A 56,569-nucleotide genomic window follows, 5' to 3' on the forward strand; every position below is an offset into this window, starting at 1 on the left:
GAGGCGCAGGCGCTCAACGCCACGACGGCGCTCAACGCCACGACGATCGGCACGCGGCCCGAACACGTGGGCATCTCCAAGACCGAAGGCAAATGGAAGGGCAAGGCCGGTGTCGCCGAACATCTCGGCGCCGATACCTTCGTGCACGTGCATACGGAAAAGGTGGGCACGATCACGGTGCGTGCGCCGGGTGATTTCGACATCCATTTCGACGAGACCGTCTATTTGACGCCGGATATCACCCGCATCCATAAATTCGATCAACAAGGACTCGCAATCAGATGAACCGACTTGAAGGAAAATCAGCTTTGATCACTGGTTCGGCACGCGGCATTGGTCGCAGTTTTGCCGAGGCCTATATTCGCGAAGGCGCAACTGTCGCCATCGCCGACATCAACATAGAACGTGCTCGGCAGACGGCTAGCGAGCTTGGTACATTCGCTTATGCGCTGGCTATGGATGTCACTTCCCAGACCTCGATCGACGCTGCCATTGCCGCAGTTGAAGAGAGGACCGGCGGCATCGACATTCTGATCAACAATGCGGCGCTCTTCGATCTCGCCCCAATTGTTGAGATCAGCCGAGCGAGCTTCGACACGCTCTTCAGCATCAATGTCGCTGGCACCCTCTTTACGTTGCAGGCGGCGGCACGCTCGATGATCAAGCGCGGCCAAGGCGGCAAAATTATCAACATGGCGAGCCAGGCCGGACGTCGTGGCGAGGCGCTTGTCGGCGTCTATTGCGCGACGAAGGCTGCCGTGATTTCGCTTACCCAGTCCGCGGGCCTGGATCTTATTCAGCACGGCATCAACGTCAATGCGATCGCGCCCGGCGTGGTCGACGGCGAACACTGGGATGGCGTCGATGCAAAATTTGCCAGATATGAAAACAGGCCAATCGGCGAGAAAAAACGGTTGGTCGGCGAGGCGGTGCCGTTTGGCCGAATGGGGACCGCGGAAGATCTGATCGGGATGGCAATCTTTCTCGCATCCAAGGAAGCCGAATACATCGTCGCCCAGACATACAATGTCGATGGTGGTAACTGGATGAGCTAGTGGCTATAAGTCACGGAAGCCAAGTCCATTAGGATAATCAGAGCTGCCAGGATGAGCATCTCAGCTGCAACGAGTCAGGGCCACGTTCCGCACAAGGGTGCGTCGCAGTTGGCGCCGAAATTCGAGCACATCCTCACCACCGAACACAATACCTTCCTATGGCGCATCGATGATTACCCATGGGCGAATTCCCTGTGGAATTTTCACCCTGAGATCGAGATCCACCTTATCCGCTGCTCTTCCGGCACGGCCTATGTCGGTGACTATATCGGCGATTTCGGACCTGGCGACCTGACCGTGATCGGCAGCAACCTGCCTCACGATTGGGTTTCGCATATCGACAAAGGCGACAAGATCATAGCCCGGGATCTTGTCGTCCAATTCGATCCAGACAGGCTGCAACAAGCCGGGTGCCACCTTCCCGAGATCAAGTATCTCAGCAGGCTGCTTATCAGTGCTCAGCGAGGACTGAGATTCTGCGGCGCGACAGCGCAGCGAGCGGCTGATTTGCTCGAAAGTATTGGCGGTGTCACCGGATTGGAACGGTTGATCCGCTTCCTGCGAGTCCTGGAATTGCTGGCCTATTCCGATGAATGCGAAGTTCTGTCCTCGCCTGATTTCTCACCCAATCTCGACGCCGCAACGCTGGACACGATGCAGCGGGCAATTCTCCATATCCACGGCCATTTCACTGAGAAAATTCAACTTCCCGACGTCGCGTCTGTTGCCAATATGTCGACCAGCACATTCAGCCGGTTCTTCAGCAAGAATACCGGTCGCAGTTTTACCGACTACGTATCAAGCCTTCGCATAGGACGGGCTTGCCGGCTTCTGTCCGAGTCCGACACCGCGATCACGGATATTTGCTATCAAGTGGGCTACACCAACCTATCCAATTTCAACCGCACTTTCTTGCGCCAGGTCGGCAAAAGTCCATCAGCTTACAGGAGAGCCGCCCACGCAAAACACGTTTCCATAGAAGACAATACCCTCGACTGATCGCGACAATGCAACAATCGAGTCCTCCGGCGCAGGCAGATTGTGCACTCATCACCCTGTGATGGCGATCATGTGATCCCATTCTGAAATGCGAGAGACGCGGGGAAATAAACGCTTGCGGGATACTGAAAATCAAAAAACAAAAATTACAAAAAATCGAAAGCGTTTCGGGATTCGATGCGAGCCTTCGTCACCGAACCCCGAAACTAACAGGCATCACATTTCATTCGCGCGCTCCGCAGCCGGGAAGCCGACGTCCTTCATGACATCGTAGGGCACGGATTCGATCGAGCGCATCAACCGATATTCCGCCCACTTGCTGCGGATGAACGAGAGGAAGCCGGAATGCGGCCGCGGCGTGCCGGAATACCGGCCGGTAATCGTAACAGTCGTCATTTTCGTTGCCTTTCAAGGGGCTGGGGTTCATCTGACTTATTTAGTATCCGCCTGTCTTACATATAAGACAAACGAATATGCCTTATGCTAGTCTTCAAGGAAATTGATGAGACGGTCCTGGTTCGGGCCGGCACCAATGTCCCTGGCGATATAGCTCGGCAGGCGCGAGAGCTCGCGACGCAGCTTGGCTTGGCGGTGTTCAATCCGCGCCTGGCGGATGCGGCTTTCGAAGAAATCGGCAATTGCTGCCGTTGAGGTCAGTCTCATTGTCTTGCTCCTTTTGGGGTCCATCTGCTTGACGACTTGACTATCGGATTTATTTGATGTTCAATCAAACGAAATGGAATGATGCTATCGTTCAGATTTTTTGAAGGTGACGGTCATGGTCAATCCGCTTCCCGCTTCGCTTCCCATGCTTGAACTCGATGTGATGAGGACTTTTGTGGCGATTGCCGAGACCGGCAATTTCACCACTGCGGCGGAAGCGGTGTTCCGCACGCCGTCGGCCGTGTCGATGCAGATCAAGAAGCTCGAAGATACGCTGCGGGTCAGCCTGTTTCGCCGTGACGCCCGTTCCGTGACGCTCACCCATCATGGCGAAATCCTGCTCTCCTATGCCAAGCGGATGATCGCGCTCAACAATGAGGCCGTGTCGCGCTTCATCATGCCGGAAATGAGCGGCATCGTTCGTCTCGGCGCACCTGACGATATCGGCGAACTGATGCTGCCCGGCATCCTCAAGCATCTCTCGGAAACCTGGCCGCAGCTCGCCATCGACGTGACGATCGAATCCTCCGCCAACCTGCACAAGATGGTCGAAGACGGCCGGCTCGACATGACGCTCTACAATTTTCAGAACAGCGTGCGCGCCGATCCTGCCGAGAAGGTGATGACGGAAAAGCTCGTCTGGGTCGGCAAGCGGCATGGCCAGGCGCATCTCAAGACGCCGCTGCCGATTTCGGTCTGGGATTCCGGCTGCATCTGGCGTACCAAGGCGCTTGAAGAGCTGGCGGTGTCACGGATCGATTTCCGCATCGCTTACTTCTGCGGTAGCCATATGGGCCAGACAGCCGCGATCCGTGCGGACATTGCGGTTGCGCCGCTCGCCCGCTTCCTGGTGCAGGACGATATGGTTGTGCTCGGCGAGCGCGAGGGCCTCCCAGACCTGGGCACCTATGATGTCGGCCTTGCCGTGCGCGAAAATCCGCCGGCGCCGGTTGCCGCGGTGGCGAACTATGTCCGGACGTCGCTGGGTGACTATAGCCAGCAGCAGCCGGCTGCGGTGGCGGCTTAGGCCGTCTTCAGATCACCGCTTCGATCAGCCTGGGGCCTCTGCCTGATATGGCCGAGCGGAAGGCGTTTGCAAAACCCGTGACGGTGTTGGTGCGGACGGCTTCGACACCCATGCCCTCGGCGAGCTTGACCCAGTCGAGATCGGGATTGCCGATATCGAACATGCTGAGCGCCTTCGGCCCGCCATTGCCGGCGCCGACACCCTGCAATTCGTCGATCAACACGCGATAGGCGCGATTGGCATAGATAACCGTCGTCACATCGAGCTTTTCACGCGCCTGGGTCCATAGCGATTGCAGCGTATACATGCCGCTGCCGTCGGCCTGCAGATTGACCACCTTGCGATCGGGGCAGGCAAGCGCCGCACCGGTGGCGAGCGGCATGCCGCCGCCGATCGCGCCGCCGGGCACAAGGAGAGCGTCGAAGGGGGCTGCCGTTTCTAGGGACTGGTAAGAACTGAAGCTGCTGGTGATGCCTTCATCGACGACGATGGCCTGGTCCGGCAGGAAATGGCTGACCACGCGGGCGATGTCGACATTGGTGAGCGGCCCGTCGCTGGGCACGGCGGATGGCGCAAATGGCGTGAGCCTGAGGGCCTGGTCGGTGCGAAAGGCCGCCGCGACAGCTTCCAGGGCGGCGACACCATCCTCATGCGGATGGGCAAGCGCCAGCACCCGGCAGCCCGGTGGCGTGAATTCACTCGGCTGGCCGGGATAGGCGAAGAAGCCGATCGGTGCCTGGGTGCCAACAAGGATCAGCGTTTCAAGGCCGGCAAGAGACTGCACCGCCTGGGCGGCGCGATAGGGCATGCGTTCGACCGTCGCGCGGCCGGCGCCGCGTTCGATGCGCGGCGTGAACGTGTCGGCCAGTAGGCGCGCGCCGGTCGCCGTGGCAATCTTGGCCGCTGCAGCGAGCCCACGGCCATGCAGGGCGGCGCCGCGCAACAGGAGGGCTGTTCTGCCGTGCCGGAGTGCGGCCACGGCTGCGTCGACAGCATGATCGGGGACCTCAGGTGCTTGCGGAACAGGAAGTGGCCTTGCCGGACCCTGTGCTTGGTTCCAGGCCGTGTCGGCCGGCAGGATGAGGCTGGCGATCTGGCCGGGCGGAACCTGTGCCGCCTGCACCGCCCGTGCCGCATCGGCGGCCACGTCGCGTGCCTCGCGCGACGAGACTTTCCAGTGGGACACGGTGTTGGCATAGGCTTTGACGTCGCTTGTCAGCGGCGCGTCGTAGCGCTGGTGATAGGTCGCATGGTCGCCGATGATGTTGACCACCGGCACGCCGCCCTTGCGGGCATTGTGCAGATTGGCAAGCCCGTTGGCGAGACCTGGGCCGAGATGCAGCAGCGTCGCCGCCGGCTTGCCGGCCATGCGGGCATAGCCATCGGCGGCACCGGTRACGACGCCCTCGAACAGGCCGAGCACGGCCCGCATGCCCGGCACGCGATCAAGTGCGGTGACGAAATGCATTTCCGATGTGCCGGGATTGGCAAGACAGAGTTCGACGCCGCAATCGACCAGCGTGCGGAGCAGGCTCTCGGCCCCATTCATCGGCCTGGAATCGACATCCGCCTCAACGTCTTTGCGCGCGTCCATCGACCGCTCCTCCCGTCCTGTCACCCAATTTGCAACTGTAGCGGATTTGGGTGGGGACGCCAGCGTCAGTCTTCTATGTTCCAGCCATGATGTCGCGATTGAGTGTTCATCACTTTGCTGCTATTGTTAGCCAAATTGATGGTCGTGGCTAACGGAATTTTGAGATGAAAGCTGCAGCGCGAAAGCAGGAGCCGGTGATCGCGCAACGCGTGCCTGAATTGGCCGCACTTGTCGAACCGACGATGAAGGATGCCGAGGAGCAGGGTTTCCTGGAGACGAAGGAGAGCCGGGTCACGGCGCGCGTGAGTGCCAGGATGATCGCCGCTGCAAAGGCGCGGACTGGCATCAGCTCCGATTCCGATCTGGTAAAATTCGCCCTTGCTCAACTGGCTGTCGAAGACCCGTTCAAGAAGGCGTTTCGCGAGCTGGAAGGTTCTATCGATCCAGATATCGATCTGGAGTTCTGATTTGTCCGGCTTCGATTTTGACGCAGCTTTGCGCTGGGCGCGAAGGTTTCCGAACAGCGGTTTGGCGAGGCGATCCGGCTCTGCGCTTCAGTTCTTCGATCCGCGGCAGTTCGATCAGATTCTATTGCTCGACACCTCGGTCTACATAGATCGCCTGCAAGGCAAGATTTCTGCAGAACTCCGCCATTTCCTGGAATCGAATGCCCACAGTCACTCCACAATCTCACTGCAGGAAATCATGATGACGGTCGGGGTTCTTGATCCCGAGGATATGCGCACAAGGTCAGCCGTCAGCAAGATTGGGGCACTTGTCGAATCGATCCACCCACATCGTCTTCATCAACCCGACATTGACACATGCGGGCGCGCTGCCCTGTTGGCTGGCACGCTCAGTCGCATTCAAGGCTATGGCAAGGAGCATCGTGCCCGGGCGCTCAGTGACTGCACGCTGTTCCTGCAGTCACTAAAGCTCGGCGCAACTTTGCTGACCCGCAACTACGCCGACTTCGACATTCTCCTGCAGATGATCCCCAGCGGACGGGTGCTGTTCTATTAGCCCCGCTCGCGCCGCCGCCGGCGGCCGCCGCCTTCGTCATTGCCCGCTGTGATCACCTTGCGTTCCGGCAGGGTGACGACCTTGGCGAGTTCCGGAAACGCATCGACCTTGTTGGGCATGGCCATGGCGTCGATGAAGAGCTGCTGGAAATGCGGCTCGAGCGCGGTCTCGATCTTCTCGATCTTCTTGACCATACCCTCGATCTCGCGGCGATGGCCGCGATTGAGCAGCGCCATCAGCGCGCCGGTGCCTGCGGCATTGCCGACGGCCTTGACTTCGTTGAGGTCGCAATCCGGGATCAGGCCGAGCACCATGGCGTATTTCGGATCGATGAAGGAGCCGAAGGCGCCGGCGAAGCGGATCATATCGACCTTTTCGACGCCCTGCTTCTCCATCAGCAACTTGATGCCGGCGTAGAGGGCGGCCTTGGCGAGCTGGATGGCGCGGACGTCGTTCTGGGTGACGGTGATGCGCTGTTCGCCGTCGCGCAGCAGGTAGGAGAAGGTGCGGCCGTTCTGGATGATGCGCGGGCTCTTTTCAGCCATCGAACCGTCAACGACGCCGTCCTCCGAAATGACGCCGGAGAGATACATTTCGGCGACGACTTCGATGATCGCCGAGCCGCAAATGCCGGTGACGCCGGTGCTGGCGGCAGCCTCTTCGAAACCTTCCTCATCCGACCACTTGTCGACGCCGATGACGCGATAGCGCGGTTCGAGCGTGACGGGATCGATACGGACGCGTTCGATGGCGCCCGGCGCGGCGCGCTGGCCGGAGGAGATTTCGGCGCCTTCGAAGGCGGGGCCGGTGGGCGAGGAGGCGGCGACGACGCGGTTCTTGTTGCCCAGTACGATTTCGGCATTTGTGCCGACATCGACGAGCAGCATCATCTTGTCCTGGCGATAGGGACCTTCCGACAGCGTCGCACCTGCGGCGTCGGCGCCGACATGGCCGGCGATGCAGGGCAGCATGTAGACGCGGGCGCCGCGATTGACCTTGATGTCGATCTCATGCGCCCAATATTGCAGCGCGCCGGAGACGGCGAGTGCAAACGGCGCTTGGCCGAGTTCGGTTGGGTCGATGCCGAGAAAGAGATGGTGCATGATCGGGTTGGCGACGAAGACCATGTCGAGGATATCGTTGCGATCGACGCCATTCTCCTCGCAGACCTTGCCGATCAGGCCGTTGACCGCTTCGCGTACGGCGATGGTCATCGCTTCGCGGCCGTCCGGATTCATCATCACATATGAGACGCGGCTCATCAGGTCTTCGCCGAAGCGGATCTGCGGATTCGACGTGCCGGTCGAGCCGATGATGCGGCCCGAGAGCAGCGACACGAGATGCATGGCGATGGTCGTCGAGCCGATGTCACAGGCGATGCCATAAGCCTCGTTCTTGAGATCCGGCCATAGACCGACGATGAAGGGTCGCGATGAATCCATGTCGCGATGGATGGCGGCGGTGACACCCCAATTGCCCTTGCGCAGTGTCTTCTGCACGTCGGGGATAATGTGCGGGGCAATCAGCAGGTCCTTCCAGCCCCAGTCTTTTTCGAGCATGACCTTCAGCCGATCAAGATCGCCGAGCGGCTTGTGCATGTCGGGCTCGTCTACTTCCACGTAGCAGAGCTGGATCGCAGCATTGCGCTCGATAACCCGGTCGCTTGCAGCCTTGCGGACCACCTGGGCGTTGACGACGGTATCCTGCGGCACGTCGACGACGAGGTCGCCAAGAATCAATGCCGAGCAGGAGAGACGGCGATTTTCCGGCAGGCCGCGGACGCGGTCGTAGCGCTCTTCCTTGGCGCCGCGCGGGGAGATATGGTCGTTGGAGGAGACGATCTTGTGCTTGGCAAAATTGCCTTCCTGCACCTCGATCTGACAGCGCCCGCAAGTGGCGCGGCCGCCGCAGACGCTTTCGACATAGACGCCGAGCTTTCGCGCTGCCTCGAGGATGGGAGTGCCGACCGGAAACCGCCCACGCTTGCCCGAAGGCATGAACAGAACCAGCGGATTCTCGCTTGCGGCTTCGGCCATGATCGACTCATTTCCCGACGTGTCGTCGTAACGCATTCTCATGTCTCCGAGGAATCGACGCCCCCCGGCCTCTGTTCCGTTCCTGCCAGATTGCGCTTTCGGCGCAAACAACAATTGTCAAATCCCGACATGCAAAGATCACCCTGCGGTTTCGCGAGGGTGATCCCGATCGTTCAGCCATGCTGAGCCGCAGCAATTACTCGGTTGCGGCACCCGCACCCGTGCGCGCTGCACGACCGCCACGGCGGCCAGCCGGAGCGGCAGACGCGGCAGCGGTCGGCGATGCGGCGCCGCCTTCGGCGGGCTTGTAGTCGCGATAGGTCATGATCCAGTTCGAGCAATTGGCGTCGGTGCCGTTCAGCACGTTGGCAGCGCGGACGGCTTCCATTTCCTGCGGGCGGGTGGGGTTCATGATGGCCGAGGTCATGCCGGCGCCGATGACCATCGGGATGAAGCCGGCATTGATGCCATGGCGGTGCGGCAGGCCAAAGGAGATGTTGGAGAGGCCGCAGGTGGTGTTGACCTTGAGCTCTTCGCGCAGGCGGCGGAGCAGGGCGAAGACCTGGCGGCCTGCGTCGCCCAGCGCGCCGATCGGCATGACCAACGGGTCGACCACGACGTCCTCCGGCTTGATGCCATGATCCATCGCGCGCTCGACGATCTTCTTGGCGACGGCGAAACGCACGTCCGGGTCCATGGAAATGCCGGTCTCGTCGTTGGAGATCGCCACGACCGGAACATTATACTTCTTGACCAGCGGCAGGATGGCTTCCAGCTTTTCCTCTTCGCCGGTGACGGAGTTGATCAGCGGGCGGCCCTTGGCGACCTTGAGGCCGGCCTCGATCGCGGCTGTCACCGACGAGTCGATGGAGAGCGGCAGGTCGACGAGGCCCTGGACGATTTCGAGCGTCTGCACCAGAAGGCCCGGCTCCGTCTCGTTGGGGTTGACCGAGGTGACGCCTGCGTTGACGTCCAGCATGGTGGCGCCGCAGGCGGCCTGTTCCAGCGCGTCCTTGATGACCGTCTCGAAATTGCCGGCCTGCATTTCGGCGGCGAGCTTCTTGCGGCCGGTCGGGTTGATGCGTTCGCCGATGACGCAAAAGGGCTGGTCAAAGCCGATGACGATTTCGCGGGTGGCGGAGGCGACGATGGTGCGGGTCATGGATCATCCTATAAGAGGTTCCGATGATATAAAGATTTCTTTATATCGTTATGTATTTTATGGCAAGCCGATAGGCGAGATGTTGGGGCCTATCGAACGGATTGGTCCACCAGAGCGTTGGCGGTCTCTTCCTGCAATTCGTGAAATTCGGGACGGGGCGTGCGCTTCCAGGGCGTGCGGCCCTTAAGGACGCCGGATTCATGCACGATTTCCGAGACGTATTCCTCCTGGCGATAGGCCATCACATGGATGCCGCTGACGCCCGGGATTTCCTTGACCTCGTTGATGATGTCGATGCAGAGCTGCTTGCCTTCCTTCTTCTGGTCAGCCGCGCCCTCCAGGCGGGCGATGACCGAATCCGGTATATGGATGCCCGGCACGTTCGAGCGGATCCACTTGGCGGTCTTGGCAGAGGCCATCGGACCGACGCCAGCGAGGACGAAGCATTTTTCGGCGAAACCGAGGTCGACGACCTTCTTCATATATTCCCTGAACATCGGTACATCGAAGCAATACTGGCTCTGCACAAACTGTGCGCCGGCCTCGATCTTCTTGCCCAGCCGATAGGGCCTGAAATCGTAGGGCGGGGCGAAGGGGTTGATCGCGGCGCCGAGGAAAACCTGCGGCGCTTTGGTGATCTTGCGGCCGGAGCGGAATTTCGATTCGTCGCGCATCATCCGCACGGTTTCGAGCAGCGACATGCAGTCGAGGTCGAAAACCGGCTTGGCGCCGGGCTGGTCGCCGGCCTGCACGCCGTCGCCGGTCAGGCACATGATGTTGGCAACGCCCATGGCGGCGGCGCCGAGCACGTCGCCCTGAATGGCGATGCGGTTCTTGTCGCGGCAGGCGATCTGCATGATCGGCGCATAGCCCATGTGGGTCAGCAGCGCGCAGATGCCGACCGAGGACATGTGGCAGTTGGCGCCAGATGCGTCGACGGCGTTGATGCCATCTACCCAGCCTTCGAAGATCGCCGCGCGCTTATAGACGTCTTCCGGATCAGCGCTATCGGGCGGGTTGAGTTCGGCGGTGACGGCGAATTCGCCGCGGCGCAGGACGCGTTCCAGGCGGCCGAGTGAAACATGGCCGGGGAGGGGATCGAGCGGCAGGTGCGCGCCGAGCGGGTTTTCGTCGATATGCACCATGCCGTTATGCGTCCTTCTTCATTGCTTCTTTTTCAGCGGCCGATTGTGCAGTCACCCGCAGCCAGGCAGAGGTTTCGCGCATAGACTGGTCGACCGGCTTCTGCACGTTCAAGATTTTGTCGCCATGCACCATGTTGCGCGAGCCTTCCCAGGCTTTGACCCAAACACAAGGCATGTTCGGCTCGACTTCGCAATTGCCGTTGGCGCGTACACCGCCGCAAGGGCCATTGCGCAACTGCTTCGGACAGTTCATCGGGCAGGACATGCCGGTCGAAGAGAGCACACACTGGCCGCACATGCGACAGTCGAACATCAGGCCTTTGACGCGCTTTTCGACCGCCTTCACCGGCCCTTCGACTCTGGCGTAGCCCAGCTTGTTCCAGATCGGATGGAGTAGCAGGAAGGTCTTGGCGAACTTGTCATAGAACCATTCGAGCGTGCGCGAATGGCGAATCGACCAGAGGCGGATCGTATAGCTCTTCGTCTGTCGACCGACAGCCGAGACGCCGGAGGGGACATAGGCCGTCGGCGGCTTCTTGTGGACCTTGAGTTCAACCATTTTCGCGCCCGCCTGCCTTCACCAATGCCACGAGCCGGTCGCGGTCATAGGCGGCCTCGAATTCTGCCGCTGCCTTGTCGGCCTCGGCTTCGAGATCGTCGGAGACCGGAACCGGATCGGCCTTGCGCCATTCCGCCAGATAATCATCGGTTTCGGCGGCGCCGGTGCGCATGGCGCACATGTCGATCGCTTCGGTAAAACGCACCGAAAGCTCGCGTTTGGCGTTCTGCCGGCCCTTCTTGACGATCACTTGCGCGGGTATGTCGCGCCAGTAGACGATGATACGATCTGCCATTCCCCGAACTCCTAAATGTGCGGCCACAATGGAACGAGAGGGGGCGTCGTTGCGCGGCCAGTCACGACGTCGCATTGATCATAATGCGACATGTTTTCCAGATTATGCAAGCGTGTAATTTGTCAGCTGACATAGCTGACGAAAGCATGCCAATAGTCGGGCAAATGCTCGAAGAAATAGGGGATGGCAAGTACCAAAGCATAGCTCACATAGCCGACGATTGCGCTGATCAGAGCGCCTATCACAACGCCGAGCCCGACAACGATGCCATCTCGTTCGCTCAGGCCCAACCCCATCAGCGCCATGGCGAAGGACGGGCCGATATTGCCGAACGGAATCGGCAGGAAAACGACGATCGCGAGGAGCAGGCAGAAGACGCCGATGACGCGTTCGAAGAGCCGGCTGCGTTGCGGCCAGGCGCGCGGGGTGATCAGCCGCTCGAGCTTCTCTATCCACGGCACGAAGCGATCGAGCATGGAAGAGAAGGCCTTGTTGTCGAAGCCATAGCCGTGCAGCCGCTTCGGCAGCCAGATGCGGTCAAGACGGGAAAAGGCCATCTGGAAGGTGATGAATACCAGCGGCAGGCCGAGAATGAATGTCGCGCCCGGCGGCAGGGGAATCATGCTCGGCAGGCAGAAGACGACGAGGAAGGCGCCGAAGGACCGGTCGGCCATGGCATCGGCAATGTCGCCGAGCGTGATCTTGTCGCCGGCATTGTCGGACAGTTGCCGCAGCAATTCCGATAGTTTGTGCGGCCTTTGCCGCATAGCGGGTTCGCGCYTGTCAAGCTCTTGGCTGTGATCCGACACGCGGGCTCCTTGATCGATATCCATACCAGCAAACGCCTTTCCCGCCGAGTCGTTGCGTTTTCGCGGGAAAGGTGGAGCTAAGATGGAGATCAGGGTGTCGTTATCAAGACCGGCAGCTCACGCTTCGATCATAGCCTTGGTCAGGTCGCCATAGCCGGTGAAGCGATATTCATAATCGAGCTTGAGGTAGTCCGCAGCCCATTTCGCCTTGTCCTGCAGGGCCTTGTCTTCGGTTTGGGCGAGATAGACGATCTTGGTATAATTGCCGAATATCATGTCGCGCAGTTCTGGATGCTTGTCGAGTTTCAGCGGCTCGATGATGAAGGCCTCGAATTGGCGGGTGATCAGGTCGGTCAGGTAGAAAACGCTGAATTCCTCTTCGCATTCGGAAAGGAATTTTTCGTTGCCGGTGAAGAAGGCGTAACAGTGCGGGCCGGCGATACGTTCGATACCTTCTTCCTCGCAGAGTTTGTCGATCTGCCCCTGCGTGCCGCATTCGGCATAGCCGATATAGATGCGGCGAAAACCTTCGGCCCGGGCTTCGGCAATTTTCTCGCGCAGGCCAGGCACGATCTTCTGCGGCGTCACATGCCAGATCGCCGGCAGACATTGCAGGTCGATGTGATCGAGCCTGTTCATCTCCTTGATGGCGAGCACTTCGCGGGCGATCGCGCCACAGGCGATGATTCTGAGCGCTTCGGGCTTGTCCTGGGTCTGGGGCGTGTCGAGCATGGCTTTATCCTTTGCCACCAATATAAGTCCGGCAATCGCGATTGGAATACTGGAAGCGTCAGAAGTCGCCGTCAAATCCGTCGCGCTGGGCAGAAAACCGCATAGGTCGTGTGAACCCGAGACCGGTAATAAGCATGCGCGTAGCGCATGCCACATTGAACAAATCTTCGAGTTGCGCGTTCAAAAAGCAGGCGATCAGCGACCGCGTCCCACCTGTCCGCAAAGCGCCCCTATTTCGTTCACGGGGTAGTTCTGCCCCGGTTCAGCCACTGTGATCGGAGAGCAAAATGACGACTGTTTCGACCAAGATCTTGATCGTGTTAAGTACCGTGCTTCTCCTTGCCTCATGCGCGAATACGGTGCGCGGCGTGGGCAAGGACATGACCAACACGGCCAAAGCAACCGATCATGCGGTTAAGCGTGCGGCAGACTGATCCCAACTTTTTCCAGGAGCACTATCATGAGCACTCTTTCGATCCGGATTGCCGTTGCCCTGATTGCCGTTCTGGCTCTTTCGTCCTGCGCCAACACGATTCGCGGCGCCGGTGAAGATGTCCATCAGACGACGCATGCCATCAAGCATGCTGCTCAATGAAGGATAGAAATCAGGTCAAATGAAAACCGGCCGCCCAGGTGGGCGGCCGGTTTGTCAAATTCCTGCCAACAAATCAGGCCTTGGCGGCGAGCATGTTGTGCTTGCGCTTGATGAAATCCTTGGCGGTTTCGACCGCGATTGCCGCGTCACGGCAATAGGCATCGGCACCGACGGCCTTGCCGAACTCTTCGTTCAGCGGCGCACCGCCGACGAGAACGACATAATCATCGCGGATGCCCTTTTCCTTCATCGTGTCGATCACGACCTTCATATAGGGCATGGTCGTGGTCAGAAGGGCCGACATGCCGACGATATCCGGCTTCTCGCGTTCCATGGCGTCGAGATAGTTCTCGACCGGGTTGTTGATGCCGAGGTCGATGACGTCGAAGCCGGCGCCTTCCATCATCATGCCGACGAGGTTCTTGCCGATGTCGTGGATGTCGCCCTTGACGGTGCCGATCACCATCTTGCCCTGCTTCGGCGCGCCGGTGGCAGCCAGCAGCGGCCGCAGGATGAACATGCCGGCCTTCATCGCATTTGCCGAAAGCAGCACTTCCGGCACGAACAGGATGCCGTCGCGGAAGTCGATGCCGACGATGCGCATGCCTTCGACGAGAGCCTGGGTCAGGACGTCATACGGCACCCAGCCACGCGAGAGAAGGATATTGGTGCCTTCCTCGATCTCTTCCTTGAGGCCATCGTAAAGATCGTCGTGCATCTGCTGCACGAGTTCCTCGTCCGAGAGCTCGGAAAGAATGATTTCATCGTCTGCCATTGCGTTCCTCGTGAGATTGGTTGCGGGATTCGACCGCCCCTTGGTTTTCACTATAGTGGGCGGGGAGGCTTTGCAAAGCGTTTTCGAAAACGACGCGGGCAAGAGCAATTTACGACGGGCGCGCCGCTATCCGGCAAACGGATTGACGACTTTGATTCCGTTTATGATTTGTCCATGTTGGAGGTCTTCGGTATAGAGGATGTCGCAATTGGTCATCATCGCGGCTGCGACGATGGCTGAGTCCCAATAGGAAAATTTCAGCTGCCGGCGGATATCAAAAGCCAGTTGCAACAGTTCAGGCGTCTGTGACTGGATTGGAAATCGGAGCATGGAGATAATAAAGCGTTCGGCTTCGTCGGAAGATATTCGCGTTGGGCGCGTCACCTGCACATAAAATTCCTGCAGCACCTGTACCGAAAGGACGCAATCATTCTGGTCGAGCAGCGTTTCTGCGATCGTCTTTTTATATAGGGCGGTTGGATCGGTAGCAAAGTAATAAAGAAGCACGTTCGTATCGATGAAACATGCGATCAAGAACGCTTTCGGTCGTGAAGTTCGTCGCGAGACAAGCGATCGTTTGGGTCGAAGCTCGTGACGCGGCTTTGAATTTCATGCTGCAGGTGCCTCAGACGCTCGAATTCTTCCGGAGAAGCGCGTTGGCTAAGACCCGATGAAATGCCTGTCAGATATTTCTGGACCATAGCTGAAACAGACGTATTAAGTTCCGCCGCTCTTAGTTCGGCGCGGCGGTAAATTTCATCATCGATGGAAACAGTGATATTCATCATGGTCTCAAAATATCAGAGCCCGGGATTTGTATCAACGAACTTCGCCTGATGGCGCAAACAGACAAATGCGTCATTTCGTTTCCAGCGTAGACATTGGCGCATAGAGGATTGTTCCTTTTGCGGCATCCTTTAGGATCAAAGGAAACACAGCACTCGCCTCGGGCGGGCTCATCGTAAAGGAAAGACCATGGACCAGACCTCAGATCAGGCAGCCGGGCAGGGAGAAGGCGGCGGTCGCCGCGGTCGCGGTGCGGCCGCGCGGCGTGCATCGCGTGCGGGCGGCGGTCCGGGCGTGTCGCTTCCCTATATCACCCGCAAGATCCGCGAATATGAAGTGCTCGACGAAGAGGGCTTGATCCTCATCGAAAGCAATGCCGACCTCGTGCTCGAAGAGATCGGCATCGAATTCCGCGACGACGCCGAAGCGCTGGCGCTGTGGAAGGAAGCCGGCGCCGACGTCCGCGGAGAGCGCGTGCACTTTCCCAAAGGTCTCTGCCGCTCGCTGCTGAAGACCGCCCCGCCGGTTTTCACCTGGCATGCGCGCAATCCCGAGCGCAGCGTCCAGATCGGCGGGAAAGCGACCGTGTTTGCCCCGGTCTACGGCCCTCCCTTCGTCCGCGACCTCGAAGGCAATCGCCGCTATGCGACGATCGAGGATTTCCGCAATTTCGTCAAACTCGCCTATATGGCGCCGTCGATGCATTCGTCGGGCGGCACGGTCTGCGAGCCGGTCGATATCCCGGTCAACAAACGCCATCTCGATATGGTCTACAGCCATATCAAATTGTCCGACAAGCCGTTCATGGGCTCGGTCACCGCGCCGGAACGCGCGGAAGACACGATTGCCATGGCCAAGCTGGTATTCGGCGACGATTTCGTCGAGAACAATTGCGTCACGCTCAACCTCATCAATGCCAATTCGCCGATGGTGTTCGACGAAACCATGGTTGGGGCACTGAAGGTCTACGCGCGGCATAACCAGGCAACGGTGATTTCGCCGTTCATCCTGTCGGGCGCAATGAGCCCGGTGACGGTGACCGGCACGCTGACGCAGATCCTGGCCGAAGTTCTGGCCGGTGCTTCGTTCACCCAGCTGATCCGCAAGGGCGCGCCGGTGCTGTTCGGCACATTCGCGGCCTCGATCTCGATGCAGTCGGGTGCGCCGACCTTCGGCACGCCGGAACCGTCGTTGGTGTCCTATGGCGCGGCACAGCTCGCCCGCCGTCTCGGCCTGCCGTTCCGTACCGGTGGTTCGCTCTGCGCCTCCAAGGTGCCGGATGCGCAAGCCGCGCACGAATCGGCCAACACGCTCAACATGACGCTGCTGGCCGGCACGAATTTCTCGTTGCATGCCGCCGGTTGGCTCGAAGGCGGCCTTGTCTCGTCCTACGAGAAGTTCATGATCGACCAGGACCAGCTCGGCATGATGCAGAAGATGGCCGAAGGCGTGGATCTCTCCGAGAACGCCCAGGCATTGGATGCCATCCGCGAAGTCGGCCCGGGCAGCCACTATCTCGGCTGCGCCCATACCCAGGCCAATTTCCAGACTGCCTTCTACCGTTCGGCGCTGGCCGATAACAATTCCTACGAACAGTGGGAAGTTGAAGGTGCCAAGCGCATCGAGCAACGCGCCAACGCGCTCTGCCGCTCCTGGCTGGAACAGTATGAAGCGCCGGCGCTCGATCCGGCCATCGATGAGGCGCTGCTCGCCTATATCAAGCAGCGCAAGGACTCCATGCCCGACGCTTTCACCTGAAAGGGTCCCGAAGCCAGGGAGAGTGGCGGACGGTATCAGGTGGCCGACTGGATTCAGCGGGACGTCTGGCGCCCGCACTACAAGCCGCCTGGCCGGACATAATGGACAAGACAGAAGATAAGATCGAAGACATCCGTGCGGCGCKCGCGCCGCACGGAATTTTTTTGCGCGGTGTCGTGCATTTCGACGGCGATGGGCCGGCGATGACGGCGGGCGTACATGCGCGGACCGTGGTGCTGCTCGGCAATATCGGCGGCTCGATCTGGCCGGCTTTCCGCAGGTGGCGCTCCAGAGATGGCCGGAATGTCGCCGATCCGCTCGACACCTGGTCGGTCGAGATCATCCGGCCGGAGGCGGACAGAGTGGGCGGACAAGCCTATTTCCCGTCCGAAAAACCTTGGCAGCCGTTCCAGCAATGGGCGATGCGAGCGGAGGGCTTGAAAGCCTCGCCGCTCGGTGTGTTGATCCATCCGGATTATGGGCTTTGGCACGGCTATCGCGGTGCGATCGGCTTTGCCGAGAGGATCGGCACCGCGAGCGTGCCACTCGATCGCCATCCCTGCGACAACTGCCGCGACAAGCCATGCCTGAAGACCTGTCCGGTCGATGCCGTGCAGGCGTCGGCTTTCGACGTTCCGGCCTGTCGAACGCATGTTCACGCGTCAGAGGGAAAGGCGGGATGCATGGTGTCTGGCTGCATTGCCCGGAACGCTTGCCCGGTCGGTGCAAGCTATCGATACCCGCCGGAGCAGTTGCAGTTCCATATGGCGGCGCTCGGCAGGATCTGATCGGCTCAAGCCGCTTTCACCTGCCTCTGGCTCAATCCAATATGGATAAACACGGCGGCCAGCACCATCACACCGCCGATCACGGTCTGGCGGCCGGCCGTCTCGTTGAAGGCAATCCAGACCCAGAGCGGAGCGAGCGGCGTGTCGAGCGTCGAGATCAGTGCCGTCTCGACGGCAGGCAGGCGTTTTGAGCCGAGCGAGAAAAGCGTCAGGCCCGGTGCGGCATTGAGCAGACCGAACAGCACCAGCAAGACGAAGTTCGTCGTTGTGACATGCGGCAAATCATGCGCAAACGGCAGCGGCAGCAGGCCGCTGATGAAGGAGGCGATGCAGGCGCCGGGGATGATGGCGATGTGGCGGTAGCGACGGACAAGAATGATCGAGGCGGCCATGCTCGATGTGGCGCAGAGCGACAGGATATCGCCGGATACGCCGCCATCCATGCCGAAGCCGACCATGATCCCCACGCCGACGATAGCGATGGCGCTGGCGCCGATCGCATTGCGCGAAGGGATTTCGCTGAGGAAAATCCAGCCGAGCAGCGCCGAGATGAAGGGGATGGTCGCGAAGATCACCGAGTTGTGGGCAATCGAGGTCAAGCCGAGCGAGGATATGTAGCAGGTCGTGCCGAAGACATAATTAAGCACATAGACGAGATCGGCCCAGCCCATATGGCGGAACTGGTTCCGCCAGCCGCGCGGGTCCATCATGATGATCAGAAGCAGCATGCCGATCGCGCCAAAGATGCCCCGGCCGGCAATCATTGTCGGATAGTCGAGATTCATCAGCCGGGTAAAGAAGCCGGCGCTGCTCCAGGTGATGGCAGCTGCTATGACAAAGAAAAGTCCGATCTGGTGTTCGCGGCGTGCATCCATGCTGTTTCTACGCTGTTTCCGCTGAAGCCGAATCAATTGCCGGATGCGACCGCTGGCTGGCGACGATATGACCGATGACGGCGATGAAGACGATGCCGCCGCCGATCAGCGTAGTCCTGCCCGGTGTTTCGCCGAAGGCGGCCCAGACCCAGAGCGGTGCAAGCGGCGTGTCGAGTGCGCCGATCAGTGCCGTCTCGACTGCCGGGATCTTGCGCGAACCCCAGGCAAAGAAGGCAAGACCCATGGCGGAATTGACGATGCCGAAAAGCGCCATCTGGATGACCTGCACGCCGGTGACATCCAGCGGCTTGCCGAGTGGCCAACAGACGAAGATGGAGAAGAAGGCGCCGAGGCAGGCCGAAGCCGTCGCCGACATGCCGGGATTCTTGCGCATGACGATGATCGACAGCGCCATGGTCAGTGTCATGCCGAAGGCGAGCAGATCGCCGAACCAGCCGCCATCGCTGCCGTATCCGACCATCAGGAGCACGCCGGTGATGGCAATGCCGGCGGCGAGGATGGCGTTGCGGCTTGGGATTTCACCGAGGAAAATCCAGCCGAGAAAGGCGGCGAGGAAGGGAATGGTGGCATAGATCACCGCCCCATGCGCCACGGAGGTATGGCCGAGCGAGGTGATGAACATGATCATGCCGCAGACGGTGAGCACGATATAGAGGCATTCCGGCTTGCGGATGCGGGTGAATTCGCGGAGCCAGCCTCGACCGCTGATCAATATGACGACGGCCAGCAGACTGAGCGAAGCGAAGATGCCGCGCCAGGCAAGCAGGGTGAAACTGTCGAGCGGAATCAGGCGCGTGAAGAAACCGGCCGTGCTCCAGGCGATCGCGGAAATGGTGACGAACAGCAGGCCGAGTTGATGGTCGCGGCGGGAAGGCATTGCAATTCCTTGAGGATGGCGCGTTGAACGGCGCCGGAATCGTTTTTAACAGGTTCCGGCTTGGGCGTTGGACAAAATATTCCGGGGCTACCCAAGGAATTGGCAGGGGCAAACGTCTATCCCTCAGGAACGGGTTGAAGGACGGATGCATTGGAGCTGGAATTGATCAGGAAAGCGTCCGAGGGCGACAGGCTGGCCTTTGGCCAGCTCCTGGAGATGCACTATGATTTCATCCACGCCGTGGCGTGGAAATGGACGCGCAGTTCCGCCGATGCCGATGACATAGCCCAGGATGTCTGCATACGGCTGGCGACCGCGATTTCCGGCTTCCGCTGTGATGGACGTTTCCGCACCTGGCTCTACACACTGGTGCTGAACGCGGTGCGGGATGGCGTGCGGAAAACGGTGCGCGAGCAGCGCAAGACCGAAGAATGGAGCCTCGACCCCTCGACGCAGGGCGATCAAGGCGATGACGATGACATGCAGGAGATATGGAACGCCGTGCAGGAACTTTCGCCCAAGCAACGCGATGCCGTGATGCTGGTTTATTCCGACGGAATGGACCACGGTGAGGCGGCGGATGTGCTGGGCTGTTCGGAAAGCACGGTCTCGTGGCACCTGCATGAAGCGCGCAAGCGGCTGAAGATCATTCTTGGCCGCGAAGTGGCGTAAGGAGTTGGCAATGGAAAACGAACTCGACAAGCTGAGCCGCATGACGCCGCCAAAACCTTCCGAGGCTGCGCGAGCGCGGGCCATGGCGTTTGCCATGCAGGCTTTCGACGCTGAAGAAAAAAATCAAGACGCCCCCCAAGGAAGCGAAAACGGCCGGCGTCAAAGCTCCATAACAACCCAGTTATGGAGAGCTATCATGAATGGAAAACTGCTTGCCGGTTCGGCGCTTGCCACGCTTCTGGTCGTGCCGGTCGCCGGTTACGTCGCCATCCACTCGATCAACAGCCGCACGGGTCTCGTGATCAACGAACCGGCAAAGCCGGGCGACAAGAGCGAAAACCATGTCGCCAAGGATGAGAAGCCGAAGACAGGTGAAATCGATCTCAGCGCCGGAAAGCCGGAGCCGAAACAGCCGGAGGTCGCTGACAAGGAGACTGTGGACAAGCCTGTGGTTTCGGAAGAGACGAAAACCAAGGCAAAGCCGGGGACGACCGACGATCAAAAGATCGACCAGGAAATGTCGGAGACGGCACAGCTTTCCTCGACCACGACGAATGGCGGATTGCGGCCTGATGCGAACGCCGGCGCTCAGGTCGAGAAGCCGGCTTCCCAATTGAAAGACAGCAGTCTCGCGACCAATGAAGCCGGCAAGCAGGACGAGACCGACAATCAGCCCGCCGCTGCGGCGCAAAACAATTCCGTCGACGCCGATGAAGCGGCGCGACCCGCCGATGCTTTGGCGGCATCGCCGACTGTCGAAGGCCGTGTGATGGCGAAGAAGATGCTTGGCGTGACCACCGATGACGGCATCGTTGGGCAGCCGCCACTGCTGCAGCCGGACACTGCCAACCGCTTCACTTCGAAGGACATCAACCCGGTTAAATCGGTGTCGAGCGATCCGGTCTCGACCTTCTCGATCGATGTCGACACGGCTTCGTACTCTTTCGCCCGCCAGGCGATCCTCGCCGGGCAGTTGCCGCAGGCAGACAGCGTGCGCGTCGAGGAGATGATCAACTATTTCCCCTATGACTGGGCGCCGCCGGCAAATGCCGATCAGGCATTCAAGCCGAACATCACTGTCATGCCGACGCCGTGGAATGCCAACACGTTGCTGATGCATATCGGCATCAAGGGGTATGAATTGCAGCAGCAGGAGCAGAAGCCGTCGAATCTGGTCTTCCTGATCGACGTATCAGGCTCGATGGACGAGCCCAACAAGCTGCCGCTGCTCAAGAGCGCCTTCCGGCTCTTGGTCAACAAGCTCAAGCCGACCGACACCGTGTCGATCGTCGTCTATGCCGGCAATTCCGGCGTGGTGCTGGAGCCGACCAAGGTCGCCGAAAAGCAGAAGATTCTCGATGCGATCGAAAGCCTGTCGCCGGGCGGCTCGACAGCAGGCGCGGAGGGTATCGAGGCGGCTTACAAGATGGCTGAAAAAGCCTTCATCAAGGATGGCGTCAACCGCATCTTCCTGGCGACCGACGGCGATTTCAATGTCGGCCCGTCGAGTGACGACGAACTGAAATCGCTGATCGAATCCAAGCGCAAGACCGGTATCTTCCTGTCGGTGCTCGGTTTCGGCAACGACAATTACAATGACGCGCTGATGCAGACGCTGGCGCAGAACGGCAATGGCGTCGCCGCCTATATCGACACGCTGGCGGAAGCGCAGAAGACGCTGGTGCAAGAGGCGACCGCGTCGATCTTCCCGATCGCCAAGGACGTGAAAATCCAGGTCGAGTTCAATCCGGAGAAGATCGCCGAATACCGGCTGATCGGCTACGAAACCCGGGCGCTGAAGCGCGAGGATTTCAACAATGACAAGGTCGATGCCGGCGAGATCGGTTCGGGCCATGAGGTCACCGCGATCTACGAACTGACGCCCAAGGGCAGCCCGGCCATGCTGGTCGACGACCTGCGCTATGGCGAGAAGAAGGATAAGGCGACCGACACTTCTGCCGCGAAGTCCGACGAATTGGCTTTCGTCAAGATCCGCTACAAGAAGCCGACCGAGGACAAGAGCAACCTGATCACCATGCCGGTCACGGCCGAAGAGTTAAAGAAGTCGGTCGACACCGCCTCCGCAGATGTCCGCTTCTCCGTCGCTGTCGCTGCCTTTGGCCAGAAGCTGAAGAACGAGGACCAGGTGTCCGACTATAGCTGGGACAGCGTGATGAAGCTCGGCGACAGCGGCAAGGGCGCCGATCCCTACGGTTATCGCGCCGAATTCCTCAAACTGGTCGAACTGGCCAAGAGCTTGAAGGGCGAGTGATCCCCGTTCCACTCTTCATCGCCCTTCATTGAGAGCCTGACGGCTCGGCCCTCTCCCTGGCTTGCCCTGGGGAGAGGGTATTTTGATTCATCCGCGCGGATGCGCCAGAACGCTGATGATGCGGCAGTCGCAGATATGGCCGTGGCCGCATTCCTCGATCATCCGCGACAGCTCTTTGCGCAGCGCCTGAAGTCGTTCGATGCGCTGGTCGACTTCCCTGAGATGGTTCATGGCGATACTGTCGGCCTGGTGGCAGGAGGCCTGCGGCTCGGCGGCCATGGCGAGCAGTTCGCGGATGTCGTCGATCTCGAAGCCGAGTTCGCGGGCGTTGCGAATGAAATTCAGCCGGTCGACTTCGGCCTGGCCGTAGCGGCGCTGGTTGCCTTCGGTGCGGGGCGGTGCCTCGACCAGGCCGATCTGTTCGTAGAAGCGGATCGTCGGCACCTTGATGCCGGTTTTCGTCGAGAGTTGGCCGATCGAAATATTCATGATTTTGCCTCTTGAACCTCTAGTGGCTAGAGGTGCTAGCACTATTTAAGTCCTATCGAAAGGTTTTCATCATGGCAGCTTCCGAGGCAGAGAAATTGAAATACCGCATCGGCGGCATGGATTGCGCCAGCTGCGTGCAGAAGATCGAAAACGCCGTGCGTCGGCTCCCCGGTGTCGACGAGGTCGGCGTATCGCTGGCCGCCGGCACGATGACGGTGCAGCCCAACGGGACGCTGACGAAAGGCGCCATCGAGCAGCAGGTAAAGGCGCTCGGCTATTCGATCGCGCCTGCGACCGCGAGGAACAGGGCGCCGGTGCAGCCGCCTCGTCATGATCATGATCACCACGACCATCATGGCCATGACCACTCGGATGGACATGATCATCGCGAAGGTCACGATCATGGTGGTCATTCGCATGATCATGACCATGATCACGATCACGCGCATGCGGCGCCCGCCGCCAGCGAAGAAGCCGGTCATAGCCATGATCATTTCGATCTCGGCGATGGCCCGTGGTGGAAGAGCCGCAAGGCCGTGCTGGCGGCGATCACCGGTGCGGCGCTCGTCCTGACCTATCTTGCCCATCTCGCGCTGCCCTCGGTGCCGCAATGGATTTTCGTGCCGGCGCTTCTGGTCGGCCTGGTGCCGATCGCACGTCGCGCCTTGGTTGCCGCGATCACCGGGACACCGTTTTCCATCGAGATGCTGATGACGATCGCCGCTGTCGGTGCGGTGATCATCGGTGCGGCCGAAGAGGCAGTCACCGTGGTGTTCCTGTTCCTCGTCGGTGAATTGCTGGAAGGGGTGGCCGCGATGCGCGCCCGGGCCAGCATTCGTGGCCTGACGGATCTTGTGCCGAAAAGCGCGCTTGTCGAGCGCAACGGAAAGACGCAAGACGTGGCGGCCGAGGCGCTTGCGATCGGCGATATCATTCTCGTGCGGCCCGGTGACCGGATTGCTGCCGATGGCGAAATCGTCGATGGCACGTCGGCCATCAATGAGGCACCCGTCACGGGCGAAAGCGTGCCGAAAACCAAGGGCGTGGGCGAAAGCGTGTTCGCCGGCACGATCAATTCCGATGCCGTATTGAAGGTCAAGGTCACCGCTGTGGCCGAGGACAATACCATCGCTCGCGTCGTGCGGCTGGTCGAGGAAGCGCAGGAGAGCAAGGCGCCGACCGAGCGTTTCATCGACCGTTTCTCGCGCTATTACACACCCGGCGTTCTGGTCGTCGGGATTCTCGTTGCTATCCTGCCGCCGCTGGTGGCTGGCCAGTCCTGGTCGGAATGGGTGTATAAGGGGCTTGCGATCCTGTTGATCGGCTGCCCCTGTGCGCTGGTCATCTCGACGCCGGCCGCGATTGCGGCGGGGCTGTCGGCCGGCGCGCGGCGCGGATTGCTGATCAAGGGGGGCGCCGTGATCGAACGTCTCCGTCAGGTGACTTTGGTGGCGCTCGACAAGACGGGCACGCTGACGGAAGGCAAGCCGCGCGTGACGGATATCGTCAGCATCGGCCGGCCGGAGAACAAGGTACTGTCGATGGCCGCGGCGCTGGAGGCCGGGTCGAGCCATCCTCTGGCTGTGGCGATCCTCGCCCGCGCCAAGGACGACGGGGTTCCGGTCCCGCCGGCCAGTTCCGCCAAGGCGCTGCCCGGAAAAGGCGTGTCTGCCTCGGTCGGCGGCGAAGAAATTCTGCTTCTCTCGCCCAAAGCCGCCGCCGAACGGGTTGCGATCGAAAACGAGGTCCTGGCCCGGATCGATGCCTTCAACGAGGCGGGCAAGACGGTCTCCGTCCTCCTCGCCAATGGCGTCGTCAGCGGCCTTATTGCCATACGTGACGAACCGCGCGCCGATGCTGTCGCGGGGCTAAAGACGCTTGCAGCGCGGGGCATCAAGACATTGATGCTGACCGGCGACAACGAACGGACGGCGAAGGCGATCGGCGCCGATCTCGGCATGGAGGTCAGGGCCGGCCTGATGCCGGAAGACAAGCAGGCGATCGTGCGCGAGAAGCAGAAGCAAGGTTTCGTCGTTGCCAAGGTCGGCGACGGCATCAACGATGCACCGGCATTGGCTGCGGCCGATATCGGCATCGCCATGGGCGGCGGCACGGATATCGCGCTGGAGACGGCGGATGGCGCAGTGCTGCATGGGCGCGTGGCCGACATCGCCAATATGATTGCGCTGTCGGCCGACACGATGAACAATATCCGTCAGAACATCATGGTTGCGCTCGGCCTCAAGGCGGTGTTCCTCGTCACAACCATCATCGGCCTGACCGGACTCTGGCCGGCCATTCTTGCCGATACCGGCGCCACCGTGCTGGTGACGATGAATGCGCTCAGGCTGCTCGGCTGGAAGCCGCGCTGAGCACCCCGGATCAGGCCTTCGGAAAAGCCTTCTCCAGGCCCCTGGAGCGGGTCAAGCCATTACGAAAAGCTTCATAGGCGCTGTGCTGGGAGGATTTGGCCACTTCCATCAGCCGCATCTGCAGCCGCGTCGGCGCATTGCTGCCCAGCCATTCGCCGGCGCGATCGATTCTCAGCGTGTTGAGGAAACGGGCGCCGGCCTGTTTGTTGAGCCAAAGCGTCAGGCCCTCGATCAGGTTTTCGTCCTGGATCGGGTTTTCCAACAGGAGCTTGAAGAAAGCCTGCTCGGCTTCGCCGAAGGCGGCGAATTTGTCGGCGACCGTGTCGCGGTCGGGGAAGGGGGCAGCGATCATGTCATTCCCATTTCATTGCATGCTTTTGTTCTTACGCATGTCGTTATCCTGAAACCGGTTCCCACTTCCAGGCGACATAATCTAAAGCGGCGGCACATCGATGTGCTCCGGCGGCAGGCCGCGCCGGGCGCGGTCTGCCATCATCTCGAAAGCCCGCTCCAGATGCCGCGTGAACCGCACCGTGTCGAACAGCGGCATGGTCTCGCGGTTGGCGGTGAGCTTTTGCCGGAGCAGCTGTCGCCTTTCGGGATCGGTGACAAGCGATCGGACAAGGGCGATATATCCATCCGCGTCGTCGGCGACAAGCTCCGGCAGGCCGAGTGCGGTCAGCAAACTTTCGGAAACGCGCGAGGCGAAATGAGAACCGCTATAGGTGACCACCGGCACGCCGGCCCAGAGCAGGTCCGATGTCGTCGTATGGCCATTATAGGGAAAGGAATCGAGCGCGATATCGACAGCAGGCAGGCGCGCAAGATGGTCGGCATATCGTGCTTTCGGGGCGGAAATGATCCGGGCCGGATCGATGCCTTCCCTTACGATAGAAGCAAGGAAATTCTTCTGCGCGAAACGGTTGAAGAACAGGATCCAGAGCACGGTTTTCTCGGTGCTTTTCAGGGTTTCGACGACCTGCCGGTAGGTCTCCGGCGTCAGCTTGCGCGTCGCATTGAAGAAGCCGAGCACGATTCGGTCTTCCGGCAACCCGAGCGCGGATCGCTCCGCCGCTATAGGGCGTGGACGGTAGAGGTTGTCATTGGCCTGATAGCTCTCGGGCAATCGGCAGAATTTCTCGTGATAATAGGGTTTTGACGCGTCCGGCGTAACGATCTTGTCCGAAATGACGTAATCGCAATCCACGCCGTTGCCGCTGCCGGGAAAGCCGAGATAGGCGGCCTGCACCGGCGCCAGGCCGAGATTGACGAGATTCGGCCGGCTACCGTTGGTGTGGCCCTTGAGGTCGACGAGGATATCGATATTGCGGCTGCGGATCAGCTCGGCGGCCGCGTCGTCGCTGAGATGCCCGATCGGCAAGAGGCCGGGATAGCGGCTCCGCATGCCCTGGTCCTTGGCGATGTTGGCGGCGCTGGTGAGGCAGAAATGCGTCACCTCGAAGCGGGTCGCGTCGTGGCTCAGCATCACGCCCTGGAAAAGATGCATGGTCGCATGCGTGTCGTAATAATCATCGGACAGGTAGCCGATGCGCAGCTTTTCGGCCCATCGATGCGGCCGGGCGTGGCGTCTGGCGCGCATGTCCGGCGTGACCGGATGCGTTAGCGCGCTGGGGATCAGGCTGGCATTGATCGCCTCGTCCGTGCACCAGGAGACATTGTCGAAGGGGCTGTTGGCCTTGAGCGCGATGGGATCGCGCTTTCTCATGCCGTCGAGCAGCATCGCGTGGACGTGGCCGATCTCGTCGAACAGGCAGCTTTCGAGCAGGACGCGATGATAGAGCTCTAGCGCCTGAGGGTCACGCGGTGCGAGCTTGATCGCACTTTGAGCGGCGCCATAAGCCTCTTCCAACGCCGAGTGGCGGATGAAGAGATTACCGGCAAGCAGCAGATAGTTGAGGTGATTTTCCCCCTTCGCTTCGCCCGCTTTGCGGTAATGCTCGGCCGCCTTCAGCTCATTGCCAGTTTTAAGATGGCTTTGCGCCAACAGCACGAGCAGAATCTGCGGGCAATCCTTATGCGCGACCGAGCCGCCATGCCGTTTCAGCAGGCCGTGGAAATCGCCGGATTTGTATTTTTGTAGCGCATCCTGCAGCAAGGCTGTCATCGAGACATCATCCTTTCTCGCCGGCACCATTCCAGCCTAGCCTTGCCCGATCCTGTCTGCCGCAAGCGCCGGGCAGGGCAGGGCGGCTAACACAGTTGCGAATTCTCTCATTCGAGCTGACACCGTGCTGCTTTCCATCCTCCTGCCATCCAATCGCAAGCTCGCCGACAGCCGCCGGTCGATCGAGACGGCGCTCGCCTTCTGCGAAAAGCGCGATGCGCTGCTGATCGTCTCGGACAATTCGCGCGATCCGGAGAAGCGCCAGCTGCTCAAGAATGTCTCGCCACGCCTGCGCTATGTCGAGCCGCCGGACACGACGCTGCATACCAACCTCCGCTCTGTCTTCGCCGCTGCGGAGACCGAATTCGTGATGATGATGGGCGATGATGACGAGTTGTTTGTCAGCCCCCAGGATCAGCCGCTCGATCTGGCGCGCGTGCCGCCGGAATGCATCGGCGTGCGGCCGCTGATCGCGGTGATGAATTCCGAGGGACGGGTGATGCGGGTCAAGGATTTTCCCATCCTCGACGAGACGCCCGGCGGGCGGATCATGCGCTACAACGACAAGGCCGGCGGCGACAATGCGGCCTTCTACAGCATTTTCCGGCGGAAACCCTATACCGACCTGATGCTGTTCTTCCTCGATCACCACCCGCTCAAGGCCAGCTATTGTGATTGGGCGCTGGCGAGCGTGATGTTCTCGTTCGGCCGCCTGCCTTACGATCCCGGCATTGTCTTCAAGTACAACTACCATCAATGGGATCGTGACGAGAAGATCAACGGCCAGATCGAGGGTTTTTACACCGCTGTCGGCCTGCCGGTCACGGCACGGCGCTTCAAGCTGCTGCTGCTCTATCTCGATATCGTCATCCTTGCCCTGCACCGAGGTTCACCTCTGAACGAAGCGGGCAAGCGCGATGTGATGGCGACCGCCGGACGGCCGATCCTTGAAGGGCTGATGAAGACAATTCGGGAACAGCCGGACTCTTTTGACGATCAGACGAAGGCCGAGGCTGACTCACTGATTGCCGAACCAGATGGCGAGCGCCAGCTCACGCGGGCGATTGCTATGGTCGACCGCATCCAGCCCGGGCTTGCTGAGCGCTATCGCGCCTTCCACCGCGCCGCGATGGAAGGCTGAGACGAAAAGCTGATCAGCCGCGGCGGCTGCGGCGTTCGCGCGGAGCGGCCTGCTCTTCCGCGGTCTTGTTGCGCAGCGGCCCGATTTTTTCGACGATCGTCTCGAGGGTCGGGCGGGGGCCGGGCGTGTGGCTATCGACAGCCTGGCGGATGGCGGCGAGATGTTCGCAGGACGTGCCGCAGCAGCCGCCGATGATCTTGGCGCCGGCATTGAGTGCCAGATGCGCATATTCAGCCATCAGCGGCGGCGTGCCGGAATAATGGATCTTTTCGCCGCGGAATTCCGGAATGCCGCAATTGCCCTTGACGACGATCGTCGCTTCCGGGCTGGCCTCGGTCATCGACAGCAGCGTTGCCAGGATATCGGAAGCGCCGACGCCGCAATTGGCGCCGACAGCGATCGGGCCTTCGCCGATATCGGGCGCCACGCCATGGATGTCCTTCGGCGCCAGGCCCATCATCGTCTTGCCGGCGGTGTCGAACGAGCCGGTGTAGACGAAGGGCAGGCCGACCTTGACGGCGGCTTCGGCGGCTGCGCGGATTTCATCCGGGGCAGACATAGTCTCGATCCAGGCAACATCGGCGCCGCCGGCCTTGAGGCCTTCGATCTGTTCGGCAAAGGCATCGACCGCGTCTTCATAGGTGAGCGCGCCAAGCGGGATCAACAGTTCGCCGGTCGGGCCGACGGAGCCGGCGACGATCACCTTGCGCGGCGCCTTGTCGGCAACAGCGCGGGCAATGCTGGCTGCTTTGAGGTTGAGTTCATGCACGCGGCCCTGCGCGTGGTGCAGTTTTAGCCGATGGCGGGTACCGCCGAATGAATTGGTGAGGATGATATCGGCGCCGGCGTCGACGAAATCCTGATGCAGCTTGGTGATGTTTTCCGGTTTCGCCTCGTTCCACAGTTCCGGCGCCTCACCAGCCTCAAGCCCCATGGCGAACAGAGACGTGCCGGTGGCGCCGTCGGCGAGCAGGACGCCCTTTTCGGCCAGGAGATCGGAAAGCGGATTGGCGGCGGCGGTCATGGCAACGTCCTCGAATAATGAATACAGAAAGATATAAAGATATCTTTATGCGATGGCAAGGGGCGTGCCGTAAGAAACAGAGCACCGGCCATAGGCTAATCATGCAGTCAGGGCATCCAAAAGGATAGGCACGGCCGGCAGGGTGAATGGTGTATGAACCAGTTAACCCGAATTGCTAAAACGACATTGTTGGCTGCCGACGAGCCGATCAACGTGCCTTTGTATCTTGGCGATCAGCACATCAAAGTCGATCGGCTTGGTCAGATGATCAATGGCGCCGCCTTCCATGCTGGCAACCAGGGTGTTCATATCCGTGAGCGCGGTCAGGAAGATGAACGGGATGTGGGAGAGCTCCGGATGATTGCGCTGTATCTCGGCCAGCAGCTGGTGGCCATCCATGACCGGCATGGAAATATCGCAAATGACCATATCGGGGCGTTTCTCAAGCAGGATTTCCAGGCCTTGGCGGCCATTGCCTGCCTCCAATACGCCGAACCCGATGTCGGAAAGCTCTTCGGCAATCAGCTGCCGGATATCGCTTTCGTCTTCGATGCACAAAATGGTTGTCATGGATCAGTCCTTGTTTTCCTATGCCGCGCGGATCGGGCGTAAGGTCGTGCGCGAGGCCTCCGGATCTTGCGCGCCGGCGGGGAGGGAAACGGTAAAGGTCGTACCGCGACCCAACACGCTTGCGACGTTTATCGAACCGTGATGCAGATCGACCACCTGCTTGGCGAGGTTCAGACCTATTCCTGTGCCCGCGATGCCGGTGGAGCTTCTCGCCCGGAAATAAGGCTGGAAGAGTTTGGGGATGTCGTCCGCATCCATGCCGATACCTTGGTCGCGGAAGGAGACATGAATCATTCCGTCTCCCATCCAGCCCTTGATGAAGATGTCGGGTGCGGTCGGCGCGTATTTGATGGCATTCGAGACCAGATTGGTGAACACTTGCTCGAGTGCAGAAGGATCAGCCCTTGCCGACAGGGGCCGGAGAGCCATATCGATGTGGAATTTGTGCGTCTTGCCGATTTCGGTCTGGCGCTCGCAGACTTTCTCTACAAGTTCGGCCAAGTCGACATCCGTGACATGAATTCCATCTATTCCGTCGGTCAGGCGACCGGCAGAAAGAATGCTCTCCATCAGATCGACCATGCGGGCGACGGATTGTCGGATCAGGGTGGCTTTCTCGGCAATATAGCTGGTGGTCGGCACCTCCTTCTGCCGCATCAATCTCTGTGCCGCTGCATCGATCACGGCAAGCGGCGTTCGGAATTCGTGGGATGCCATCGATACGAACTGGCGTTGTAGAGCGTTGACGTGCCTTTCCTGCTGCAGCATCCGGTCGAGTTCGGCCTTCTGCCGCTCGATTTCCGCGGTGCGTTGTTTCACCGTCTCTTCCAATTCGTTGCGATGCGCCAGAAGCTCGATCCGAGAATGCACAAGCGCACGCGACGCCCTGCGTAGACCGAGGCCGAGATAGATAACAGCACTGGCTGCGATCGCAAATCCAATCAGAGCGCCGGGGGCGATCTTCTCCATCAGCATCAAGCCAGGCTTGATCGTGTTCCAGGTAACATAGCCGAGAATATTGCCTTCCAGCCCGATGATCGGAACTGCCGCTTCGGGCCTGCCGGCCTTTTCGGGAATATATCGTATGGCTTTGACGCGGGCATCTTCGCCAACAGCGGCAAGAATATCTCCGTCCAGAAATTTGACTGCGACTTGCAGAAATGCGGCACTTGCGCGGACCGTAATGCCCGTCGTGCTTGGAAGTATGGGACGAGCACTGACAATCGCGGGCCTGCCCTCGATCAGCGCGACCTTCGTCACGGAAATTTCGCGCAGCGATGCGGATTGCCCGGTTGTTCCGTCGGTCTCCACGAGGTGACGGCGAACCTCGGCGGCGATCGCATCAATCCTCGACCGGTCGGCCGCAAGGATGGGAGGAGGGGCGGGCCTGCCTTCGCGCGCCGAAAAGATGATCTTGTTCTGATCGTTCAGGACAAGGCCAAGGTCGTGGCCGAAATAGGAGTGCAGCCAGGCTCCGATCGCAGCAGCCATCCACTGCTGATTGCCCGCTCTGGTATAGGCGACCGTATCGTCTCCTATGGCGATGCTCTCCTGCTCCTTCGCCACCGCGACGATCCGCTCCTTGATCGCATGCGAGACGATGTCGCTTTGCCTGCCCAGGGCCAGCCGATCGATTTGCGTGGAGGCCAGCCAGGAAAAGCCGGCGATCAGTGCCGCAGCGATACCCGACACCACCATCAGTGTGATCGTGATTTGCGATGTCAGGCGCGCGTCTCGGTTCAGCATCGGCAATCCTTCCGGTTGCCGGAAGGGTAAGGCAGAAACTATTCACAAGTTCTAAAACTTTGGCGTGAGATTTGGCTGGCACACAATGGGAAAATTGCCTGTCCGGCATAACCGTTCATGAACCACGGCCGTCGTGAAGCGAGCGGCGTTTGACGGAAAAATCTGGCGATGCCTGAATTGTCCCGCGTCGGATTTCTCCAGGATTCATTGCACCGAAAGATGGAGCGCGAACGTTGATCCCTCACCGGTAAGGCCGTATGAGTGCTGCAAGTGCCTGGCTTCGCTCGGTGAGGGATGATCGCAACTGAACTGGCTCTCAAGCCGAGCCCGTTCCGATGTCAAATTCGTCAATCAGCGACGCGGGCATTGCTACCAGCGCTGATGGACGTATTTGGCGATCTTGTCGTCGTACACCTTCTTTGCCGCCGCGATCACCTCGGCCGACAGCGCCGGCATGGCGGACGCAGCAGCATTGTCCTCGGCCTGCTTCTTGTTCTTGGCGCCGGGGATGACGACGGTGACGGCATCCTGCATCAGAATCCATTTGAGGGCGAACTGCGCCATGCTGGCGCCACCGGGCACGAGCGGGCGGAGTTCCTCGACGGCTTCGAGGCCGACTTCATAAGGCACGCCGGAAAAGGTTTCGCCCATGTCGAAGGCTTCGCCGTTGCGGTTGAACAGGCGATGGTCGTCGGCGGCGAACTGGCTTTGCGCCGTCATCTTGCCGGTCAGCATGCCCGACGAGAGCGGCACGCGGACGATAACGGCGACATTCTTTTCCTTCGCCTGCGGGAAGAACAGCTGGTTCGGGCGCTGGCGGAAGATGTTGTAGATGATCTGGATCGAGACGACGCCGGGATATTCGATCGCTTTCAGGCCATCCTCGACCTTTTCGACGGAGACGCCGTAGTAGCGGATCTTGCCCTTGGCGGTCAGGTCGTCGAGGATGCCGAAGACTTCCGGCATGTAGAGCACTTCGCGGGCCGGGCAATGGAGCTGCACCAGGTCGAGCGTGTCGACGCCGAGATTGGTGAGCGAGCGGTCGATCCAGCCTTCGAGGTTTTCGCGGCTATAGCCTTCCGGCACCTGCTTGGGCAGGCGGCGGCCAGCCTTGGTGGCGACCATCGGGCGCGTGCCGCCGCGTTCTTTCAGCACGTCGCGGATGATACGCTCGGAGCGGCCGTCGCCATAGACATCGGCCGTGTCGATGAAGGTCATGCCGGCGTCCAGCGCAGCGTTGAGCGCGCCTTTGGCGTCCGCTTCCGACACGTCGCCCCAGGCGCCGCCAATGGCCCAGGCGCCAAAGCCGATTTCCGATGCGGACCAGGGGGTGCGGCTGAATTGTCTCGATTTCATCGTCTCTCTCCTTGCGGGTTCGCGCGGCATTTTTCAGCGGCGGCGGGGAGAGTCAATGGTATGACCATATTTTTTGGGCAGCAGTTCGCGGTAGGTGCGCATCAGCATCGCTGTCACGGTTTCCGGATCGGTGCGCGACAGGCGCATCAGCAGCATCGGATAATTCTTGTAGTGATCGGTGAAATAATAGAGCTCGTGGTCGGCGTCGCAGAGCATGGCGCGCTCCTCCGCCGGCACGCCTTTGATGACGATCGAATCGCCGTCTTCCTTGAGGCGCGTCAGCATCTTGCCGCGGACCTTGAAGGATGGCGTGCCGTAATGCGTGCTGGGCTCGACAAGGTCCCAGGAGAGGAGGAGGGCGCTCAATTCATCGAAGGTCATGTCGGACACCTCTGAAACACGAAAGCCGCCACAATGGGCGGCTTTCAGGGCAAATTCAACCGGCTTCAGACCACTTTGCGCTTCGCCAGCACGTCGGTCAGCCAGTCGGTGCGCATTTCCGGGACCGAAGAGATCAGCTTCTCGGTATAGGGATGGAAAGGCGGCGAGAAGATCTGCCTGGTCGGGCCCTCTGTCACCACCTCGCCGCGCAGCATGACGGCGGTGCGGTGCGCGATGCGGCGGACGATGCCGAGATCGTGGGTAATGAACAGATAGCTCAGCCCCAGATCATCCTGTAGCCGCTTCAACAGTTTCAGGATTTCTTCGGCGACCAGTTGGTCGAGCGCCGAGGTCGGTTCGTCGCAGATGATCAGCTCCGGATCGGCGGCCAGAGCACGCGCGATGCAGATACGTTGTTTCTGGCCGCCCGACAGCGCCGTCGACAGGCGTCCGGCATAGTCGACCGGCAGGCCGACCTGGGTCAGGAGCTCGGCGACGCGAGCTTTGGTTTCCGTCGCGGTCTTGCCGTAGTAGAACTGGTAGGGCCGGCCGATGATCTCGCCGATCGTCTGGCGCGGGTTGAGCGCCACATCCGGCAGCTGGTAGATCAGCTGGATGCGTCGCAGATCATCCTTGCTGCGCGCCTTGGTCGTCGCGGTCAGTTCCTTGCCCTCGAAGGTCACCGAGCCCGATGTGCGCGGCAGCAGGCCGACGATCAGGCGGGCCAGCGAGCTTTTGCCGGAGCCGGATTCGCCCACCACGGCAACCGTCTCGCCTCTCGACACGTCGATCGAGACATTCTTGAGCACAGTGAAATCGCCGTATTTGCCGACGACATTGTCGACCTTGAGCATGGTCGGCCCGCGTTGCGGCTCCTCGATGTGCTCGTCGAAATGATCGGCCGCCTTGCGTTCGGAAACCAGCGCCTGGGTATAGGGATTCTGCGGGTGATTGAGAATGTTCTCGGTCGTGTCGAGCTCGATCATCTTGCCGCCGCGCAACACCATGATGCGGTCGGTCACCTGGGCCACGACCGCAAGGTCGTGGGTGATGTAGAGCGCTGCGGTGTTGAGTTCCTTGATCAGCTTCTTGACCAGCGCCAGCACTTCGATCTGGGTGGTGACGTCGAGCGCGGTGGTCGGCTCGTCGAAAACGAGGATGTCGGGCTTGCAGGAGATCGCCATTGCCGTCATCGCGCGTTGCAATTGGCCGCCGGACACCTGGTGCGGATAGCGGCTGCCGAACGTTTCGGGATTGGGCAGGCCGAGCGAACGGAAGAGTTCGACGGCATTCTTCTCTGCCTCTTCCTTCTTCATCAGTCCGTGCTGGATCGGCATTTCGCAGACCTGATCCATGATCGTATGGGCCGGGTTAAACGACGCTGCCGCCGACTGGGCGATATAGGCGATGCGTTGGCCGCGCATGTCACGGCGTCCCTCGTAGGAGAGATCGCGGACGGAGACGCCGTCGATCTCCACCCTGCCGCCGGTGATGCGGCAGCCGGCACGGGCATAGACCATGGAGGACAGGCCGATGGTCGATTTGCCGGCGCCGGATTCGCCGATCAGGCCGACGACTTCGCCGCGCTGCAGCTCCAGCGAGACATTGTCGACGAGAACGTTGCCATTGACGGATTCGACGCGGAGCTTGGTGAGCTTGAGAATCGGTTGAGTCATGGCTTACATCTCCGCCGAGGCGCCCGACGGACGGGCATTGATGGACAGGATCCAGTCGACGACAAGGTTGACGCCGACGGTCATCAGCGCAATCGCCATCGCGGGCCAGAGCGGTGCCGGCAGGCCGAAGGAGATGGCCTTGCCGTTGTCGCGCACCATGCCGCCCCAGTCGGCATAGGGTGGCTGGATGCCGAGCCCGAGGAAGGAAAGGCCGGCGACGAACAAGAAGTTGAAGCAGAAGCGCAGGCCGAATTCCGAGATCATCGGCGGCAGCGCGTTCGGCAGGACTTCCCTGCGCATGATCCACCAGTTGCCTTCGCCACGCAGCCTTGCGGCTTCGACATATTCGAGCACGGCAATGTTCATCGACACGGCGCGGGCGAGGCGGAAGACGCGGGGACTATCGATGATGGCGATGGTGAGCACCAGCGTCGGGATCGACGAACCGAACATGGAGAGCACGATCAGCGCAAAAACCAGCTGCGGGATCGACAGCATGATATCGGCGATGCGCGACAGGAGCTGGTCGAAGACCGGCCCGCCAATCGAGGCGAACAGGCCGGCTATGGTGCCGATCAGGAAGGAGAGGACCGTGGTCGAGAGCGCCACGCCAATCGTCATCTGTGCGCCGAAGATCAAGCGACTGAGCATGTCGCGGCCGATATTGTCGGTGCCGAGCCATGCGTGGGAGGAACTCGGCGCCCATGTGTCGCCAATGGTTTCGGCTTCATCATAGGGTGCGATCCACTGCGCATGCAGCGCAATCAGGATCAGGAGCGATACGATGATGATGCCGACCCAAGCCGAAAATGTCGGCCTGTAGCGAGACGACGATGCAGACAGCGCATTGGGTTGGGGACCCCACACCTTCAGCGCCAGCAGCGCCTGCAATGGCAGGACGGCGGAAAGGAAGCCCCAAAATACCGGGTCGAGGCCCCGCGTGCGCGCCATGGAGGCACCGATCGTGCCGAAGACGAAAACGAAGAAAATAGCGTCTACGAAAATGACGAACCAGGTCATCTCAAATTCCCCTGCACAAAGCCCTCAATTGTCCGGCAGTTGCACTGCCGATCACTTCGTGAGGTCGTTCGTTTGTTTTTAGCTGCGGCTGGCTGAAGCGACACTTCTCTTCTCATGTCTCACGCCTTCGGTTTGCGCAGGCGCGGATTGACGAGAATGCTCAACAAGTCCGCGGTCGTGTTGAGAATGATGAACGTGCCGGCAAAGACCAGGCCGCAGGCCTGCACCACCGGCAGGTCGCGTTTCGAGACGCCGTCGACCATATATTGCCCAACGCCCGGATAGACGAACACGACCTCGATGACGACGACGCCGACGATAAGGTAGGCGAGGTTGAGTGCCACGACGGCGATGATCGGCGCTGCCGCGTTGGGGAGTGCATGACGGACGATGACGCGCGAGCGCGGCAGGCCCTTGAGGAAGGCCATTTCGATATAGGGTTGCGACATGATCGACAGAACCGAGGACCGGGTCATGCGCAGCATATGGGCGGTCACCAGGAGTGTGAGCGCGAAAGCGGGGAGGGCCGCCGTGTAGAGGCTCTCTCCCAGCGACATGTCTGAATAGACCGTCGCCAGTGAGGGAAAGACTCTGAATTTCACTGAGAACAGCAGGATCAATAGATAGGCGACGAAGAATTCAGGCACAGATATCGCCGCCAAAGATAATATGTTGGCTAATTTATCCGGCCATTTGCCCTCGTTGATCGCGGCCAGGATGCCAAGGCCGACTGCCAGCGGCACGGCGATGCAGGCGGCAAAACCGGCGAGGAACAGCGTCGCCTTGAAGCGTGGCCACAGCGTCTTGATGACGTCGCGCTTATTGGTCAGCGCTTTGCCGAAATCACCGTGCACAACACCGCCCAGCCATTTGCCGTAACGGACATAGGCCGGCTGGTCGAGGCCGAGTTCATGGCGGAATTCTTTGAGCGTGTCCGGTGTTGCGCCCTGGCCGAGCACGGCACTTGCCACGTCGCCGGGAAGAACCTCTGTCGCCGCGAAGATCAAGACGCTGACGGCGAACAAGGTCGCGATGCCGAGAATGATTCGGATGCCTAATAGACGAAGCATTCAGCTGCCCCCTTTATTTGTCTTTATGGGCAAGAGCCTATCGCCGGCCTCTGTCCGATCCCCCGCGAGGCCGGCTGCGATGGCAGAGGCAGGCCGGGCTTGCCCGGCCTGCACACGTCTGGACTTAAGCGAACCAGCCCTTTTCAGCCAGGCGCTGGTCGGCAAGATCGTAGCGCGGGTGCGGCTGTACGCCCTGCACCTTCGGCGAATAGCCGTCGAGATAGTCGGTGATGGCAAAGCAGATCTGACCGCCGTCTTCGGAGATCATTTCCTGGCACTTGCCGTAGAGCTGCTTGCGCTTGTCCTCGTCGAGCTCGACGCGGGCCTGCGTGAGCAGGTCGTCGAATGCCGGAACGCGCCAATCGCTGTCGTTCCAGTCCGACTTGCCGCCGAATTCCTGCGTGAAGGTCTGGTCGGCGGTCAGGCGGCGGCCCCAGTAAACAGCGCAGAACGGAACCTTGAGCCAGACGTTGTCCCAGTAACCGTCGCCGGAAACTTTGGTCACCGTCAGGTCGATGCCAGCCTTCTTCAGCGATTCCTGGTAAATCTGGGCGCAATCCACTGCCGAGCCCCAGGCGCCTTCCGACGTCTTGAGTTCGATCGTCGCGTTGGAGAGGCCGGCTTTCTTGAAGTGGAACGCTGCCTTATCCGGATCGTAGGTGCGCTGCGGCATCGTGGTGTTGTAGTAGGGGTTGAGCGGGTCAAGCGTATGGTCGTTGCCCGGAATGGCGTAGCCGGCATAAACCTGCTTGATGATCTTCTCGCGGTCGATGCCCCATTTCAGAGCAAGGCGAAGATCCTTGTTCTTATAGGGATCCGAGGTGACGCGCGAGACGAAGCAGAAGCGGTTGCCGGTGCCCTTGGTGCGAACGATCGCGAGGTTCGGGTCCTTCATCAGAAGGTCGACCGTGCGAGCATCCAGACGGTTGACGGCGTCCACTTCGCCGGACTGAAGGGCCGCGGTGCGGGCGGCCGGATCCTGGATGTAGCGGATTTCGACCTTGTCGAAATTGCCGCGGCCAGGCTTCCAGAAGTCGCCGCGGTTCTTGAGCGCGATGCGCACGCCCGGCTCGAAGCTTTCGAGCGTAAAGGCGCCGGTGCCGATCGGGTTGTCCCAGTCGGTGTGGTCCTTCGGAACGACGACCAGATGGTAGTCACCGAGAATGGCCGGGAAGTCGGCATTGCCTGAAGACAGCGTGAAGGCGACCTGCTTCGGCGACAGCGCCTTCATTTCGACGATCGGCTCGAGGATGCCCTTTGCCGGCGACTTGGTTTCGCCACGATGCAGCCCGATCGAATAGATGATGTCGTCGGCGTCCAGCGTCTTGCCGTTGGAGAACTTGATGCCCTGGCGGACATTGAACACCCAGTCCTGCGCGCCCGGCTGAACATCCCAGCTCTCGAACAGTTCGCCGGTCGGATTGCCGTCCTGATCGAATTCGACCAGGCCGTTCATGATGGCGAGCGATGCGGCGATCATGATCGAGTCAGCGTAGGTGCGCGGGTCGAGCGAGTCAGAGGCCGAACCGCCCTCCATGCCGATACGCAGCGTGCCGCCCTTCTTGGGTTCGGCGGCCTGGGCCTTCGAGAACATGGTGGATGCCATCGGGATCGCGATGCCTGCCGCCATAGCGAGTTGCATGAAGTCGCGGCGCGACAGATGCCCCTTGCGGGCCATCTCCTCGGCGAGCTTCAGTTTGTGTTCGAATTCATTCATGGCAGTCTCCCTTGTTTATCTTCGATAATTCCGATCGTTGGGCTCCCTCCCCAGGAGGCGCAATCGGAAGGTTTCACTTTCCCGAACCCGTGTCGGCGTCCGGAAGGTAACAGCATTGCGACGGCCGAAATCGGCCAGATGCTGCTGTCATCTCGCCGGAAGGGGTTCAGGAAATGGGATGGCAATCACGCCCGCATTGCGGGCAAGGCTGTTTTGTTTATGCCTGGATTGCATGCAGAGCCAATTCTCCCAATTCAGGACAGACCGGCGTTCCGCGCCGTCCGTCCAACCATCCGCCTTACCGCCCTGGTTGCCGTTCTAGCCGGGTCCGGGGTCTGGCAGCGGAAGACAAAGTTCCCGTGACAAGGTGATTTTTATTGTCCATCCGAAAGCGGAAATCTGTCGCAATCGGCTGTCTTCGTCCTTGCACAATTTGAATGTACGGGTTTGAGCAAAGAAATCAACTGCCTTCATAGGAGCATTTGCTAATATGCTGGGCAAAACTTCGACTTGGCTCGGGTGAAGGCTCAAAAAATACGTACCAAAGGTAGCGGCGCCTCGGGTGCCTGATGGTATTGGTTGTTATTTTGGCGGGTGTTTCAAACAACCTGTCGCATCAACGTTTTCACCGAGACGTTTTGTGTCTCACATGCGTCGTCGCAGGCAGGATGCAAATATTTTTATTTTTCCGGAAAAAAGTACGAATTCACCATTGTTTAAACTCTTAATAACCGCCCGGTAACGATGTCCGGCTAATGGTGAAGTCGCAGCCGGCGATCAGCCCCGCTGTTCTCCGGATCAGGTAGTGCGTACCGGAGACATTTGCCAGACGCGTATTGTCCGGCAAATCAGATATATGCGGCGAACCGTGCTTTGGCCCGAGAGGGGGCGGCACGGTTTTTCGTCGTTTTAGGACATGTCGTAGCATGGTGATGCGTATCACATTGCGTCGGGCTGCTGTTCTATGAAGATCTTCAGCCGCTCCAGCGCGTCGCCCCATTGCCGCGAGACGTCGTCGAGATAGGTCTTGGCGACGGCGATCGGTTCGGGCTGGAAGACATATTGGCTTTCGCGCCCGATGCGGCTCACGCAAACGAGGCCTGCGTCTTCGAGCACACGGAGATGTTTGGTCACGGCCTGGCGGGTCAGGTTGGTGTCGATCGAGAGTCGGACGATCGACTGGCGCCCGCCGGTGCAGAGTTTCTTCAAAAGCGACAGGCGCGTGCGGTCTCCCAGCGCCGCGAAGATCGGTGCGGCGCCCAGAACGGCGGAATGTTGTTCAGGATTCGACATGGCTTTTTATGTTCTGCACCTGCGCCGCCCAGCCCATATTGTTCATCCGGAAAGCTTCCGCCCGACGATGGGCCGGGACCTTGACGAAGCCGGATTCGATGACCGTCAGTTTCGTGCCGGACGCGGTCGGGTGCAAGCGGAATTCCACCAGTGTCGGGTCCTCATGCGAATAATCGACATTCGGGTCGACCGCATAGGGTATCCAGGTGAACGAGAACAGGTCGGGCTCGCGCATTTGCTTGACCGTAGCCTTCCAGACGACATGCTCATAACCGGGATGGGTGATGTTGCCGCGCGACTCCTTGCCCGGTTCGAACGGCGCTTCCAGCTTGACGCGGAACCATTCGCCGAATTCGCGGTGGTCGGTCAGTGCGCGCCAGACGCGCGCGACCGGTGCGTTGATCTCGATGCTCTGGATGATGGTGTCGGGTGTGGCGGCTGCGTTTTCTATCGTCTCGGACATGATGGTCTCCTTGCTGAATGGATTAAATGGCAACCAAGAAGTTGCTTTTCCATCCCATAGTGAAACGCAAATGGCAACCAAAACGTTGCTGTTTCTCTTTGCGTCGGAAATCGGCGGAATGGTTTCTTGCGCCGAATGCCGTGCGGTGGCATGCGGAGGGTGACAGAAGGAGTTGGATATGGCGCGCACGATCATGCTGCAGGGAACGGGCTCGGATGTCGGCAAGACCGTGCTGGTCGCCGGTCTCTGCCGGCTTGCGGCCAATCATGGCCTGAAGGTCCGGCCGTTCAAGCCGCAGAACATGTCCAACAATGCCGCGGTCAGCGATGATGGCGGCGAGATCGGCCGGGCGCAATGGTTGCAGGCGCTTGCAGCCCGCACGCCCTCTTCCGTGCATATGAACCCGGTGCTGCTGAAGCCGCAGAGCGACAATGGCAGCCAGATCGTCGTCCAGGGCAGGGTCTATGGCCAGGCCAGGGCGCGTGACTATCAGGGCATGAAACCGGCGCTGCTTGAAAAGGTACTGGAAAGCTTTGCTTTGATCTCGGCAGACGCCGATCTCGTCATCGTCGAGGGGGCGGGCTCGCCGGCCGAGATCAACCTTCGCCGCGGCGACATCGCCAATATGGGTTTTGCGCGCGCGGCCGATGTGCCGGTGGTGCTGGTGGGCGACATCGATCGGGGCGGGGTCATCGCCTCGATCGTCGGCACGCATGTGATCCTGCCGCCGGAGGACCGGGACATGGTAACCGGCTATCTGATCAACAAGTTCCGCGGCGATGTCAGCCTGTTCGACGACGGCATAAGGGCGATCGAGGGGTTTACCGGATGGCCATGCTTCGGCGTCGTTCCCTGGCTGAAAGCGGCCGGACGGCTGCCGGCTGAGGATTCGGTGACGCTTGAACGGTTGGCGAAAGGCGAGGCCAAGCCGCTCAGGATCGCCGTGCCGGTAACGCCCAGAATCGCCAATTTCGACGATTTCGATGCACTTCGCGCTGAAGAGGCGGTGGACCTGACCTTCGTCCGGCCCGGCGAGGCAATGCCTGCCGATGCGGGATTGATCGTGCTGCCGGGCTCGAAATCGACGATCGGCGATCTCAACGCCTTGCGCGACAATGGCTGGGACAAAGAGATCATCGCCCATGTCAGGCGCGGGGGCCGGGTGCTCGGCATTTGCGGCGGCTACCAGATGCTCGGCAGCCGTATTCTCGATCCGCTCGGGCTCGAAGGCGAGCAGAAAGAGATCGAGGGCCTTGGCCTTCTCGACGTTGAGACAGTGATGGCGCCGGAAAAGACGGTGGCCAACAGCGGTGCCCATTCGCTTGCCTACGATGTGCCGCTCACCGGTTACCAGATCCATCTCGGCGAAACATCCGGGCCGGATCGCACACGTCCCTATGTCGCAATCGAGGGTGAACCCGACGGCGCTATGTCGGCGGATGGGCGGGTGGCAGGAACCTATCTGCATCGCATCTTCGACAATGACGGTTTCCGAGCCAGGCTCCTGGCCGATTTCGGCATTGAGGGCGGATCACGCAACTATCGTGCCGAGGTCGACCAGGCGCTCGATGCAGTCGCCCAGGAACTCGCGCAGGTGCTGGACCGGGATTGGCTCGAAGCGCTTCTTCAGCGGCGGCTGCAGTCTGCCTGAGGATTGCCCTGCCTGAAGCGCAAAAAAACTTCATTGCCGTAGAATAAACCGAAGATGAATTGCGTCACTCAACTGGAACGAGGGGAAGCATCTTTGCTTTCCCCGGTCAGTTCGGCTATTGTCGCCCCAGAGGAAAGACAGCGCCGGAATGATCATTTCAGGTGAAATCGGGGGAAAATTCATGACGCTTTCCAAACATTTCAGGCTGCTGATGGCATCAGCTGTCAGCCTTTCCATGTCCGTCACGCCGATGGTCGGCATCGGCATTGCGCATGCCCAGTCCGCGCCTGCTGCCCAGGCCCCTGGCGATTCCGGCTGGCAGCAGGAGTTCCAGGCCTGGCGCACAGCTTCAAAGGGCAATACGGTCGGCGACTATCAGGCCTATCTGAAGATCTACCCGACCGGCAAGTTCGCCAGCGTCGCCAAGACCCGCATCGACGAGCTCAACGGCACCAAAACCGCCAACACGACCAAGGTTGTCGAGAAGACGACCCAGACGGCCGATGCGACCACGACGGTGACGCGCTCGGCAGACACGGCTGCGACCGAGAGCGAAGCCGACAAGCAAAAAGACCTGGCGATGTGGAAACAGGTCTCCAAGACCGGCACGCAGGCCGATTACGAAAAATATCTGAAGGCTTTCCCGAAAGGCAAGTTCGCCAAGGTGGCGAAGAGCCGCCTCGATGCGCTGGTCGCTGCCGCCAAAACGCCCACTGAGACCAAGACGCCCGCCGAGACCAAGGTCGTCGTCGCCAAGACCACGACCCCTGCGGAAGATCAGACGCAGGCGAAGGCTGACCAGCAGCAGCCGGCCGCCGATACTCAGACGGCGCAGGACGACAGCCAGACCAAGATCAAGGACTTGAGCAAGCCGAACGATCAGGCCAAGGCCCCGTCCAGCGAATGGGAACAGGAATATGCGGTCTGGAAGGCCGCCTCCGACGGCAATACGATCCCGGAATATGAGGCCTATCTGAAGGCCTTCCCCAAGGGCAAATTCGCCGCGATCGCCCAGGCCCGCATCGTGCAACTGACCGCTGCCGAACAGCCGGCCAGCAATATCGACGAGGGCGATGACAGCAAGACTGAACAGACGGCCAAGCTGAAGAACAACCAGACGGCAGACGACCAGAACCAGGCCGATGATCAGAATCAGGCTCAGGATCAAAACCAAGCTGACGATCAAAACCAGGCCAACGATCAAAACCAGGCGGACGATCAGAACGACCAGGCGAAGACCGACGATCAGAACCAGGYCGACGACCAGACCCAGACGGACCAGACCCAGAACGATCAGCAGAGCGACGACCAGAACCAGACGGCCGATAACCAGATGGACAACAAGTCGCAGAATACCGATATGGGCCAGAACACCGTGCGCAGGCAGCAGGTGCACTATACCGAGGGAACACCGGAAACCGAGGACACCTATCTTTCGACGCGCGAAACGCGTCACGAGATACAGGGCCGCCTGACCGCGCTCGGCTATGACACGATGGGAACCGATGGCGCCTATGGCCCGAACACCCGCAATGCCATCAGCGCATGGCAGCAGGACAACAACGCGCCGGTGAGCGGCTATCTCTCCGGTGACCAGATCGCCCAGATCCGCATCCAATCCAAGGTCTCCTACGCCCAATGGGTCGCCGCTCATCCCGATGTGGCCGAGCAACCCGTCGTCGTCCGGCCGCGCCGCGAGAAAATCATCGTCGAAGAACGGCATCCCGGCGTCGACGCTGCGATTGCCGCGGGTGTCCTCGGCGCGGTGGTGATCGGACGCCACAAGTTCAAGCGTAACAAGGTGGTCATCTGCCGCAGGCGACGCTTCTGCTGAGTCAAAGCCGCGTTCGCAAGTCTCGCGACGGGCCGTTTCGACGGCCCGTTTTGCTATTGGTATCGGCACAGGATTGAATGTTTCCCCGCCACGTCTGCAGTCCTTCATGGACAAAGCGGCTTGCCTATTGCCCACTTTTTGACGATAAGCGCGGCGTCGGCGAGACATGGCATGTCCGATCGCAGGATCGCTCAAGTCAGTCAAATGCTCGGCAGGATGGAGCCCGCAGGCGCCGCTGCCGATGGAATAGCCGTTGCCGGACGGCGCTTGTTTGAAGGCGAATGGTCGTGCAGGATAGTGTCGAGGACGTCGTTTCCAAGTATTTCGAGAAATCGCAGGGTTCGCCTGCCGAAGGTCTCGAAGGCCTAGCGACGACGACCCGCGAGGAGCAGCGGCTCGCCTCTGAGCAACGTGCCGAAAGCCTGCTTAAGGCTCCCGATCTTGCCTCGCACGCCATCCCGTTCATTCGCGAGCTTCTTGAGACGCGCCAGCGGCGGCTTGCCTCGGCATTTTCTCAGAACCTGCTGGCCTCGCCGGAGACGGAGGTGCTTGGGCATCTCGGCATGGCTCTCGTCGCACTCGGCACCGAATATAGTGATTTCGCCTGGCATCTTTTCAACAAGGCCGGCCGCGACCATGCCATGCAGGTCGTATCGGGTGCGTTTTTCGGCCTGTGGCTGGAGAAAGAGCCGGAGGCCGCGCAGGCTAGGCTCACCGCGATGCTCGATGCGGAGCCAAAGGCTCTAAAGCAAGCCGACCTTTGGCTGATCGCCCAGCGCGCCGGGGCGCTGAAGAACTATGATCTGCTGGCGACGCTGATCGAACGGATCGCCAAAATCGATCCCGCTTTCGGGGGACTGACGGAGGAGGAACGCATCGACCTCGAATGGGCGCGCGACTATCTCGCAAGCAATCCCGAGCGCGATCATCCCGCCACGCCGGCTTCCGAGGCCGAGACGATCAATCTCGGCATCATCGACTACAAGATGATCGATCGTCACCATGCGACGACCAATATCGGCGACTATGTCCAGACGCTCGCCTTCCTGTCCAATCTCGCGCGCTTCCAGTCCGTACGCTATGACGACAGCGAACTCGGCCGCAAGCTGGAAGAACTGAAGACGCGGATCGCCCCTGAAGGCCGTTTGGTGAAACGGACGGCGAAGATCCGTCCCATCGCAGTCAATCGCGACTTCTCCTCCTGGGATTCGATTCCCGAGAAGACGTGGATGTTTGCCTATGGCTGGTACATGCATCCCGTCTTCGAGACGATGTTCGATTTTCCGTTCCATGATAACATCCGACCGATCTTTATCTCCTTCCACGTCAACAATCGCGAGATGCTGTCGGACAAGGCGATCGACTATCTGAGGAAATACCAGCCGATCGGTTGTCGCGACTGGACGACAGTCTATCTGTTGCGCGAAAAGGGCGTGCAGGCTTTCTTCTCCGGCTGCGTCACCACCACGATCGGCCAGATTTTCACCGATGACGTCCCGCATGCCGGCGAGGATACGATCGCGCTCGTCGATTATTCTACCAAGGACGACGAATTTGCCAGTCTCAACGCCGTGCCCTATACGCAGGCCGAAGACGGTGTGCGCGAAATGAAGCTCGTCGATGCGCTCGACGCTGCGACCAAGCTGCTCAACGGCTATCGGCGCTATTCGAAGATCGCGACGTCGCGGCTGCATTGCTATCTTCCCTGCACCTCGATTGGCCTCGATGTCACCTTCAAGCCGAAGAACAAGGGCGATGTGCGCTTCGAAGGCCTGATGCGGCTCGGCAAGCCGCGCTTCGAACGCATGCGCAGCAATATTGCCGAGAAGATCGAACTGATCCTGCGGCTGATCTTCAACGGCGCCAGCGAGGAGCGCGTTTACGAAAAATGGCGCAATATCTGCGAAGCAGACCTTGCCGCAGCTGACGCCTATTGCGCGGATTTTCCGGCTTGGCCGGAGCCGTCCTTCGACATCGGAGCTATCGTCACTGCGCTGCGCGCCGATGCCTATACGCTCAACCCGGTTGCAGAGGGGAGCAATCCTGTCATTGGCGCCTTCGCGCTCGACGCCAATCTTTGCGACATGCTGCCGGTGACGATTGAGTCGGCGGTCCGCAATCTCTCGCGGCCGGCCATTTTCCACGTCCTGGCCCGCGGTATTGCGCGCAGCTATTTCGAGGATCTGGCCGCTGATTTCCCGGAAGCGCAGTTCACCATCTACGATTTCGACAAGGTGAACTATACCGACGATCTGAACCTGCTCAAGCACACGACCGCATCGACGATCGACCGTTTGCTGCTGCCGGATTTGCTCGGGCACGTCGATAAGATCATCTATCTCGACGTCGATATCGTCATCCAGGGCGATCTGGCCAAGCTCTACGACATGGACCTTGGCGATGCGCCTCTGGCAGGCAAGAGCAGCATTCCCTTGTCCTGGCGGACGGGTCACGACCTCTTGCAGCGCGCCACTTACCGGATGAAGAGCGCCAAGGCCTGGCAATTGCGCCGCCATCTGCATGCCTGTGGACGACTCGATTTCCGGGCTTTCAACGCCGGTGTGACGCTGATGAACCTGGCGCAGATGCGTGACGACCAATCCTCGCGCCTGACCGTGCCGCTGGTCGAGAATTTCGCCATGAACGATCAGGACGCGCTCAACATGTATGCACGGTCCAATCGCGCCGAATTCGATCCGATCTGGAACGCCGTACCGGCGCAGGAACCGACTGGCAATGACGGCATCCTGCATTTTGCCGGCACTGCCAAGCCCTGGGGACCGGGGCATATCCTGCGCGCCGAGGAATATGCCCGATACAAGTCGCTCTATGAAGCCCGCCGGGCGAGCCGCAAGATGGGTGCTGCATAACCAAACCGCCGCCGACAATGTCGCAGATGCGATTGACTTGTCGCAACGGAATCCCTAGTTCTTGACGATGTTTGGTTCCCGAAAGGCTTTGCCCCAGGGATCAAAAGGGAACGGGACGAATGGACCCAATCAGGGCATTGTCATCCCGGCCGACCCCGCGACTGTAGAGCGGCGAGGCATCCCCAGGAGTGATCGACGTCGATATCGCGGATAAACGGCATGGTGCCGCAGGCGCGAAATGGGGCAGAGGTCGCTTCAAAGCCACTGGAATGACGCTACGGCAACACGGACTGGACGCCTCTTCTTCTACGAATCGTCGGTCTGCGCAGCGCCCAAATTCCGGGAAGGCGAGGGGATGTCGATAGCGTGTGAGAAATCCACGTGGCAACCGCGAGCCAGGAGACCTGCCAGACAAGCAAGGGGCATTCTCGCCCGGTTTTTATTGGCCAGCAGCACGGAGGTTGTGATGGCGCCCGATCCTGTTCGCAGCCTTTGCGGCTGTATAAATAGCCTCGCGGTTTTCGCGTGATGGCCGCTCTTTCTTCTCCTGCCAGCGTATTCGTCCTGGGCGGTGCGCGCTCCGGCAAATCGTCTTTTGCAGAGCGGCTGGCCGCCGAGAGCGGGCTTGCGCGCCATTATGTCGCCACTGGTCGGGCCTGGGACGCCGAAATGGCGGACCGCATCGCACATCATAAGGTGCAGCGCGGCGACGCCTGGACGACGCATGAAGTGCCTGTAGACCTTGTCGCAACGCTTCGGTCCGTCGATCATCCGGGAAATGTCGTCCTCGTCGACTGCCTTACGCTCTGGCTCACCAATCTGATGATGGAGGAGCGTGCGCTGGCGCCGGAATTTGCCGCGCTCGCCGACCATCTGGGGCAAGCGAAAGCCACGCTGATCCTGGTCTCCAACGAGGTCGGGCTTGGCATCGTGCCGGAAAATCGCATGGCGCGCGATTTCCGCGACCATGCCGGCCGGCTGCACCAATCGATCGCGGCGAAAGCCCGCGACGTCTATTTCGTGGCGGCCGGATTGCCGCTGAAGATGAAGGGATAAGACCATGCAGAAGATACCCGCCACGGTGATCACCGGCTTTCTCGGCGCCGGCAAGACGACGATGATCCGCAACATGCTGATGAATGCCGGCGGCCGCAAGATCGCGTTGATCATCAACGAATTCGGCGATCTCGGCGTCGATGGCGACGTGCTCAAGGGCTGCGGCGCGGAGGCCTGCACCGAAGACGACATTATCGAGCTCAACAATGGCTGCATCTGCTGCACCGTGGCCGACGACTTCATTCCGACCATGGAAAAGTTGCTCGAACGCAAGGACCGGCCGGACCATATCGTCATCGAGACATCGGGTCTTGCTCTCCCGCAGCCTTTGGTCGCCGCCTTCAACTGGCCCGGCATCAAGACGGCGGTGACCGTCGATGGCGTGGTGACCGTGGTCGATAGCGCCGCCGTCGCCGCCGGCCGTTTCGCCGACGACCATGACGCGCTCGACGCCCAGCGCGTCAACGATCAGGGCCTCGACCACGAAAGCCCGATCGAGGAACTGTTCGAAGACCAATTGACCGCCGCCGATCTGATCGTGCTCAACAAAGCCGACCTGCTTGACGAGGCGTCGTTGAAGTCGGTACGTGACACCGTCACCGGCGCTACCGCCCGCAAGCCGCGCATGATCGAATCCCGCCACGGCGATATTCCGGCTTCGGTCCTGCTGGGCCTGGGCATCGGCACCGAGAACGATATTTCCAACCGCAAATCGCATCACGAACTGGAGCATGAGGGCGACGGCCATGCGCATGACCACGACGAATTCGAAAGTTTCGTCGTCGAACTTGGCGCTGTCGACGAACCGGCCGCCTTCATCGAAAAGCTGAAGCCGATCATCGACCGTCACGACATCCTGCGCCTCAAGGGCTTTGCCGAGGTCAAGGGCAAGCCGATGCGGCTGGTGATCCAGGCTGTCGGTTCGCGCATCGACAGCTATTTCGACCGCGCCTGGACGCCGGGGGAGACGCGCGGCACACGGCTGGTGGTGATCGGTTTGCATGACGAGATGGATGATGAAGCGATCATGCGGGAGATCAAAGCGCTGGGGTGAATGGCGTTGGATTGAATAGGTTTTAGCGAATGCATCTTCTTCTCGCCCAGAAAGGTTCGATATCAGACAGCGACGAGGCCTTTGATCTCGGCCAGTCGCCGGGCGATATCGTCTTCCTGTCCGCCGCCGATACCGAGATCGCCAGCGTCGCAGCGTCGGCCAACAAGGGCGCGGCTGCATGGCGGTTGGTCAATCTGGCGAGCCTCAAGCATCCGATGTCGATCGATATGTGGGTCGACAAGACGGCGCGGCATGCGAAGTTGGTGGTTCTCCGGGCGCTGGGCGGCGTCAGCTATTTCTCTTATCTCATCGAAGCTTTGAAGGCCGGCGCGCAGGCGCACGGTTTTGCTTTGGCGGTGTTGCCTGGCGATGATCGGCGGGATGCCGGGCTCGAGCCATGGTCGACAGCGGCGAGGACGGATTGTGAGGCGCTGTGGGCGTATCTGGTCGAGGGTGGAGCGGAGAATATCGGGCGGTTTGTTCGCTATGCCGAGATGCTGATTTCGGCGGGCGAGAGGCCGGAGAGCGCGCAGGCGCTGGCGAGGGCGGGTATCTGGTGGCCGGGTCGGGGTGTCATTGGTTTCGATGAATGGCATGCCTCGGCGTTACCCCCCTCTGTCCTGCCGGACATCTCCCCCTCAAGGGGGGAGATCGACCTGTGGCGGACTCCCGCTCCAATCTCGACGTCTGGACTATGGCAGGGAGCAGGCGTCCAGCCAATCTCCCCCCTTGAGGGGGAGATGTCCGGCAGGACAGAGGGGGGGTACACTTGTGCCCAAGACAAACGCGTGCCACTCGCCGTCATAACCTTCTACCGCGCCCTCGTCCAAAGCGGCCAGACGGAACCCGTTGCGGCCTTGGTCGATGCCTTGACCGCCCGAGGCCTTGGTGTCCTGCCGATTTTCGTCTCCAGCCTCAAGGAGCCGTTTTCTGCAGACTTCATCCGCACCCTGTTCGTCGACCTCTCCCCGGACGTCGTCCTCAACGCCACGAGTTTCGCGGTCGTCTCTCCCGGCGCGGAGAAGACCGGCACTGTGCTCGACGAAACCGGCGCCCAGGTGCTGCAGGTGATCTTCTCCGGCTCCTCTCGCGAAAGCTGGGAAAATTCCTCGATGGGGCTTTCGGCGCGCGACCTCGCAATGAACGTGGCCCTGCCCGAAGTCGATGGGCGCGTGCTCACCCGTGCGGTCTCTTTCAAGCGCGCCGCAACCTATGACGAGCGCGCTGAGGTCAACATTGTCTCTCCGGTGCCGGAACCGGACCGGATCGAATTCGTCGCCGAACTCGCGGCCCGCTGGGCGCGGCTCAGGCATATCGACAATGCCGACAAGCGCGTCGCGCTGATCATGGCCAACTATCCGAATCGTGACGGCCGGCTCGGCAACGGTGTGGGGCTCGACACGCCGGCGGGTTCCGTGGAAGCGCTGAGAGCGATGCGCGACGCCGGCTATGTGACCGGCGAGCTGCCTGAGGATGGCGACGCATTGATCCGCCATCTCATGGATGGTCCGACCAATGCGGCGACGGATGGCCGGGTGATCCGTCAGGCGCTTTCCTTGAGTCATTACAAAGCGTTCTTCGCAAGCCTTCCCGTTCAGATTCAGGATGATGTCGTGGCGCGCTGGGGTGCGCCGGAGGCCGATCCATTCTTTCTCGACGGTGCATTTGCCCTGCCGCTTTCGCGTTTCGGCCAGGTGCTCGTCGGCATCCAGCCGGCGCGCGGCTATCACCTCAATCCGAAGGACACCTATCATTCGCCGGACTTGGTGCCGCCGCATGGCTACTTTGCCTTCTATGCCTTCATCCGCGAGGCCTTCGGCGCCGATGCGGTGATCCATATGGGCAAGCATGGCAATATGGAATGGCTGCCGGGCAAGGCCATGGCGCTCTCCGCAAATTGCTATCCGGAAGCCGTCTTCGGCCCGCTGCCGCATCTCTATCCGTTCATTGTCAACGATCCGGGCGAGGGCACGCAGGCCAAGCGCCGTTCCTCGGCCGTGATCATCGACCACCTGACGCCACCGCTGACAAGGGCGGAAAGCTACGGTTATCTCAAAGACCTGGAAGCGCTGGTCGACGAATATTACCAGGCGCAGGGCGCCGATCCGCGGCGCCTGCGGCTGCTCAAGAAGCAGATCCTCGATCTCGCCGGCGACACCGGGCTGCGTCATGACGCCGGCATCGACGGGCTGGACGAGGATTCGGCGCTGCAGAAGCTCGATGCCTGGCTCTGCGATCTCAAGGAAATGCAGATCCGAGATGGATTGCATGTGTTCGGCGTGTCGCCGGACGGGCGGTTGCTGACGGACCTCACGGTGGCGCTCGCGCGAGTGCCGCGTGGGTCGGGAGAGGGCGGTGGGCAGAGTTTGCAGCGGGCGATCGCAAAGGATTTATTCGAGGGAGTGCCGTGCGGTGCCCCCCCTCTGTCCTGCCGGACATCTCCCACTCAAGGGGGGAGATTGGATGGGGTGCCGCCTCTGCCTCAAGCTGAGGTCGTGCTTGCAGTTACCAGTGAGAATTTGGGGCAATCCGGAAGCCGCGAGTCAATCTCCCCCCTTGAGGGGGAGATGTCCGGCAGGACAGAGGGGGGTATTTCCGCATTCGACCCTCTCGACTGCGACATGGCCACAGCGTGGAGTGGCCCAAAGCCTGACATCCTTGCCGATCTCTCAGACAGCGCATGGCGCACGAACGGCGACACCGTTGAGCGCATCGAAATGCTTGCGACAAAATTGGTCTCGGGTGAAACCGCCTGCCAGCCAGACTGGGATAATGTTCTGCAGGTCATGGATGAGATCGAAACCCGACTGAAACCTTCCATCAGCGCCTGCGGCCCGTCCGAGATCGAGGCCCTGCTGCGTGGCCTTTCGGGCCGTTTCGTCGCGCCCGGGCCATCCGGCGCACCGACGCGCGGGCGGCCGGACGTACTTCCTACGGGCAAGAATTTCTACTCCGTCGACACCCGTTCCGTACCGACGCCGACCGCCTGGACGCTTGGCAAGAAGTCGGCGGAACTGTTGGTGACACGCTATGTGCAGGATCACGGCGACTGGCCCAATTCCTTCGGCATCACTGCCTGGGGCACATCCAACATGCGCACCGGCGGCGACGACATCGCCCAGGCCATGGCGTTGATCGGCGCTAAGCCGGTTTGGGACATGAGCTCGGCGCGGGTGACGGGCTACGAGATTATTCCCGTTGCGGTCCTCGCGCGTCCACGTGTCGACGTGACGCTGAGGATTTCCGGCTTCTTCCGTGATGCCTTTCCGGAGCAGATCGCGCTGTTCGACAACGCGGTGCGGGCGATCGGCGCGCTCGACGAGGACGAAGCCGACAATCCGATCGCGGCGCGGATGAAGCGGGAAGCCGCAGACCTCGACAAGCGCCGAGCCGGCAGCCGCGTCTTCGGCTCGAAGCCGGGTACCTATGGCGCTGGGTTGCAGACGCTGATGGACGAAGGCATCTGGGACGACCGCAGCGCGCTGGCGGAAAGCTTTGTCGAATGGGGCGGCTACGCCTATGGCAGCGACGAAGAGGGGACCGAGGCGCGTGACCTGTTCGAGGCCCGGCTCGCCACACTGCAGGCAGTGATCCAGAACCAGGATAACCGCGAGCACGACCTGCTCGATTCCGATGATTATTATCAGTTCGAAGGCGGCATGGCGGCCGCTGCGGCTGAGCTTTCCGGCACGCAGCCGGTGATCTATCACAACGATCATTCCCGCCCGGAAAGGCCGGTGGTGCGCTCGCTCGAGGAAGAGATTTCGCGCGTCATGCGCGGCCGCGTGGTCAATCCGAAATGGATCGAGGGCGTGATGCGGCATGGCTACAAGGGTGCTGCCGAGATCGCTGCGACGGTCGATTTCATGTTCGCCTTTGCCACGACGACGGGAGCAGTCAAGGATCATCATTTCGAGGCGGCCTATCGCGCCTTCCTGATGGACCAGCACGTGCATGATTTTATCGCGGAGAAGAATCCCGTAGCGCTCGAAGACATCAAGGAAAAGCTGATGCAGGCGATCGACCGGAAATTCTGGACGCCACAGAGCAATTCGGCCCGTTTCGATCTGGCGCCGGCAACAGCAGCGATGGAGCCGCAGAAATGAGGATGACTTCGGAAATCGCCAGAGCTCTCTACGCCTATCTCGATAGCCGCAAGGCCGAGGAGCCGGTGAAGCGCTTTCTCGCCGATTTCAGCTGGCCGGACGCTGAACGGGCCATCGAGCCCACTCGTCTGAAGGTGGTCGATGGCCTATCGGGCGTCAGCCCGCCCGCCGGCGAAGCCGAGCGGGCTTTGCTCGATACTTTGGTAAAGACCGCCGGCTTTCTCGATTGGCGCCAGACCTATGGCATTTCGGATTTCAGCCAGGAATTCTTGGACAATTACGGCTGGGTCGAGATTTTCGGCACGCGCGGGCATTATCAATCGGAGACGATGGCGGGTGGTTTCCTGATGCTCGGCCCGCACACTGTTTATCCGGACCACCATCACATTGCTGAGGAGATCTACATCCCGCTGACGCAGTATTCGCTGTGGAGCATGGATGCGGCGCCGTTCCAGTTCCGCATGGCGGGTGAGATCATTCATCATCGATCGGAAATCTGGCATGCCATGCGCACGGCCGACAGGCCGATGGTGGCGCTCTATCTCTGGCGCGGCGGACCGCTCGACCAGGTATCGACCATTGTGGAAAGAGGCATCAATTGACCGAAGAAACCGCCGAAACAGCCGATCACGACGACGCGCGCCATAACGAGAAGATGGCCAAGAAGAAGGCCGCGCGCGACAAGATCATGGCGACCAAGACGGGCGAGAAAGGCCTGATCGTCGTTCATACCGGCAAGGGCAAGGGCAAATCCACTGCCGCCTTCGGCATGATCTTCCGACACATCGCCCATGGCATGCCCTGCGCGGTGGTGCAGTTCATCAAGGGGGCGATGGCGACCGGCGAGCGCGAGCTGATCGACAAGCATTTTTCCGATCTCTGCGAATTCCACACGATGGGCGAGGGCTTCACCTGGGAGACGCAGGACCGCGCCCGCGACGTCGCCTCCGCGCAGGCCGCCTGGGAAAAGGCCAAGGAGTTGATCCGCTCCGGCCGGTCGATGGTGCTGCTCGACGAGATCAATATCGCACTGCGCTATGACTATATCGATGTCGGCGAGGTCATCGAATTTTTGCAGACCGAGAAGCCGGCGATGACGCATGTCGTGCTGACCGGCCGCAACGCCAAGGATGAACTGATCGAGATCGCCGATCTGGTCACCGAGATGGAACTGATCAAGCATCCGTTCCGATCGGGCATCAAAGGGCAGCAGGGGGTGGAGTTTTAGTCGAGCCGCTAAGGGACACTCAGCGCGAGTCTTCGTGTAATTCGGCGTCGAGTTCCTCGATCAGCTTTTCAACAGAGAAATCATCGACAAACTCTCCGGCTTCGGCTTGCCGATATCCTTCTTCGAGGTGAGCCCGAAGCACCCGCAATTCGGCCTCGCGGATTTCCATTTCCCTGAGTGCGGCGCGAACGACTTCGGTTGCTGAACTGTAGCGGCCTTTGGCGATCTGTTCGCCAATGAAGTTTTCCCAATGTGCACCAAGGGTCAGGTCTGTCGTCGCCATTGTCGCCTCCGTCCTTACAATCATAGAGGCAGAGGCTGAGCGTGACAATCAAATCCCCAACCAGACCCTCAGCGGATTGGCCGGATTGGCGAGCAGCTTTATAGCCAGTGCGATGCAGGCGACCACCAGCAGCGGCCGGATGATTTTTGCGCCGTTCTTCATCGCCAGCCGTGAGCCGGCCTGGGCGCCGAGGAACTGGCCGATGCCCATGGCAATGCCGGCTTGCCAATGGATGGCGCCGGTGAAGGCGAAGACGGCGAAGGCGCCGACATTCGATCCGAAATTCAGGAGTTTTGTATGGGCCGTAGCCTTGAGCAGGCCGTATCCCAGCAATGTGACGAAGGCCAGCATGAAGAATGAACCGGTGCCGGGGCCGAACAGGCCGTCATAGAAGCCGATCAGCGGCACCAGCGTCAGCCCGAACAGGAAGGCCGACATCCGCTGATGCTTGTCGACATCGCCGATATTAGGCTTGAGCAGGAAATAGAGCGCGATGACGATCAGCAGCACCGGCATGCAGGCCTGCAGCACCGAGCCGGGAATATAGGTCGTCGCCACGGCGCCGATGGCCGAGCCGAGCGCCGACATCACCGCCATCGGCAATTGACTCCTGAGATTGACCTGACCGCCGCTGGCATAGGCGAGCGTCGCCGAGCCGGAGCCGAACAATGACTGTACTTTGTTGGTGCCAAGGGACTGGATCGGCGAAAAGCCGGCAAGCAACAGCGCCGGCACCGTCACCAATCCGCCACCGCCAGCGATCGAGTCGATGAATCCCGCGACGAAGGCCGCAAGGAAGAGCAGGATCAGCATGACTAAGGTGAGTTCAGGCAACGCGGGGCTCGATTCAGTGGATTTCTTTATTGCAAACCGAAGGGCAGCTGACAAGCATTCCACCGGATCGCAGACGCATCGCCGCACTTGACCAGCCGGCATAGGAAGGTATCAACGAAACATGTTTCTCAGCGACGTTCATCTTTTTCGCTACGGATGCGCCGATGCCTTCTAGCTTTGCTCATGGCTTCTGGCTCGGCGTTGGCCTGTCCGCGGGTGCGGACGGGGAGGAGGTGATCATGCTGGCCGAAGCGGTGATTGCCAACGCTGGCCTCGATCCGGCACAGTTGCAGCAGATCGCCACGATCGAAACGCGGCGGCACCATCCGGCGCTGCTCGCTCTTGCTTCTCGTTTTCAGGTGCCGCTGGCCTTGTTCGAAGCGATTGTGCTGGAAGACGAAACGCCGCGGCTGAAAAACCCGTCCGAAGCGCTTTTCGCCCGCATCGGCTGCCATGGCGTTGCCGAGGCTGCGGCGCTAGCGGCAGCTGGCGCCCAGGCGGCGCTGCTCGTCGAGAAGACCACTGGTCGTCAGGTAACGGTAGCGATCGCCGCGAAACCGCATAATCATTGACCATCCGATAAAAATTTCTGGCAATTTCCTGCGGGCTTTGCCAATGCTCGCCGCTACCGATGAAGAGAGAGGCTGAGCGAATGCATAAGGTGATTTTCGATACCGACCCCGGCGTTGACG

Annotated in this window: 55 protein-coding genes and 1 riboswitch (1 of these 56 cut by a window edge); of the genes, 25 read left to right on the forward strand and 30 right to left on the reverse strand. The window is 60.5% G+C overall.

Annotation, left to right across the window (positions count from 1 at the left end):
- The 3 genes from AC1DYF_RS20000 to AC1DYF_RS20010 form a co-directional block, all read left to right on the forward strand.
- Positions 1-285: TOBE domain-containing protein (locus AC1DYF_RS20000; protein WP_477878511.1), on the forward strand; the 285-nt coding region annotated here is incomplete at its 5' end.
- Positions 282-1,055 carry an L-iditol 2-dehydrogenase gene (locus AC1DYF_RS20005; RefSeq protein ID WP_477878512.1) on the forward strand — a complete coding sequence of 258 codons (774 nt, stop codon included), beginning with the start codon at positions 282-284 and terminating at the stop codon, positions 1,053-1,055. The genes AC1DYF_RS20000 and AC1DYF_RS20005, both read left to right, overlap by 4 nt.
- Positions 1,056-1,106: 51 nt before the next feature.
- Positions 1,107-2,054, forward strand: coding sequence for an AraC family transcriptional regulator (locus tag AC1DYF_RS20010; protein WP_477878513.1), 948 nt, complete (start codon positions 1,107-1,109; stop codon positions 2,052-2,054).
- Between the two features lie 216 nt (positions 2,055-2,270).
- Here the strand turns inward: AC1DYF_RS20010 and AC1DYF_RS20015 are convergent, their stop codons facing one another.
- Together AC1DYF_RS20015 and AC1DYF_RS20020 are read right to left on the reverse strand one after the other, a co-directional pair.
- Positions 2,271-2,450 carry a hypothetical protein gene (locus AC1DYF_RS20015; protein ID WP_477878514.1) on the reverse strand — a complete coding sequence of 60 codons (180 nt, stop codon included), beginning with the start codon at positions 2,448-2,450 and terminating at the stop codon, positions 2,271-2,273.
- An 87-nt stretch (positions 2,451-2,537) separates the two neighbouring features.
- Positions 2,538-2,717, reverse strand: a complete 180-nt coding sequence (locus AC1DYF_RS20020) for a hypothetical protein (RefSeq protein ID WP_477878515.1) — start codon at positions 2,715-2,717, stop codon at positions 2,538-2,540.
- 115 nt (positions 2,718-2,832) lie between these two features.
- On the opposite strand from AC1DYF_RS20020, the gene AC1DYF_RS20025 reads away from it, so the two are divergent.
- A complete protein-coding gene (locus AC1DYF_RS20025) occupies positions 2,833-3,744 on the forward strand; it encodes a LysR family transcriptional regulator (protein WP_477878516.1) in 912 nt (303 codons plus the stop codon).
- 7 nt (positions 3,745-3,751) lie between these two features.
- On the opposite strand, the gene AC1DYF_RS20030 is transcribed toward AC1DYF_RS20025, so the two are convergent.
- Complete coding sequence (locus AC1DYF_RS20030; protein ID WP_477878517.1) at positions 3,752-5,338, reverse strand: acetolactate synthase large subunit; 1,587 nt, start codon at positions 5,336-5,338, stop codon at positions 3,752-3,754.
- 164 nt (positions 5,339-5,502) lie between these two features.
- Between AC1DYF_RS20030 and AC1DYF_RS20035 the strand changes: the two genes are divergently transcribed.
- Positions 5,503-5,805 carry a hypothetical protein gene (locus AC1DYF_RS20035; protein WP_477878518.1) on the forward strand — a complete coding sequence of 101 codons (303 nt, stop codon included), beginning with the start codon at positions 5,503-5,505 and terminating at the stop codon, positions 5,803-5,805.
- 1 nt (position 5,806) lies between these two features.
- The gene (locus tag AC1DYF_RS20040) at positions 5,807-6,361 is read left to right on the forward strand and encodes a type II toxin-antitoxin system VapC family toxin (RefSeq protein WP_477878519.1); all 555 of its coding nucleotides are present in this window, start codon (positions 5,807-5,809) and stop codon (positions 6,359-6,361) included.
- Here the strand turns inward: AC1DYF_RS20040 and AC1DYF_RS20045 are convergent.
- From AC1DYF_RS20045 to AC1DYF_RS20075, 7 genes are all read right to left on the reverse strand, one after another.
- Positions 6,358-8,433 (reverse strand): ASKHA domain-containing protein, encoded by a 2,076-nt coding sequence (locus tag AC1DYF_RS20045; RefSeq protein WP_477878520.1) that lies wholly within the window; start codon positions 8,431-8,433, stop codon positions 6,358-6,360. The genes AC1DYF_RS20040 and AC1DYF_RS20045 overlap by 4 nt on opposite strands.
- Positions 8,434-8,593: 160 nt before the next feature.
- Positions 8,594-9,559 carry a methyltetrahydrofolate cobalamin methyltransferase gene (locus AC1DYF_RS20050; RefSeq protein WP_477878521.1) on the reverse strand — a complete coding sequence of 322 codons (966 nt, stop codon included), beginning with the start codon at positions 9,557-9,559 and terminating at the stop codon, positions 8,594-8,596.
- Between the two features lie 89 nt (positions 9,560-9,648).
- On the reverse strand, positions 9,649-10,701 hold the full coding sequence (locus AC1DYF_RS20055; protein ID WP_477878604.1) for a methylenetetrahydrofolate reductase: 1,053 nt from the start codon (positions 10,699-10,701) through the stop codon (positions 9,649-9,651).
- Positions 10,702-10,708: 7 nt separating this feature from the next.
- A complete protein-coding gene (locus tag AC1DYF_RS20060) occupies positions 10,709-11,263 on the reverse strand; it encodes a methylenetetrahydrofolate reductase C-terminal domain-containing protein (RefSeq protein ID WP_477878522.1) in 555 nt (184 codons plus the stop codon).
- Entirely contained in the window at positions 11,256-11,558 is a 303-nt protein-coding gene (locus AC1DYF_RS20065) for a virulence factor (RefSeq protein WP_477878523.1), read from the reverse strand. The genes AC1DYF_RS20060 and AC1DYF_RS20065 overlap by 8 nt, the downstream gene beginning before the upstream one ends.
- Before the next feature lie 122 nt (positions 11,559-11,680).
- Entirely contained in the window at positions 11,681-12,325 is a 645-nt protein-coding gene (locus tag AC1DYF_RS20070; protein ID WP_477878524.1) for an exopolysaccharide biosynthesis protein, read from the reverse strand.
- A gap of 159 nt (positions 12,326-12,484) precedes the next feature.
- Positions 12,485-13,099 (reverse strand): DUF1638 domain-containing protein, encoded by a 615-nt coding sequence (locus tag AC1DYF_RS20075; RefSeq protein WP_477878525.1) that lies wholly within the window; start codon positions 13,097-13,099, stop codon positions 12,485-12,487.
- 287 nt (positions 13,100-13,386) lie between these two features.
- On the opposite strand from AC1DYF_RS20075, the gene AC1DYF_RS20080 reads away from it, so the two are divergent.
- On the forward strand, positions 13,387-13,533 hold the full coding sequence (locus AC1DYF_RS20080) for a hypothetical protein (RefSeq protein WP_477878526.1): 147 nt from the start codon (positions 13,387-13,389) through the stop codon (positions 13,531-13,533).
- A gap of 26 nt (positions 13,534-13,559) precedes the next feature.
- Positions 13,560-13,694 carry an entericidin EcnAB gene (locus AC1DYF_RS20085; protein ID WP_477878527.1) on the forward strand — a complete coding sequence of 45 codons (135 nt, stop codon included), beginning with the start codon at positions 13,560-13,562 and terminating at the stop codon, positions 13,692-13,694.
- 73 nt (positions 13,695-13,767) lie between these two features.
- On the opposite strand, the gene AC1DYF_RS20090 is transcribed toward AC1DYF_RS20085, so the two are convergent.
- From AC1DYF_RS20090 to AC1DYF_RS20100, 3 genes are all read right to left on the reverse strand, one after another.
- Positions 13,768-14,469, reverse strand: a complete 702-nt coding sequence (locus tag AC1DYF_RS20090; protein WP_477878528.1) for a corrinoid protein — start codon at positions 14,467-14,469, stop codon at positions 13,768-13,770.
- A gap of 126 nt (positions 14,470-14,595) precedes the next feature.
- Complete coding sequence (locus AC1DYF_RS20095) at positions 14,596-15,003, reverse strand: PIN domain-containing protein (protein ID WP_477878529.1); 408 nt, start codon at positions 15,001-15,003, stop codon at positions 14,596-14,598.
- On the reverse strand, positions 15,000-15,254 hold the full coding sequence (locus AC1DYF_RS20100) for a DUF6364 family protein (protein ID WP_477878530.1): 255 nt from the start codon (positions 15,252-15,254) through the stop codon (positions 15,000-15,002). Before AC1DYF_RS20100 ends, AC1DYF_RS20095 begins: the two co-directional genes overlap by 4 nt.
- A gap of 190 nt (positions 15,255-15,444) precedes the next feature.
- Between AC1DYF_RS20100 and AC1DYF_RS20105 the strand changes: the two genes are divergently transcribed.
- Together AC1DYF_RS20105 and AC1DYF_RS20110 are read left to right on the forward strand one after the other, a co-directional pair.
- Positions 15,445-17,013 carry a trimethylamine methyltransferase family protein gene (locus AC1DYF_RS20105; RefSeq protein WP_477878531.1) on the forward strand — a complete coding sequence of 523 codons (1,569 nt, stop codon included), beginning with the start codon at positions 15,445-15,447 and terminating at the stop codon, positions 17,011-17,013.
- 101 nt (positions 17,014-17,114) lie between these two features.
- Positions 17,115-17,801, forward strand: a complete 687-nt coding sequence (locus tag AC1DYF_RS20110; protein WP_477878532.1) for a ferredoxin — start codon at positions 17,115-17,117, stop codon at positions 17,799-17,801.
- A gap of 5 nt (positions 17,802-17,806) precedes the next feature.
- Here the strand turns inward: AC1DYF_RS20110 and AC1DYF_RS20115 are convergent, their stop codons facing one another.
- Together AC1DYF_RS20115 and AC1DYF_RS20120 are read right to left on the reverse strand one after the other, a co-directional pair.
- Positions 17,807-18,676 carry a DMT family transporter gene (locus AC1DYF_RS20115; protein ID WP_477878533.1) on the reverse strand — a complete coding sequence of 290 codons (870 nt, stop codon included), beginning with the start codon at positions 18,674-18,676 and terminating at the stop codon, positions 17,807-17,809.
- A gap of 7 nt (positions 18,677-18,683) precedes the next feature.
- Entirely contained in the window at positions 18,684-19,574 is an 891-nt protein-coding gene (locus AC1DYF_RS20120; RefSeq protein WP_477878534.1) for a DMT family transporter, read from the reverse strand.
- 150 nt (positions 19,575-19,724) lie between these two features.
- Between AC1DYF_RS20120 and AC1DYF_RS20125 the strand changes: the two genes are divergently transcribed.
- Together AC1DYF_RS20125 and AC1DYF_RS20130 are read left to right on the forward strand one after the other, a co-directional pair.
- A complete protein-coding gene (locus AC1DYF_RS20125) occupies positions 19,725-20,246 on the forward strand; it encodes an RNA polymerase sigma factor (protein WP_477878535.1) in 522 nt (173 codons plus the stop codon).
- A 196-nt stretch (positions 20,247-20,442) separates the two neighbouring features.
- Positions 20,443-22,518 (forward strand): vWA domain-containing protein, encoded by a 2,076-nt coding sequence (locus AC1DYF_RS20130; protein ID WP_477878536.1) that lies wholly within the window; start codon positions 20,443-20,445, stop codon positions 22,516-22,518.
- 87 nt (positions 22,519-22,605) lie between these two features.
- Here the strand turns inward: AC1DYF_RS20130 and AC1DYF_RS20135 are convergent, their stop codons facing one another.
- A complete protein-coding gene (locus tag AC1DYF_RS20135) occupies positions 22,606-23,007 on the reverse strand; it encodes a MerR family transcriptional regulator (protein WP_477878537.1) in 402 nt (133 codons plus the stop codon).
- Positions 23,008-23,078: 71 nt separating this feature from the next.
- Here AC1DYF_RS20135 and AC1DYF_RS20140 point away from each other — a divergent pair, with 71 nt between their 5' ends.
- Positions 23,079-25,379: a heavy metal translocating P-type ATPase gene (locus tag AC1DYF_RS20140; RefSeq protein ID WP_477878538.1), complete on the forward strand. Its 2,301-nt coding sequence runs from the start codon at positions 23,079-23,081 to the stop codon at positions 25,377-25,379.
- Between the two features lie 10 nt (positions 25,380-25,389).
- Here AC1DYF_RS20140 and AC1DYF_RS20145 read toward each other — a convergent pair whose 3' ends face one another.
- Positions 25,390-25,731, reverse strand: a complete 342-nt coding sequence (locus AC1DYF_RS20145) for a hypothetical protein (RefSeq protein ID WP_477878539.1) — start codon at positions 25,729-25,731, stop codon at positions 25,390-25,392.
- Between the two features lie 81 nt (positions 25,732-25,812).
- Positions 25,813-27,504, reverse strand: a complete 1,692-nt coding sequence (locus AC1DYF_RS20150; protein WP_477878540.1) for an O-linked N-acetylglucosamine transferase, SPINDLY family protein — start codon at positions 27,502-27,504, stop codon at positions 25,813-25,815.
- Between the two features lie 124 nt (positions 27,505-27,628).
- On the opposite strand from AC1DYF_RS20150, the gene AC1DYF_RS20155 reads away from it, so the two are divergent.
- Positions 27,629-28,645 carry a glycosyltransferase family 2 protein gene (locus AC1DYF_RS20155; protein WP_477878541.1) on the forward strand — a complete coding sequence of 339 codons (1,017 nt, stop codon included), beginning with the start codon at positions 27,629-27,631 and terminating at the stop codon, positions 28,643-28,645.
- 13 nt (positions 28,646-28,658) lie between these two features.
- On the opposite strand, the gene bmt is transcribed toward AC1DYF_RS20155, so the two are convergent.
- Positions 28,659-29,669, reverse strand: coding sequence for a betaine--homocysteine S-methyltransferase (gene bmt / locus AC1DYF_RS20160; RefSeq protein WP_477878542.1), 1,011 nt, complete (start codon positions 29,667-29,669; stop codon positions 28,659-28,661).
- Between the two features lie 153 nt (positions 29,670-29,822).
- On the opposite strand from bmt, the gene AC1DYF_RS20165 reads away from it, so the two are divergent.
- Complete coding sequence (locus tag AC1DYF_RS20165) at positions 29,823-30,281, forward strand: hypothetical protein (protein ID WP_477878543.1); 459 nt, start codon at positions 29,823-29,825, stop codon at positions 30,279-30,281.
- Here the strand turns inward: AC1DYF_RS20165 and AC1DYF_RS20170 are convergent.
- The 9 genes from AC1DYF_RS20170 to AC1DYF_RS20210 all read right to left on the reverse strand — a co-directional run bounded on the left by AC1DYF_RS20170 (position 30,258) and on the right by AC1DYF_RS20210 (position 40,961).
- On the reverse strand, positions 30,258-31,985 hold the full coding sequence (locus AC1DYF_RS20170) for a sensor histidine kinase (RefSeq protein WP_477878544.1): 1,728 nt from the start codon (positions 31,983-31,985) through the stop codon (positions 30,258-30,260). The two genes, AC1DYF_RS20165 and AC1DYF_RS20170, sit on opposite strands and share 24 nt — an antisense overlap.
- A 369-nt stretch (positions 31,986-32,354) precedes the next feature.
- Positions 32,355-33,341: an aldo/keto reductase gene (locus AC1DYF_RS20175; RefSeq protein WP_477878545.1), complete on the reverse strand. Its 987-nt coding sequence runs from the start codon at positions 33,339-33,341 to the stop codon at positions 32,355-32,357.
- Positions 33,342-33,374: 33 nt separating this feature from the next.
- Positions 33,375-33,722: an MmcQ/YjbR family DNA-binding protein gene (locus tag AC1DYF_RS20180; RefSeq protein WP_477878546.1), complete on the reverse strand. Its 348-nt coding sequence runs from the start codon at positions 33,720-33,722 to the stop codon at positions 33,375-33,377.
- 65 nt (positions 33,723-33,787) lie between these two features.
- Positions 33,788-35,398, reverse strand: a complete 1,611-nt coding sequence (locus AC1DYF_RS20185; RefSeq protein WP_477878547.1) for an ABC transporter ATP-binding protein — start codon at positions 35,396-35,398, stop codon at positions 33,788-33,790.
- A 3-nt stretch (positions 35,399-35,401) separates the two neighbouring features.
- Positions 35,402-36,418, reverse strand: a complete 1,017-nt coding sequence (locus tag AC1DYF_RS20190) for an ABC transporter permease (protein ID WP_477878548.1) — start codon at positions 36,416-36,418, stop codon at positions 35,402-35,404.
- Between the two features lie 119 nt (positions 36,419-36,537).
- Positions 36,538-37,488, reverse strand: coding sequence for an ABC transporter permease (locus AC1DYF_RS20195; RefSeq protein WP_477878549.1), 951 nt, complete (start codon positions 37,486-37,488; stop codon positions 36,538-36,540).
- Positions 37,489-37,612: 124 nt separating this feature from the next.
- Positions 37,613-39,205, reverse strand: coding sequence for an ABC transporter substrate-binding protein (locus tag AC1DYF_RS20200; RefSeq protein WP_477878550.1), 1,593 nt, complete (start codon positions 39,203-39,205; stop codon positions 37,613-37,615).
- Between the two features lie 939 nt (positions 39,206-40,144).
- Positions 40,145-40,498 (reverse strand): ArsR/SmtB family transcription factor, encoded by a 354-nt coding sequence (locus tag AC1DYF_RS20205; protein ID WP_477878551.1) that lies wholly within the window; start codon positions 40,496-40,498, stop codon positions 40,145-40,147.
- Positions 40,485-40,961: an SRPBCC family protein gene (locus tag AC1DYF_RS20210; protein WP_477878552.1), complete on the reverse strand. Its 477-nt coding sequence runs from the start codon at positions 40,959-40,961 to the stop codon at positions 40,485-40,487. Before AC1DYF_RS20210 ends, AC1DYF_RS20205 begins: the two co-directional genes overlap by 14 nt.
- A 178-nt stretch (positions 40,962-41,139) precedes the next feature.
- Between AC1DYF_RS20210 and AC1DYF_RS20215 the strand changes: the two genes are divergently transcribed.
- From AC1DYF_RS20215 to cobO, 8 genes are all read left to right on the forward strand, one after another.
- Positions 41,140-42,612, forward strand: a complete 1,473-nt coding sequence (locus AC1DYF_RS20215; RefSeq protein WP_477878553.1) for a cobyric acid synthase — start codon at positions 41,140-41,142, stop codon at positions 42,610-42,612.
- A gap of 181 nt (positions 42,613-42,793) precedes the next feature.
- On the forward strand, positions 42,794-44,446 hold the full coding sequence (locus AC1DYF_RS20220; RefSeq protein ID WP_477878554.1) for a peptidoglycan-binding protein: 1,653 nt from the start codon (positions 42,794-42,796) through the stop codon (positions 44,444-44,446).
- Between the two features lie 287 nt (positions 44,447-44,733).
- Positions 44,734-47,316 (forward strand): glycosyltransferase, encoded by a 2,583-nt coding sequence (locus AC1DYF_RS20225; RefSeq protein WP_477878555.1) that lies wholly within the window; start codon positions 44,734-44,736, stop codon positions 47,314-47,316.
- A gap of 55 nt (positions 47,317-47,371) precedes the next feature.
- Positions 47,372-47,742: riboswitch (cobalamin riboswitch) on the forward strand.
- A gap of 102 nt (positions 47,743-47,844) precedes the next feature.
- Complete coding sequence (gene cobU / locus AC1DYF_RS20230) at positions 47,845-48,372, forward strand: bifunctional adenosylcobinamide kinase/adenosylcobinamide-phosphate guanylyltransferase (protein ID WP_477878556.1); 528 nt, start codon at positions 47,845-47,847, stop codon at positions 48,370-48,372.
- A 4-nt stretch (positions 48,373-48,376) separates the two neighbouring features.
- On the forward strand, positions 48,377-49,426 hold the full coding sequence (gene cobW, locus AC1DYF_RS20235) for a cobalamin biosynthesis protein CobW (protein WP_477878557.1): 1,050 nt from the start codon (positions 48,377-48,379) through the stop codon (positions 49,424-49,426).
- Between the two features lie 29 nt (positions 49,427-49,455).
- Positions 49,456-53,532, forward strand: a complete 4,077-nt coding sequence (cobN, locus tag AC1DYF_RS20240) for a cobaltochelatase subunit CobN (RefSeq protein WP_477878558.1) — start codon at positions 49,456-49,458, stop codon at positions 53,530-53,532.
- On the forward strand, positions 53,529-54,134 hold the full coding sequence (locus AC1DYF_RS20245; RefSeq protein WP_477878559.1) for a dimethylsulfonioproprionate lyase family protein: 606 nt from the start codon (positions 53,529-53,531) through the stop codon (positions 54,132-54,134). Before cobN ends, AC1DYF_RS20245 begins: the two co-directional genes overlap by 4 nt.
- Positions 54,131-54,760: a cob(I)yrinic acid a,c-diamide adenosyltransferase gene (gene cobO / locus AC1DYF_RS20250; protein WP_477878560.1), complete on the forward strand. Its 630-nt coding sequence runs from the start codon at positions 54,131-54,133 to the stop codon at positions 54,758-54,760. Before AC1DYF_RS20245 ends, cobO begins: the two co-directional genes overlap by 4 nt.
- Positions 54,761-54,779: 19 nt before the next feature.
- On the opposite strand, the gene AC1DYF_RS20255 is transcribed toward cobO, so the two are convergent.
- Both AC1DYF_RS20255 and AC1DYF_RS20260 read right to left on the reverse strand, forming a co-directional pair.
- A complete protein-coding gene (locus AC1DYF_RS20255) occupies positions 54,780-55,043 on the reverse strand; it encodes a type II toxin-antitoxin system ParD family antitoxin (RefSeq protein ID WP_477878561.1) in 264 nt (87 codons plus the stop codon).
- Positions 55,044-55,091: 48 nt separating this feature from the next.
- Entirely contained in the window at positions 55,092-55,856 is a 765-nt protein-coding gene (locus tag AC1DYF_RS20260; RefSeq protein WP_477878605.1) for a TSUP family transporter, read from the reverse strand.
- A 185-nt stretch (positions 55,857-56,041) separates the two neighbouring features.
- Between AC1DYF_RS20260 and AC1DYF_RS20265 the strand changes: the two genes are divergently transcribed.
- Together AC1DYF_RS20265 and AC1DYF_RS20270 are read left to right on the forward strand one after the other, a co-directional pair.
- Entirely contained in the window at positions 56,042-56,449 is a 408-nt protein-coding gene (locus AC1DYF_RS20265; RefSeq protein ID WP_477878562.1) for a cobalamin biosynthesis protein, read from the forward strand.
- A gap of 80 nt (positions 56,450-56,529) precedes the next feature.
- Positions 56,530-56,569, forward strand: partial view of a nucleoside hydrolase gene (locus tag AC1DYF_RS20270; protein ID WP_477878563.1) — the beginning only. Its footprint extends 914 nt past the window's final position; only the first 40 of its 954 coding nucleotides appear in the window; the start codon lies at positions 56,530-56,532; the stop codon falls past the right edge of the window.

The organism is Rhizobium sp. P2_G9, assembly GCF_056403475.1.

Bases quoted from the DNA above. Each gene is read 5' to 3' on its own strand.
- AC1DYF_RS20005 (WP_477878512.1), top strand. From the start codon at position 282: ATGAACCGACTTGAAGGAAAATCAGCTTTGATCACTGGTTCGGCACGC.
- AC1DYF_RS20010 (WP_477878513.1), top strand. From the start codon at position 1,107: ATGAGCATCTCAGCTGCAACGAGTCAGGGCCACGTTCCGCACAAGGGT.
- AC1DYF_RS20015 (WP_477878514.1), bottom strand. From the start codon at position 2,450: ATGACGACTGTTACGATTACCGGCCGGTATTCCGGCACGCCGCGGCCG.
- AC1DYF_RS20020 (WP_477878515.1), bottom strand. From the start codon at position 2,717: ATGAGACTGACCTCAACGGCAGCAATTGCCGATTTCTTCGAAAGCCGC.
- AC1DYF_RS20025 (WP_477878516.1), top strand. From the start codon at position 2,833: ATGGTCAATCCGCTTCCCGCTTCGCTTCCCATGCTTGAACTCGATGTG.
- AC1DYF_RS20035 (WP_477878518.1), top strand. From the start codon at position 5,503: ATGAAAGCTGCAGCGCGAAAGCAGGAGCCGGTGATCGCGCAACGCGTG.
- AC1DYF_RS20045 (WP_477878520.1), bottom strand. From the start codon at position 8,433: ATGCGTTACGACGACACGTCGGGAAATGAGTCGATCATGGCCGAAGCC.
- AC1DYF_RS20050 (WP_477878521.1), bottom strand. From the start codon at position 9,559: ATGACCCGCACCATCGTCGCCTCCGCCACCCGCGAAATCGTCATCGGC.
- AC1DYF_RS20060 (WP_477878522.1), bottom strand. From the start codon at position 11,263: ATGGTTGAACTCAAGGTCCACAAGAAGCCGCCGACGGCCTATGTCCCC.
- AC1DYF_RS20065 (WP_477878523.1), bottom strand. From the start codon at position 11,558: ATGGCAGATCGTATCATCGTCTACTGGCGCGACATACCCGCGCAAGTG.
- AC1DYF_RS20070 (WP_477878524.1), bottom strand. From the start codon at position 12,325: ATGCGGCAAAGGCCGCACAAACTATCGGAATTGCTGCGGCAACTGTCC.
- AC1DYF_RS20075 (WP_477878525.1), bottom strand. From the start codon at position 13,099: ATGCTCGACACGCCCCAGACCCAGGACAAGCCCGAAGCGCTCAGAATC.
- AC1DYF_RS20080 (WP_477878526.1), top strand. From the start codon at position 13,387: ATGACGACTGTTTCGACCAAGATCTTGATCGTGTTAAGTACCGTGCTT.
- AC1DYF_RS20085 (WP_477878527.1), top strand. From the start codon at position 13,560: ATGAGCACTCTTTCGATCCGGATTGCCGTTGCCCTGATTGCCGTTCTG.
- AC1DYF_RS20090 (WP_477878528.1), bottom strand. From the start codon at position 14,469: ATGGCAGACGATGAAATCATTCTTTCCGAGCTCTCGGACGAGGAACTC.
- AC1DYF_RS20100 (WP_477878530.1), bottom strand. From the start codon at position 15,254: ATGAATATCACTGTTTCCATCGATGATGAAATTTACCGCCGCGCCGAA.
- AC1DYF_RS20105 (WP_477878531.1), top strand. From the start codon at position 15,445: ATGGACCAGACCTCAGATCAGGCAGCCGGGCAGGGAGAAGGCGGCGGT.
- AC1DYF_RS20115 (WP_477878533.1), bottom strand. From the start codon at position 18,676: ATGGATGCACGCCGCGAACACCAGATCGGACTTTTCTTTGTCATAGCA.
- AC1DYF_RS20120 (WP_477878534.1), bottom strand. From the start codon at position 19,574: ATGCCTTCCCGCCGCGACCATCAACTCGGCCTGCTGTTCGTCACCATT.
- AC1DYF_RS20130 (WP_477878536.1), top strand. From the start codon at position 20,443: ATGAATGGAAAACTGCTTGCCGGTTCGGCGCTTGCCACGCTTCTGGTC.
- AC1DYF_RS20135 (WP_477878537.1), bottom strand. From the start codon at position 23,007: ATGAATATTTCGATCGGCCAACTCTCGACGAAAACCGGCATCAAGGTG.
- AC1DYF_RS20140 (WP_477878538.1), top strand. From the start codon at position 23,079: ATGGCAGCTTCCGAGGCAGAGAAATTGAAATACCGCATCGGCGGCATG.
- AC1DYF_RS20145 (WP_477878539.1), bottom strand. From the start codon at position 25,731: ATGATCGCTGCCCCCTTCCCCGACCGCGACACGGTCGCCGACAAATTC.
- AC1DYF_RS20150 (WP_477878540.1), bottom strand. From the start codon at position 27,504: ATGACAGCCTTGCTGCAGGATGCGCTACAAAAATACAAATCCGGCGAT.
- bmt (WP_477878542.1), bottom strand. From the start codon at position 29,669: ATGACCGCCGCCGCCAATCCGCTTTCCGATCTCCTGGCCGAAAAGGGC.
- AC1DYF_RS20165 (WP_477878543.1), top strand. From the start codon at position 29,823: ATGAACCAGTTAACCCGAATTGCTAAAACGACATTGTTGGCTGCCGAC.
- AC1DYF_RS20170 (WP_477878544.1), bottom strand. From the start codon at position 31,985: ATGCTGAACCGAGACGCGCGCCTGACATCGCAAATCACGATCACACTG.
- AC1DYF_RS20175 (WP_477878545.1), bottom strand. From the start codon at position 33,341: ATGAAATCGAGACAATTCAGCCGCACCCCCTGGTCCGCATCGGAAATC.
- AC1DYF_RS20180 (WP_477878546.1), bottom strand. From the start codon at position 33,722: ATGACCTTCGATGAATTGAGCGCCCTCCTCCTCTCCTGGGACCTTGTC.
- AC1DYF_RS20185 (WP_477878547.1), bottom strand. From the start codon at position 35,398: ATGACTCAACCGATTCTCAAGCTCACCAAGCTCCGCGTCGAATCCGTC.
- AC1DYF_RS20190 (WP_477878548.1), bottom strand. From the start codon at position 36,418: ATGACCTGGTTCGTCATTTTCGTAGACGCTATTTTCTTCGTTTTCGTC.
- AC1DYF_RS20195 (WP_477878549.1), bottom strand. From the start codon at position 37,488: ATGCTTCGTCTATTAGGCATCCGAATCATTCTCGGCATCGCGACCTTG.
- AC1DYF_RS20200 (WP_477878550.1), bottom strand. From the start codon at position 39,205: ATGAATGAATTCGAACACAAACTGAAGCTCGCCGAGGAGATGGCCCGC.
- AC1DYF_RS20205 (WP_477878551.1), bottom strand. From the start codon at position 40,498: ATGTCGAATCCTGAACAACATTCCGCCGTTCTGGGCGCCGCACCGATC.
- AC1DYF_RS20210 (WP_477878552.1), bottom strand. From the start codon at position 40,961: ATGTCCGAGACGATAGAAAACGCAGCCGCCACACCCGACACCATCATC.
- AC1DYF_RS20215 (WP_477878553.1), top strand. From the start codon at position 41,140: ATGGCGCGCACGATCATGCTGCAGGGAACGGGCTCGGATGTCGGCAAG.
- cobU (WP_477878556.1), top strand. From the start codon at position 47,845: ATGGCCGCTCTTTCTTCTCCTGCCAGCGTATTCGTCCTGGGCGGTGCG.
- cobW (WP_477878557.1), top strand. From the start codon at position 48,377: ATGCAGAAGATACCCGCCACGGTGATCACCGGCTTTCTCGGCGCCGGC.
- cobN (WP_477878558.1), top strand. From the start codon at position 49,456: ATGCATCTTCTTCTCGCCCAGAAAGGTTCGATATCAGACAGCGACGAG.
- AC1DYF_RS20245 (WP_477878559.1), top strand. From the start codon at position 53,529: ATGAGGATGACTTCGGAAATCGCCAGAGCTCTCTACGCCTATCTCGAT.
- AC1DYF_RS20255 (WP_477878561.1), bottom strand. From the start codon at position 55,043: ATGGCGACGACAGACCTGACCCTTGGTGCACATTGGGAAAACTTCATT.
- AC1DYF_RS20260 (WP_477878605.1), bottom strand. From the start codon at position 55,856: ATGCTGATCCTGCTCTTCCTTGCGGCCTTCGTCGCGGGATTCATCGAC.
- AC1DYF_RS20265 (WP_477878562.1), top strand. From the start codon at position 56,042: ATGCCTTCTAGCTTTGCTCATGGCTTCTGGCTCGGCGTTGGCCTGTCC.